This is a genomic window from Bradyrhizobium sp. GW821-FHT12B03 (assembly GCF_058807535.1).
The window spans coordinates 54331-108975 of record NZ_JBXAQU010000016.1 but is presented as its reverse complement, the minus strand read 5'-3'; the positions used below and the strand labels follow the sequence as shown (position 1 = coordinate 108975).

Here is a 54645-nt window from a genome sequence, read left to right as displayed (position 1 = left end):
CAGGCCCTTGGCCTCGAATTCCTTCTTGAACTCGCGGTCGTAGATGTCCTGGAAGATGTCCTTGAAGCGGCCGTCATAGACCTTCAGAATCGTGTTTTTGGTCGAGAGATAGACCGGGTAGTTGCGCAGCAGGCCGTAGTTCAGCGAGGCGCGGGCGAAGTCGATGATGGAATCGTCGAGATTGTACATCTCCATGGCGACGCCGGCGCCCGGCGCCTTGAACACTTCCTTCTCGATCACGGTGCCGTCCTCGCCGACGAACTTCATCGACAGGGTGCCCTTGCCCGGGAACTTGAAATCGGTGGCGCGGTACTGGTCGCCATAGGCGTGGCGGCCGATGATGATCGGCTTGGTCCAGCCGGGAACCAGGCGCGGCACGTTCTTGCAGATGATCGGCTCGCGGAAGATCACGCCGCCGAGGATGTTGCGGATGGTGCCGTTCGGCGACTTCCACATCTGCTTGAGGTTGAACTCCTTCACCCGGGCCTCGTCCGGGGTAATGGTGGCGCACTTGACGCCGACGCCAACCTTCTTGATGGCTTCGGCGGCGTCGATGGTGACCTGATCGTTGGTGTGGTCGCGGTACTCCATTCCCAGGTCGAAATACATCAGCTCGACATCCAGGAACGGGGTGATCAGCTTGTCCTTGATGTACTGCCAGATGATCCGGGTCATCTCGTCGCCATCGAGTTCGACGACGGGATTGGATACCTTGATTTTTGCCATGATCGGGGAAGCCTCTTGGGAACGGCGCTATTGGCGCGCCACGGGAATATCCGCCCCCTCCTAGCACCGCCGCGCGGCGGGCGAAAGCCAAGGGATTATGCACTTTTAGCTCATCCAGCTTCCCCAGATGGGGGGCGGGGAGCGGTCCGCCGGCGGAGGCCGGCCTGAGGCTTCAGAAGAGATTCAAAAGTTGAATCCAACCCGTTATTTCCCTTGAGAATTTCGTCAGGACAGGCAAACGACAGGCGGACGGGGCCGCGCCGGCTGGCGGCGGGCCTTGAATCAATTCCTAAAGTGGCCGTGCCAAGGCCTTGAGACGAAGAGTGAAAGCGAAGCGAAATGTCGGGGACTGACAAGAGCAAGGCGGGTCTTTCCCTCGACGGTCCCATCGTGATCCTGGTCGAGCCGCAGCTTGGCGAAAACATCGGCATGGCCGCGCGCGCCATGGGCAACTTCGCCCTGAGCCGTCTGCGCATCGTCAACCCCAGGGACGGCTGGCCCAACATCGCCGCCCAGCGCGCGGCGGCCGGCGCCGACTACATTCTGGAAAAGGTCGAATTGTTCGACACGGTGGAGCAGGCGGTTGCCGACCTCGACCTGCTGTTCGCCACCACCGCGCGCCCCCACGACCAGGCCAAGCCGGTGGTGGGTCCCGAGGCAGCCGCTGCCGAGATTTCGGGTCACGTCGCGACCGGCGGCAAGGCCGGTATCCTGTTCGGCCGGGAGCGCTGGGGGCTGACCAACGAGGAGGTCGGCCTTTCCAACCGCATCATCACCTTCCCGGTCAATCCGGGCTTTGCCTCGCTCAACCTCGCGCAGGCCGTGCTGCTGGTCGGCTACGAATGGTTCAAGCGGGCAACGTCCGGCGAGCTGCCGCACGCCATGCCGGAGCGCTCCGAGCGCGCCTCGCAGCACCAGATGCAGGCCTTCTTCGACAACCTCATCCGCGAGCTCGACCGGGTCGAATTCCTGCGGCCGGCCGAGAAGCGCGACACCATGCTGGTGAACCTGCGCAACATCTTCACCCGGATGGAGCCGACGAAGCAGGACATGCATACCCTGCATGGAGTCGTCATGGCGATCGCGGAAGGCCGCAAGGGCCCGGCCAAGGGCGGTGTGCTCGACGGCGAGCAGGCCACGCGCCTGCGCGCGCTGCTGGCCGAGCACGGGCAGGGGGGCGGCGTCCCTGACAGCGGCTCGACCGTGCGCGGCCTCGCCCGCCTGCTCCGCCGCAACCCGACCGACGCCGAGCGCCTGCTCTGGCAGGCCCTGACCCGCGACCGCCGGTTCGCAGGAGGGTTCAAGCGCCAGACCCCGGTCGGCCGCCACATCCCCGACTTCGTCTCGTTCCCGCACCGGATCGCGATCGAGCTGGTCAATCCGGGCGAGGGCGAGACCATCGCGGCGGACCGCGCCGGTCGGCGCTCGTGGCTCGAGGCGCGGGACTATCGGGTGATCGACATTCGCGCGGCGGATGTCGAGCGGGACCTGGAGGCGGAGCTGGTGCGGTTGCAGGGGATGATCGAGCAGGGATCGACCGCTATGTAGGCGGAAGCTTAGGCCTTGTCCGCTCTACCCTCGGGAGGCAGGGCTATCGCACGTGAAGAAGAACGCAGTTGGAAGCTCGCCTTGCGGCCATCCTTCGAGACGCCCGCCTGCGGCGGGCCCTCAGGATGAGGTCGCGCTTTGCAGCGAGAAATCTGACCCTCATGGTGAGGAGCCCGCCAAAGCGGGCGTCTCGAACCATGCAGGCCGCGCTCGTCCCGCAGCCTCCCATTGTCATATGCGATAGCCCTGCCTTGGGAGGACAGTGGCGGCTTGCCCTTACGGGTTTGCCAACGGGCAATAAGGAATATCAATGCGGTTACGATTGCTTAACTGACAAAACTCCCCGAGTTGCATTCCCCCTCGATAATTATTTCAGATTGTCTTTTTATTCGGCAGAATATCTTGTTTCTCGCTCGCCGTCCGCACGTTAGGTCCAAGCATGCCGAAAACACGCATCATGTATATCGAGGACAAATCTAGTTCGCTGAATGGACTGGCACGGATTGGCCGCGTCACATTCTCGAAGACGGGCAAGTCTATCAGCTATGGAGGACGCACGTTCCAAAGCCTGAAAGGTAGCGGCTTCAAAGCGAACTACTTTGACGTTGAAACCGGAAAAAGGTTTTGGATTTCGGGCTCGCGAAGAGATGGCAAGGATCGCCTCTATCCCGATAGCTGCGCGCCGGTCGAAATCGACCCCGACGTTGCGGAAGAATACTGGCGCGAAATCAGGGGAGAGCTGTTTCGCCACGCCGCCGAGAATTAGATGAGCTATGCGTCAAGGGTCGTCCTCCAGTTGCCACTCTCCAACGAGGATTTGTTGGACGCCTTCGTCGAGCAATGCCTTCGCGATAACGTTGTTCTTATCGCAGTCGTCGGAGAAGGCGCGGCGCGGATAGAGGACATCATCGACGAACTCGTGGTGGGTGACGGGTCGGATGACGCGTGCTTCGTTACGACCACCTCGCACCCGAATGAAACGCTGGAGGAGGTTCTGGAGTTCGCTGGCTTGTGGAATGACGAGCGAAATCAGCCTGTCCAGATAGTGAATTTGTAGTCTCGTAGGGTGGGTTAGCCTTGCGGCTGCGCGGAGCGCAGTCCGGCGTGGCGTAACCCACCAACTTTGTCTCGCATTCGTTGAAGCATGGTGGGTTACGCTTCGCTAACCCACCCTACGACGTGCGCCCGAGCTGCACACCGCGATCGACCTCAATCCATGTCGCGCGCGCCACGGCGAGCAACCTCCCGGCTTCATCATGCGCGGCAGCCTCGGCCGTACGCTTGCGGCCGTCGCGGCCGGTGGGCCAGGCTGTGATGACGCAGCGGTCGCCGGGGCGCGGCCGCGCTTCGATCCGGGCTGACATGCGTCCCAGCAGGAGCGGGGCCTGATCGAAGCTGTCGCTGTCCTGATTGTAGTTGCAGGCATAGCCGGTGGGGCAATCGAGCGCCGACCAGAGAAATTCGCTCGCGACAAGGCCGTCCTCGGCGGCCAGATTCGGATCGGGCGTCCAGCTCGCCGCGAGAATGGCGTTTCGTGAATGGCGGCCGAGCGGTCCGGCGAAGATGCGCAGGCCGTCGCCCTTTGCCCTTGCGGGACCGCACACGAAACATGTCGGCAGCGGATGCTCGTGCGGCTTGACCGGCGTCCGCAATTCGGCGGCGCAGGCCTCCTCGAAGCTGGCTGTCTCCAGGCGCGCAAGCTCGACGCTTGCCGCGTGCCCGGTCGCGACGACCCGGGCGCCGTCGCGAAGCTCCCATGTGCCGTCGTCGGTCGCGATCGCATCGAGCGGCCTGTCCAGCGGCGGCGGTGCGCGCAGCGTCACCTCCGCAGCCCCGGGAATGTGCCGGGCCAGCCGGCCGCAGACATAGCCGCCGTTGCCGGAGTTCGGAGGGCCGCAATAGCGCTTGTCGATGATGATCTCAGTCATCGGTGATGTTCTCGCTTCCTCGTCGGGCACACTTTACCTGATCTTGAGGACAATTCGTCCCTGAACCGTCCGGTTGGCCACGGCGCGCATGGCTTCAGTGACCTCCTCCAAAGGGAGGACGCGGTCGACATGCGGACAGATTTTTCCCTCCGCCAGCAAGTGCATCAGCGTGTCGTTCATGCGCGCGGCCTCGGCGGAAAACCTCTCCGCCCAGGCGCCGACGAAGACACCGAGGATGGAATAGTTCTTCAGCAGCGGCAGGTTCATCGGGACCTGTGGAATCTCGCCGCTGGTGAAGCCGATCGGCATCAGACGTCCGCCCCACTTCATCGACCGGGCCATCTGCTGGAAGATCTCGCCGCCGATAGTGTCGAAGCCGATATCGATGCCGTCTCCTGATGTGATCGACTTGATCCGGTCGCGGAGGCCTTCGCTACGATAGTTGATGACCTCACTGGCGCCATAGCTGTGCACCAGGGCGGCCTTGTCGTCGGAGCCGATGCCGGCGACGACGCGCAGGCCGAGATGGCGGCCGAGGTCGACGGCGGCGAGTCCAACTCCGCCGGCAGCGCCGGTGATCAGCACGGTTTCGCCGGCTTGCGCCCGTGCCCGCTCGACCAGCGCATACCAGGCCGTGCCGTAATTGTGCAGGACCGTCGCTGCGGCTTCGAACGCGACGCCGCCAGGCAGACGCACGCTCTTCGATTCCTTCGCCGTCATCCGTTCGGCGTAGCCGCCGGTCCAGCTGCTGCACGCCACCCGATCGCCGGGGGCGAATGTCGTGACCTTGTCGCCGACCACGACGACGGTGCCGGATGCTTCCGTGCCGGGCACGAAGGGCGTCGGCGGCCGCATCTGGTAAAGGCCCGAAACCATTAACTGGTCCATGAAGCTCACGGAGGCCGCGTGGACGTCGATGAGAATCTCGTCGGCGGCAGGCCTCGGCTCGTCGATCTCACTGAGGCGCAGGTCCGCAGGGCCAGTGAACGAAGTGCACAGAACCGCTTTCATCGGGGCGCTCCGAAAAGACGCGGCAGCAGCATGGGAACGCGGCGGCGATAGTCCTGGTAGGTCGCGCCGAACTCGGCGATCAGGTCCCGCTCTTCGAACTGAAGTGCGACCAGGATGTAGGCGGTGTTGGCGATTGCGAACAACAGGTGGCCAACGGTCATCTCGGGCGTGGCCCAGAACGCGAGCAGGAAGCCCAGCATCAGCGGATGGCGCACAATCTTGTAGAGCAGCGGGGTCTTAAAGGATTGACTGGGCATCTCCGTCCCGCGGAACGCGACGAAGGCCTGGCGCAGACCGAACAGATCGAAATGATCGATCATGTGGGTCGAGGCAAAAGCGATCAGCCAGCCGAGCCAATGGACGCCGATCAGCAGCCAGGCCGCGATGCCGCTGACCTGCCAGACCGGTGTCGGGATCGGACGCCATTGCCAGAACAGCAGCAGCAGGATCAGGCTGGAGAGCAACACATAGGTGCTGCGCTCGCAGGCCGCGGGGAGGAATTTAGCCATCCGTCGTTTGAAGGACGGGCGCGCCATGACGCTGTGCTGGATGGCAAACAGGCCGAGCAGCAGCAGGTTGATGACGATGGCCTCGCCCAAATTTGCGGGGCCGCCGATGTCGATCGACTTATCGATCGACTTGGGCACGACATAATTACCGACGAAACCGAGCGCGTAGAGGAATGAGGCGGTGAAGACGCCGTAGCTCACGATGGCGTAGAGCAGGATTGCGAGGCGCGCGAACATGGTTTTTCCTGTTGTGCCTGATGCAGCGGTGCCGCATGCAGGGGCCTGAGCCGCTCGCTGGCGAGCGGGCTCGATCTGGCCCGACCGTTACCGCCGGACCGTCCCCTGCGCGTCCCCCGGGGACGACGGCCAGGGAAAGAGGATTTTCATGACGGCTTTCTCGCTGGAGACGTTCGGGTTCCCGGAGGTCCATGCCGACGGCCGTCCGATCAAATTGGCCTTGCGCAAGGGCCTCGCGCTGCTGGTCTATCTCGCCGAGGCCAAAGGCGCTGTGGGGCGCGACGTCATGGCCACGCTGCTGTGGCCCGAGACTAACCGCGAGACCGGACTTGCGCGATTGCGGCGCCTGCTTCACCGCATCGAGCTCACGCTCGGCCAGCAGGTGTTCGAGACCGATCGGACCAGCGTGCGATGGTCACCTGCGGCCGCGTTGAAGGTCGATGCGCATCTGTTCGAGAGCGCCTGCGACCGCGGCGATTTTGACGAGGCCTGTCAGATCTATCGGGGAGACTTCCTCGCAGGTTTCTCTCCGGAGGACTGTCGCGAATTCGACGACTGGGCATTCTTCCGCCGCGAGGCGCTGCGGGGACGGCTGATGCAGGCGCTGGAGCGCCTGGTGCAGGACAATACCAACGCCGGCGACTACTTTGCCGCGGCCGCGCATGCGGCCCGTCTGGTCGAGCTCGATTCTTTGAGCGAAGTGTATGGCCGGCATCTGATCCGCAGCCTGCTGCTGGCGGGCGATCGAAGCGCGGCGGAGCGGCACCACACGGCGTTGACGCAGCGGCTGCGTGACGAGCTTGGCGTTGCGCCGGAAGCCGAGACCGAGGCGCTGATGACACCGGCGGCGGCACACGCCGTTCCAGCGACGCGTTACGTCAAGGGCGCCGGCGTCCATCTGGCGTATCAGACCTATGGTAGCGGTCCGCTCGATATCCTGGTCATGCCCGGCTTCGTCTCGCATGTGGAGCGCGCCTGGGAGCATCCCGCGAGCCGGACCTTTCTGGCGTCGTTGATCAAGCTCGGGCGGTTGGTCGTGTTCGATCGTCGCGGCATCGGGCTGTCCGACCGGGTCGGATCGGCCCCCGGCATCGACGCCACCGCCGAGGATATCGGCACGGTGCTGCGGGCCGTGGATTCGCGCCGCGTGGTGCTGTTCGGCGCATCCGAGTGCGGGCCGGCCTGCATCAAATTTGCCGTCGACGAACAGCGCCGCGTGGCCGGGCTCATCCTGTTCGGCGCGCTGGCCAAGGGCTGCTGGTCAGAGGACTATCCGCACGCGTTGCGCGCCAGCCAGTATGATGCCTGGAGCAAGCAGGTCGTTGCGCAATGGGGCGGCCCGGCCGGGATCGAAGTCTTCGCGCCGAGCCTTGCCGGCGATCCCCAGGCGCGCGCCTGGTGGGCGGGCTTGCTGCGCGCGGCCTCGAGTCCCGGTGGCATCTCGGCGGTGCTGGAGGCGTTTCGCGACGCCGATGTGCGGCACCTCCTGCCGCAGATTGCCGTGCCGACATTGGTGCTGCACCGGCGCGGCGACCAGGCGGTGCGGATCGCGGCCGGGCGCGATATCGCGCGCCGGATCAAAGGCGCGGAATTCGTCGAGCTCGACGGCAATGATCACTGGTTCTTTGCGGGGGATCAGGGGCCAGTGCTTGAATCGATCAAGGGGTTTATGAAACGGAGCTTGTAGGGTAGGCAAAGCGGAGCGTGCCCACGATCTTGATCAACCAGGCCGAGATGGTGGGCACAGCGCCTTGCGCCTTTGCCCACCTTACGAGATCACGCCGAGATCACACCGCCTCTAACTGATCGGCCGCGCGCTTCTTCTTCAGCTTCGATTGGCCGAGCAGGGGGCCTGCCGTGAGCGCCGCCGTATCCGCCACGCCCGGGTCGCGCGAGATCATCGCAGCGACGATCGCGCCGTCGATCAAGAGGCCGAGCTGATGCGCGAGCACCGCAGGCTCGCTCGAGCCGAGCTCGCCGGCGAGCTTCTCGATATGGCCGAGCACGATCTTCTTATGCTTCATCGCGATGTTGCGGAACTGCTTGGCGTCCTTGTCGTGCTCGCCGACCGCGTTGATGAAGGGGCAGCCGTAGAAGCGTTCTTCCGCGAACCAGCTCTTCAGCGCCGGGAAGATGCGCGTCAGCTTCGCCTGCGCGTCGCCGCCGCCTTGTTCCATGGCGCCGATGAACCATTCGCGCCACTGCTTGCCTTCGCTCTCCAGCACCGCGTTGACAAGGTTGGTCTTGGAGCCGAACAGCTTGTAGAGCGTGGTCTTCGCTGTGCCGGCTTCCTCGATGATCGCATCGATGCCGGTGGCGTTGATGCCGTTCTTGCAGAACAGATGCGTCGCGGCGCTCAAGAGGCGCCCGCGCGCGGATTCGTCTTCGCCGGCGGCGGCGTGGGGCGAGGTCTTCTTCGATGACGTCTTGTTCAGTAAGGGCTTGGCCATGAGTCCAAACTTACCCGCAGCCGCGCCGCAACGGCAAGCCGCATCTGTTCCGCGCTGAAAAGATTCGCAACGGTCAGCGCATCTGCTCCGCCTTTGAGCAAGCGGCCGCTGATCAATCCGCAGGCAGCGACCGCTAAGCGGCTCCAATGCTTCGCCTTTTGTTTTTGGCCGGCTCTGGCACGCTCCATGCAAGAAAACAGACCGTTCGGTATCCTGCCGGATTCCACGGCTGCCAGGGAGAAGATGATGACTGCCGTCGTTCAAAAGACAGTGCTGACGGGTTGCCTCGCGCCCATCGACAAGAACGGGCTCGAGCAACTGATCGCCAATGGGAAGGCGAATCCGAAGGTCATCAAGACCTTGAAATGCAAGACGGTCGCGGAAGGCAAGTTCCGCCACGCCAACTACATCCGCAACCTGCCGCCCTATATCGTCGACGAGCCGCCGGGCCTTCTGGGTGACGACACCGCGCCCAATCCGTCGGAAGCCTCGCTCGCCGCGCTCGGCTCCTGCCTTGCCGTCGGCCTGCACGCCAACGCCGTGCATCGCGGCTGGATCGTCAACAAGCTCGAGCTGGAGCTCGAAGGCGACCTCAACATCACCGCGGTCTGGGGCACCGGCGACATGTCGGACAAGCCGGTCGGCTTCACCGACGTCCGCGTCAAGGTCGACATGGAGTGCGAAGGCATCGCGCAGGACGAGATCAACGCGCTGGTCGCCCATGTGAAGAAATGGTCGCCGGTCGCCAACACCTTCACCCGCCCGGTCAATCTCGAGGTCGGCATCTAGCAGACAGCAATCAGGGACAAGGTGCGGGAGACGATCATGAGTTCACTGGCTTTATCACGGGCCGAAGTTTTGGATCAGCCCGCACCGTCCATTGCAGGTGAGGTGGCGCGGATTGCACGGGAGCAGCTCGCGCCGCTCGCCGCCGGCATCGACGCCGGCACGGTCTATCCGGCCGAGGTGCTGCGCGAATTCGGCGCGGTCGGCGCCTGGGGCAGTCACATGCCGCACGAAGGGCCTGCGGATTTGCGCTGCGCGATCCAGGCGATGGCAGCGATCGGCGAGGTCTGCGGCGCCACCGCCTTCATGGCCTGGTGCCAGAACACGCTGGTCTGGTACGCCGCCAATTCCACCAATATGAAGCTGGCAAAGCGCTTCGGCGATGCCTTCTCGACCGGCCGCGTGCTCGGCGGCACCGGGCTGTCCAATCCGATGAAGAGCTTTTTCGGCATCGAGAAGCTCAAGCTGAAGGGACGCAAGGTTGAGGGCGGCTACATCGTGCGCGGCGCGCTGCCCTGGGTCTCCAATCTCGGACCGGATCATTATTTCGGCACGATTTTCGAGCGCGAGGACGAGCCCGGCACGGTGATGTTTCTCGCCGACTGCTCCGATCCCGCGATCACGCTGACGCCGTGCAAGCCGTTCCTCGCCATGGACGGCACCGGAACTTACGGCGTGCAGTTCCGCGATGTCTTTGTGCCGGATGAGCTGATCCTCGCCGATCCCGCCGCGCCCTTCGTCAAGAAGATCCGGGCCGGCTTCATCCTACTGCAAGCCGGCATGGCGTTGGGTGTGATCCGCGACTGCATCAGCATCATGGATGAGGTCGATGGTTCGCTCGGCCACATCAACCGCTATCTGCCGCAGCAGCCGGTGCACTTTCGCGATCTCGCCGCCGAGCTCGAGACCGAGACCATGGCGCTGGCGCGCGATCCCTACAACGAAGAGGAGACCTATTGGCGCAAGGTGATTGCGCTGCGGCTTCGCGCCGGCGAGGCCAGCGTCGCGGCGGCGCATGCGGCGATGCTGCATTGTGGCGCGCGCGGCTACCTCAAGAGCCACCGCGCGCAGCGGCGCCTGCGCGAGGCCTATTTCGTCGCGATCGTCACGCCTGCCACCAAGCAGCTGCGCAAGATGCTCGCCGATTCCTGACTTTTTACGTGCCCACCCCCGAAGACCCCCAACCTCAACGGAGAGGCTGCCATGACTGACGTCCTGATTACTGCCGTCGAACTTGCCGATCTCTTGAAGCTAGAGCCGTGTGTCGTCATCGACACCCGCAATCCTGATGCCTACGCCGCCGGGCACCTGCCGGGCGCCGTCAACGTGCATGAGATCTTCACGTTCCTCGCGACCTCGACGCCCGAGGGCATGGCCGAGCTGAAGACCAAATTCGCCGACGCGTTCGGCGGCGCCGGTCTCTCCGGCAAGGAGACGGCCGTGATCTACGAGCAGTCGATGAATTCGGGCTTCGGCCAGTCCTGTCGCGGCTATTATCTGCTCACCATGCTCGGCTATCCCAAGGTCAAGGTGCTGCATGGCGGCTTCGATGCCTGGTCGGCCGCGGGCTTCCCGGTGACGAAGGATGTTCCGGCGCCGGCCAAGGCCTCGTTCTCGATCGTGCCTGAAGCGGGCGAGATCCTGATCGACGCGAAGACGATGCTGGGTGCCGTCGGCAAGCCCGGCATCGCCATCCTCGACGTCCGCGACGTCGACGAGTGGATCGGCGACAGCTCGTCTCCGTATGGCAAGGATTTCTGCCCGCGCAAGGGACGCATCCCCGGCGCCGTCTGGCTGGAATGGTACCGCATGATGAAGCCGACCGCCGAAGGCCCGCGCTTCAAGTCCAAGGACGAGATCCTGGCCGAATGCGCCACCGTCGGCATCTCGCAGTCGACGCCGGTCTATCTCTACTGCTTCAAGGGCGCGCGCGCCTCGAACACCTTCCTGGCGCTGAAGAACGCCGGCGTGAAGGACGTGCGGATGTATTTCGGCTCCTGGAACGAATGGTCGCGCGACCCGTCGCTGCCGATCGAGCAGGGATTGCCAATCGCATCGGAGGTGACGACCAAGGCGGCGTGAGCGCACGCCTCGTCCTTCGAGACGACCGCTTCGCGGTCTCCTCAGGATGAGGCTAAGCGGCATCGGTGCCCGTTGCTACTGCTGCCGCGCACTCCGTCCTCATCCTGAGGAGCCCGCCTAAAGCGGGCGTCTCGAAGGATGGGCCACTTGCGGACGAGGCGTGATCCCAAGCGCCTTGATCCGCGAGGCCAGCGTGGTCGGCTTGATATCCAGCATCTCCGCCGCGCCGCCGGGGCCGAACACCTTTCCCGCGCAGGCCTCTAGTGCGGCGAGAATGTTGGCCCGCTCGTGATCGCGCATCTCCGACGAGGTCATGACCGCGGGCCGCGCGTCGGCCTTCTGGCGGGCGGCGCCGGTCGGAGCCAGCGCGCTGGAGGTATCCGGCAGGTCGATGCGCAAACGGCCGTTCTGCGACAGGATCGCGGCGCGCTCGATCACGTTCTGCAATTCGCGGACGTTGCCGGGCCAGTCGTAGCGGGCGAGCCGCCGCGCATCGCCCTCCGACAGCCGCAGGTTCGACTTCAGCGCCTTGCTCTCGCGCGTCAAAAAATGCTGGGCGAGCAGGGGAATGTCCTCGCGCCGTTCGCGCAGAGGCACTGTCTCGATCGGGAATACGTTGAGGCGGAAATAGAGGTCCTCGCGAAAACGGCCGCGCTGCACCTCCTGCTTGAGATCGCGGTTGGTCGCGGCGATGACGCGGACGTCGACCGCGCGGGTGCGCTCCTCGCCGACGCGCTCGAAATGTCCCTCCTGCAGCACCCGCAGCAGCTTGCCCTGCAGTTCGAGCGGGATCTCGCCGACCTCGTCGAGGAACAGCGTGCCGCCGTCGGCGAGCTCGAAGCGGCCGATGCGGTCGCGCGTTGCGCCGGTGAAGGCGCCGCGGACATGGCCGAAGAACTCGCTCTCGAACAATTCGCGCGGGATCGCGGCGCAGTTGACGCGGATCAGCGGCCGGTCGCTGCGGGTGGAATCCTCGTGGATGGCGCGCGCGATCAGCTCCTTGCCGGTGCCGGACTCGCCGGTGATCATCACCGCCGCCGTGGTCGGCGCCACCAGCTTGACCTGGCGCAGCGTCTTCTGGATCGCCTCGCTCTGGCCGATGATGCCGCGCGGATTGGTCTCGATGCGGATTTCTTCCTGGAGATAGGCGTTTTCGAGCTCGAGCCGCTCGCGGAGGCGATCGACCTCGGTGAGAGCGGCGTGCAGCTTCTCGTCGGCCTCGCGCCGCTGGCTGACGTCGCGAAACACCACGACCGCGCCGACCACGACGCCGCGGTCGCGGATCGGCGTCGAGGTGTACTCGACCCAGGCCGGCGAGCCGTCCTTGCGCCAGAACACCTCGCCGTCGACCTGGTGCACGGCGCCGTCGCGGAACGCCGCATAGATCGGGCAGTCATGGTTGTGATAGTGGCGGCCATCGTGATGGGTGTGGTGCACGATGGGGTGGATTTCCTTGCCGACCAGCTCTTCCGCGGTCCAGCCCAGCATGCGTTCGGCGGCGGGGTTGACGAAGGTGGTCTTGCCCTCGGCGTTCACGCCATAGATGCCTTCGCCGGCGGCGCGCAGGATCAGCTGGTTCTCGCGCTCGATGTCCTGGAACACGCGCTCGACCCGCTGCCAGGTGGAGAGGCCGCTGCGCATGTGGTCCTCTGCGGCGGCATCGACATTGCGGCGGCGGCGGGCGTCGAGGTCCGTGAGGGTGAGCAGGACCAGAGAGCGGCCGTCATGGGGCAGGACGCAGCCGGCATATTCCAGCCTGAGATTCTGCCCGGTGGCATGGCGCGGGGTGAGCGCCGTGGTCCAGTAAGCGCCCTTGTGCAGCACGGCCTGGGTGAACACGGTGAGTGCCGGGAGCTCGCCGGCGTGAAGCGTGCTCGCCTTGGTCTGGTGCAACAGCGCGCGATCGTAGCCGAGCAGGGCGCAGGCGGCCGGATTGGCGTCCACGATCTGGTCGCCATAGGGATCAACCAGCAGCGTCGCTTCGACCGAGGATTCGAAGGCCGCCACGCGCGGATCGATGGCCGGGGCTACATCCTCGTGGACGAGCATTGGCATCGTTGCCATTATGAAATCTCGTAATTGAGCTACGAATTCTCGTGTATCACGAGTTTTCGTAGCAACCAAGCGCGACCAAAAGTGCTGCGTCATCAAGGCACTGGCCGCCGCGAAGCCCATGGCACGCTCCTTGCGTAAGTACTCCTGCAATGACGCGCAGGAGGTCCGATGTCCATTTTCGACAATCCGTTTGATCCCGATCGCAACCTTCGAGCCGGCTGTGCCTGTGGCCAGCACCAATCCGCAGCCGAGCACGAGCGGGCCACGGCGCTACGCTGCGAGCCGATCGAGAGCGAGGAGAAGCGGTACGAGGGCGTCGTCGCTTCCGCGGTGATGCGTGCGATGTTTCCGCAGGACGTGGCGCGCCGCGCCTTCCTGAAATCGGTCGGTGCCTCAACTGCGCTCGCAGCTCTGTCGCAATTCTTCCCGCTCAAGATGGCGACCGAGGTTTTCGCGCAGACCGGCGCGCCCGAGAAGAAGGACCTCAAGGTCGGCTTCATCCCGATCACCTGTGCGACGCCGATCATCATGGCTGCCCCGATGGGGTTCTATTCCAAGCACGGCCTCAACGTCGAAGTGGTCAAGACCGCCGGCTGGGCGGTGATCCGCGACAAGACCATCAACAAGGAATACGACGCCGCGCACATGCTGGCGCCGATGCCGATCGCGATCTCGCTCGGCCTTGGTGCCAACGCGATTCCCTTTGCCGTCCCCGCGATCGAGAACATCAACGGGCAGGGCATCGTGCTCGCCACCAAGCACAAGGACAAGCGCGACCCGAAGGACTGGAAGGGCCTGAAATTCGCGATCCCCTTCGACTATTCCATGCACAATTACCTGCTGCGCTACTATCTCGCCGAGCACGGGCTCGACCCCGATACCGACGTGCAGCTGCGCTCGGTGCCGCCGCCGGAAATGGTCGCCAATTTGCGCGCCGACAACATCGACGGCTTCCTCGCGCCGGACAACATCTGCCAGCGCGCGATCTATGACGGCGTCGGCTTCATGCATCTGCTGTCCAAGGAAATCTGGGACGGCCATCCCTGCTGCAGCTTCGCCGCCAGCCGCGAGTTCATCACGACCGCGCCGAACAGCTTTGCCGCGCTGACTCGCGCGATCGTCGATGCCACCGCCTACGCGTCGAAGGCGGAGAACCGCAAGCAGATTGCGGAGGCCATCGCGCCGGCCAATTACATCAACGCGCCGGTCACGGTGCTGGAGCAGGTGTTGACCGGCACCTATGCCGACGGCCTCGGCGGGGTGAAGACCGACGCCAAGCGCGTCGATTTCGATCCGTTCCCCTGGCAGTCCTTTGCGGTGTGGATGCTGACGCAGATGAAGCGCTGGGGCCAGATCAAGGGCGATGTCGACTACAAGGCGGTCGCCGAGCAGGTGTACCTGGCGACGGACACCAAGAAGCTGATGACCGAGATGGGCCTGTCGCCGCCGGCGAGCGCCTACAAATCGTTCGCGGTGATGGGCAAGACTTTCGATCCGGCCAAGCCCGAGGATTACCTCGCGAGCTTCAAGATCAGGAAGGCATCGTGAGGGGCCGCGCGCTCTCTCCGTTGTCGTCCCGGCGAAGGCCGGGACCCATACCGCGTGATCGGTCGATTTCGAACGGTAGCGGTACCGAACGACCAGTCTTAGCCAAACGTCTCCCTGGGGGTATGGGTCCCGGCCTTCGCCGGGACGACGTGTGGAGAGGTCTTGCAGCATGACATCCTCCCTCCGCCTCCGCGCCGGCCTCGTCTCGATCGTGCTGCTGGCCGCGTTCCTCGGCATCTGGCATCTCGCCACGCGCTCGACGGCGCCGGTCGCGACTATGAGCCCGGAATATGCCAAGCTGATGGGCCTGACCGCGACGCAGGGCAAATCCGCCATGCCCGGGCCGCTCGATGTCGGCACCAAGCTGTGGGAGCATCTGAAGCGGCCGTTCTACGACAACGGACCGAACGACAAGGGGCTCGGCATCCAGCTCGGCTATTCCATCGCGCGCGTCGGCACCGGTTATCTGCTCGCCGTGCTCGTCGCGATCCCGCTCGGCTTCCTGATCGGCATGTCGCCGCTGCTGAGCAAGGCGCTCGACCCCTTCATCCAGGTGTTGAAGCCGATCTCGCCGCTCGCCTGGATGCCGCTCGCGCTCTACACCATCAAGGATTCCTCGATCTCGGCGATCTTCGTGATCTTCATCTGCTCGATCTGGCCGATGCTGCTCAACACCGTCTTTGGTGTCGCCAGTGTCCGCAAGGAATGGATCAACGTCGCGCGGACGCTCGAGGTCGGCACGCTCAGGCGCGCCTTCACGGTGATCCTGCCGGCAGCGGCCCCGACGATTCTGACCGGCATGCGCATCTCCATCGGCATCGCCTGGCTGGTGATCGTCGCAGCCGAGATGCTCGTTGGCGGCACCGGCATCGGCTACTTCGTCTGGAACGAGTGGAACAACCTCTCGATCACGAATGTCATCATCGCGATCCTCTTGATCGGGATCGTCGGCATGCTGCTCGACCAGATCCTCGCGCGCTTCACGCGCATGGTCACGTTTCCGGAGTAGGGGCTGTGACCGACAAATTCATCTCCATCGAAGGCATCGCCAAGCGCTATCCGGGTGCGAACGGCGCAACGACGACGGTGTTCGAAAATCTGTGGCTGTCGATGGCGCGCGGCGAGTTCGCCTGCGTGATCGGGCATTCCGGCTGCGGCAAGACCACCGTGCTCAACATCCTCGCCGGTCTCGATGCGCCGAGCGAGGGCGCCGTCATCGTCGACGGGCAGGCGATTTCGGGCACGAGCCTCGACCGCGCCGTGATCTTCCAGAGCCACGCGCTGCTGCCCTGGCGCACCGTGCTCGGCAATGTCGGCTATGCCGTGAGCTCGAAATGGCGGAAGTGGGATCGGGCCAAGGTCAAGGCGCATGCCCAGACCTTTATTGACCTCGTCGGGCTCACCGGCTCAGAGCACAAGCGTCCCTCGGAACTGTCTGGTGGCATGAAGCAGCGCGTCGGCATCGCGCGGGCGCTGTCGATCACGCCGAAGATGATGCTGATGGACGAGCCGTTCTCGGCGCTGGACGCGCTGACGCGCGGCACGCTCCAGGACGAGGTGCGGCGCATTTGTCTGGAGACCGGGCAGACCGCGTTCATGATCACCCATGACGTCGACGAGGCGATCTATCTCGCCGACAAGATCTTTCTGATGACCAATGGTCCCGGCGCGGTGTTGGCGGAGGTCGTCGAAAATCCACTGCCGAAGGATCGCGGCCGCATCGATCTGCACCGCCATCCGCTGTACTACGCGCTGCGCAACCACATCATCGATTTCCTGGTGACGCGCAGCAAGACCTTCGCCGCCGAGACGCCCGACCATGATCCGCGCAATGTGCCCGTGGTGCATATCGGCAAGCCCGGACTGACGGTCGCGTCCGAAGCCAAAGCGGAGTCGCAGAGAGAGGCGTCATGGCCGGGCCTGTCCCGGCCATCCACGTCTTCGTGAAGCAGCCAAGAACGTGGATGCCCGGGACGCTTGCATGAAGACGCGCTTCGCGCTTTCGCCCGGGCAGACCGAAATCTAACGAAGAGGAGACCCTGACATGAAACGCGAAGACCTCACTGAAAAGCTGCTCGACATCAAGCGCGAGAAGGGCTGGAGCTGGAAATACATCTGCGAGAAGATCGGCGGCTATGCGGAGGTGCTGATCGTCGGCGCGATCCTCGGCCAGATGAAATTGACGAAGCCGCAGGCCGCCAACGCGGGCGAGCTGTTCGGCCTGTCCAAGGCCGAGACCGCGATGCTCAACGAGGTGCCGATGCGCGGCACCGGCACGCCGATGCCGCCGACCGATCCCTTGATCTACCGCTTCTACGAGATGGTGATGGTGAACGGCCCGGCGTGGAAGGCGCTGATCGAGGAAGAGTTCGGCGACGGCATCATGTCGGCGATCGACTTCGACATGGGGATCGAGCGCGTCGCCAATCCGAAGGGCGACCGCGTCAAGATCACCATGAGCGGAAAATTCCTGCCGTACAAATATTACGGCGCCAGCGGCAACGTGCCGGAGTACGGGTTCAAGGAAGGTTAAGAGGCGCGAATAGCGAATAGCGAATTGCGAGTGGCGAATAGGGGTCTATTCGCTACTCGCCACTCCCTATTCGCTTATTTCCCTGCCTTCACCTCGGCGGCCGCGACCGCGAGCAGCTCGCTCATCTTGGCGCGAATCGCCTGTTCGGTGATGACAACGCTTTTGGCGGCGAAATCGGCCATGAGCTTGCGCAGGACGTCGGCGTCGCCGGCCTCCTCGAAATCGGCCGCGACCACCTCCTTGGCGTAGGCCGTGGCGGCATCGCCTGATATGCCGAGCTTTTCTGCGGCCCACAGCCCGAGCAGCCGGTTGCGGCGGGCCTCCGCCTTGAACTTCTGCTCCTCGTCGAGGGCGAATTTCTTCTCGAAGCCTTCCTGGCGCTTGTTGATTTCGCTCATGCCTTTTCCAATTCCCCTGCTGACCGGACCCGGTGGCCCTCGTTGCGATAGCCCCGGCGTATGCCTAGATAAGGAGCACGAATCGGCAAAACAACGGGCCGTTAAGCCGCAGGCAAAACGGTATAAGTTGGTGCCGGACGGCCGGATCGATTGTGCTCGGACAGCCAATCGGATAGGTTGCCTAAAGGCTTGGTTCCCGTTCTGTTTCCTAGGGTTCGAGATGGGTTCCCGGCCGTTCACGGCAGCTCCGCTGTGGGTCGTAATCCTAGTCAACCGGAGCACACCAAATTCATGGATTTCAACAAAACACGGTACATCCCAATGAGCCGTCGGCGTCGCATTTATGAAGGCAAGGCAAAGGTTCTTTACGAAGGCCCGGAGCCCGGTACCCTGATCCAGCACTTCAAGGATGACGCCACCGCGTTCAACGCGAAAAAGCATCAGGTGATCGAGGGCAAGGGTGTCCTCAACAACCGGATCTCGGAGTACCTGTTTCAGCATCTCAACGACATCGGGGTGCCGACCCACTTCATCCGCCGCCTCAACATGCGCGAGCAGTTGATTCGCGAGGTCGAGATCGTGCCGCTGGAAGTGGTGGTGCGGAACGTTGCCGCCGGTTCGCTGTCGCAGCGCCTCGGCATCGAGGAGGGCACGCAGCTGCCCCGTTCGATCATCGAATTCTACTACAAGAACGACCAGCTCAACGACCCCATGGTGTCGGAAGAGCACATCACCGCCTTCGGCTGGGCGACGCCGCAGGAGATCGACGACATCATGGCGCTCGCCATCCGCGTCAACGACTTCCTGACCGGCCTCTTCCTCGGTATCGGCATTCGCCTCGTCGACTTCAAGATGGAGTGCGGGCGGCTGTTCGAGAACGAGATGATGCGGATCATCGTCGCCGACGAGATCTCGCCGGATAGCTGCCGTCTGTGGGACATCAAGTCGAACGAGAAGCTGGACAAGGACCGCTTCCGCAGGGATCTCGGCGGGCTGCTGGAGGCCTATACCGAAGTTGCAAAACGCCTCGGCATCCTCATGGAGAACGAGCGTCCGGCGGGCTCCGGCCCGGTGCTGGTGAAGAGCTAAAGGGGTTTTCGACGTGAAGGCACGTGTCACCGTTACCTTGAAAACGGGCATCCTCGATCCGCAAGGCAAGGCCATCGAAGGCGCGCTGAAGTCGCTCGGCGTCGACGGCGTTGCCAGCGTCCGGCAGGGCAAGGTGTTCGACATCGAGCTTGCCGGCGCCGACAAGGCCAAGGCGGAAGCCGCTTTGAAGGACGCGGCCGACAAGCTGCTCGCCAACACCGTGATCGAGAATTATCGGGTCGAGCTGCTCGGGTGATGCGAGCGGTTGCCTGGGTCGCCGGTTTGGCGACCATGCTGCTGCCGGTCCTTGGCGTCCAGTTCGCAGCCGCCCAGACCCCTGGCACGACCAGCGTCACGATACGAAATCCCGATCCGGCCAAATGGGCCGGACGCAGCAATCTCTTCGGCAAGAGTACCGGCGAATTTGTCTGCCGTCCGCTGGCTTGCCCCGACGCGGCCAAGGTCACTGCAACCATTTCGAGCAGTCCGACCCGCAGCCCTGATCCCCAGGCGCTGGCAAAGCTGGCCAGCCAGATTCCTGCATCGGTCGAGCGCGCCAATCAGGACAATGCTGCCGCAGGCCGGAAGCTCGAGCGCGTCTCCAGCGGCACGACGACCTTGCGCGGCTATCCGGCGATCGTCCAGGAATTGCGCGTCGTCGGCGACAAGGGCCCCGCCTATCTCAGCAAGGCGACCATGTTCGTCAAATCGGCGATGGTCAGCATTTCCTCGTTTTCGCCCTCGCAAGACCTGGCGCGACGCAACCGCGATCTGTTCATCAAGACGATGGAAGTGACGGACACGCCCATCCCGCGTTAAGCAGCATCATCGAAGCTGTTGACGAAGCTCTTTATCGGAAACCACAGGTTGTCTACACTCCGGACGGGTGCGTGTTCGGGGTGGGGTGATGGGGATCATTGCAGATGTTGTCCGGCTTGCGGTCATGGCCGCGGCCGCGTTGTCTCTTGCGGGCTGTGTCACGACGGCCGTCGGCCCGGAGCATCCGGGAACCAAGGTGACCTTCAAATCGCCGGATCCGGAAAAATGGACCGGTACGCGGGTGTATGGCGAACGACGTTCGGTCTTCCGCTGCAGGCCGCTTGCGTGTCCTGAGAATTCGATCGTCACCATCCGCACCGCAGCCAGTCCGACCCGCAGTCCCGATCCCGTGGCGCTCCAGAAATTTGCCGAGGCGGATGCGCAGCGTCAGATGGCCCAGACCGAGCAGGCATCGACCGAAGCGGTCGGTCGCCTGAGAGATCTGGCGCTGACGTCCTCGCGCGTCGCCAAGATGAAGGAATTCCCCGCGGTTCATTGGGAATACCGGGCGACCGGTCCCAACGACAAGCCGATCTACATCGTGCGCGACATGGTGTTCGCAGGCAATACCATGATCGATGTCATTTCTACATCGCTCGCCGTCGAGGTCGCTCGCCGCAACGGCAGCGATTTTGTCGGCGTGATGGAGATCGAGGATTTCGCGCCCCCGGCGCGGCTATGACATGAGGGCCGGCATGCGGTTCTGCGTTCGGCCGTTGTTGTTGCTCGCTGCGCTGGCGCTCGCGGGCGGGAGTGCTTTCGCCCAATCAACGCCGGCGCCGCAGTCCACGACACCGCGGCCGCCGGTATCGGTGAAGGGATGGCGCTACGAGTTGCGCCCCAACGACGTGCACATGTTCCTTTGCGACAAGCCGGGCTGTAGTGCGCTGACCAGCGTGAGCTATCGCCTCTATCCGCCCGGCAATTCAATGACCCTGGAGCAATTCCGCGAAGAGCAGACGCAGATCGTCAAGGTTCTGGAGCAGCGGTCTCCGGGGCAGAAAATCTCGATCCTCGCGATCGACGGCGACAGCGGCAGCTCGGTGCCGCGCATGTTCAAGGCGCGGCGGCTGATGGTGAAGCCGGATGGCACCAAGGAATATCAGGTCAGCGGCTGGTTTTTCGGCGCGCGCGGCGGCGCCAGCGTGATCAGCTCGGCGGACACCGACAAGGCCAGCTACGACAATTTTGCGCAGTTCGCGGCCGGCGTGATGATCGTTCTGTCGCCGGCGAGTCGCTGAGAAGCGTTCGCGGCGCTCACAGCCATCCGACCCGGCGAAAACGCCAATACAGTGCGCCGCACGCCGTCAGCATCACGCCGAGCAACATGTAATAGCCGTACTCCCATTCCAGCTCCGGCATGTGCTTGAAGTTCATGCCGTAGATCCCGGCAAGCGCGGTCGGGATGGCGATGATCGCGAGCCAGGAGGCGAGCTTCTTGGAGACCGCCGTCTCCTGCGCCTGTCCGACCAGCAGGCTCGCTTCGAAGGCGAAGGCCAGCACCTCGCGCATGGAATCGATGCGCTCCTGGATGTTCCTGACGTGGTCGGTGACGTCGCGAAACAGCGGCTGCATGGTCGCGCGTACCATGGCCAGCTCGTCGTGCTCCAGCCGGCGGCAGACTTCCACCAGCGGGCCGATTGCGGTCCTGAGCCGCAGCAGGTCGCGACGCAGCATGTAGAGCCGTTCGATCTGCGCCTTGCTGATCGGCTGGGAGAGCACGTCGTCCTCGATGCCCTCGACCTCGTCGTGGATGCTCTCGAGCACGGGCGAGTAGTTGTCGACGATGAAATCGAGGATGGCGTAGAGGATGTAGTCCTCGCCGCGCGCCAGCGCCCGCGGGCAGCTTTCGCAGCGCTCGCGCACCGGCGCGTAGGACGTCGAGGCGCCGTGGCGCACCGAGACCAGATAGCCTTCGCCGACGAAGATATGGGTCTCGCCGAAGGCGATCCGGCCCTCGATCAGCTGCGCCGTCCGCGCCACGATGAACAGGGCCTCGCCATATTGCTCGATCTTGGGCCGCTGATGGGCGTGGTCGGCGTCCTCGATGGCGAGATCGTGCAGGTCGAACTGCTTCTGCACGGCGCCGAGCAGGGCCATGTCGGGCTCGTGCAGCCCGATCCAGACCACGTGGCCGGGCTTGGCTCGCCAGCTCGAGGCCTCGCTGATGGCGATGTTGGCGACACGCCGGCCGTCGACATAGGCGCCGGCGGCAACGACGCCTTCGGCGGACACCGGTTCGGAGGAGGATGTGGGCAGCGACGGGACGTTCATGGCTTCGATCCCGGGCAAAATCGTTGGGCAAAGGTGCCGTGGCTATGGCCTGTGTACAAGGCCGCCCGGCAAGGCTAGCACTGGTAAAATCTCCGTCAAATGGCTATGTCTCTTCGCGAATTGGCCCTTTGGCCAGCCCGATTCCCGTCACCGTCGGAACCTCTGCCATGAAAGCCGCCATCCTCGTCTTTCCCGGAATCAACCGCGAGCGCGACATGGCGCGCGCGCTGAGGCTGATCTCGGGCAACGAGCCGGCGATGGTCTGGCACGCCGAGACGTCGCTGCCTGCGGGCACTGATCTCGTGGTCGTGCCCGGCGGCTTCTCCTACGGCGATTACCTGCGCTGCGGCGCAATCGCCGCGCGTGCGCCGGTGATGGATGCGGTCCGCGATTATGCGGCGAAGGGCGGCCTCGTGCTCGGCGTCTGCAACGGTTTTCAGATCCTCTGCGAATCCGGCCTGCTGCCGGGCGTCTTGATGCGCAACGCGCGGCTGAAGTTCATCTGCAAGGACGTGCATCTGCGCGTCGAGCGCTCCGACACCCCGTTCACCCGCGGCTACAATGCCGGCCAGGTGATCCGCGTGCCCGTCGCCCATGGCGAGGGCAATTACGAGGCGGATGAGGAGACCATCAAGCGCATCGAAGGCGAGGGGCGGGTGCTCTATCGCTATTGCTCGGCCGACGGCGCAGTCGACGAGAGCCACAACATCAACGGCGCCGCGCATTCCATCGCCGGCCTTCTCAACGAGAAGGGCAACGTGCTCGGCATGATGCCGCATCCGGAAAACCACGTCGAAGACATCATGGGCTGCACCGACGGCCGCGGCCTGTTCGCCGGCCTCGTCCAGCATCTGGAAAAGGCCGCGTGATTTCGTTCGTGTTGAAGCGGTCTCTGACAGCGCTCACGGTGCTGTCGCTCGCAGCACTTTCGTTTGGAAGTGCCGCATTCGCCCAGGATTTCCCCAAGCGTCCTGTTACCATGATCGTGCCGTTCGCGGCCGGCGGCACCTCGGACGTGATCGCGCGCACCGTCGCCGAGCAGATGGGCATCGCGCTCGGCCAGACCATCGTGATCGAGAACGTCGCGGGGGCCGGCGGCTCGACCGCGCTGGCGCGCGCCTCCCGCGCCGAGCCTGACGGCTACACCATCGCGATCGGCAATGCCGGCACCAATGCGGCGAGCTACACGATCTATCCGAAGCTGCCTTTCACGCCCGAATCCTTCGTGCCGATCGCGATGGTGGCGAAGACATTCGGCATCATCGCCGTGCGCAAGGATTTTCCCGCGAAGGATCTGAAAGAGTTCATCGCCTACGCCAAGGCCAATCCGGGCAAGATCAATCTCGGTCATGCCGGCGTCGGCTCGTCGAACTATTTGATCTGCAAGAGCTTCGTCACCGCTGCCGGGATCGATGCGACGCTGGTGGGCTATCGCGGCGCCGCGCCTGCGCTCACCGATGCGATCGGCAGCCAGATCGACGGCGTCTGCGATGCCGCGGCCTCCGTCTCGCAGTCGATCAACGAGAAGCTGGTGCGGGGGCTCGTGGTCGGCTCGACCGTGCGGCTCGCCACGTTGCCCGATCTGCCGACGTCAGCCGAAGCCGGCCTGCCCGAATTCGAGGCGCAGGGCTGGAACGGCCTGTTCGCGCCCAAGGGCACGCCGCCGGCGGTCATCGCCAAGCTGAATGCGGCCGCGCGCACCGCGGTCGAGACTGACGCTGTGAAGAAGCGTTTTGCCGACCTCTCCACCGTTGCCCCCGACGACAACGAGCATGCGCCGGAGCTGCTCCAGCAACTCGTGACGCGCGACGTCGAGAAGTACCGGAAGATGCTGGCGGACGACGCCAACAAGTAGTGTCCGCACTCCCGCAGAAGGTGCCGAGCTATGCGTTTGGCTGAGGGAGCGACTTCCACTTCGCCCGCTTGATCGTCCCGGAGAAGGTGAACAGAAGTCGCTCGCCGGCGGTCATCTGCCCGCGCAGGAAGATCAGCGAGCCGCCGGCGCGGGTGACCTCGCCGGTGCATTCGATCAGCTCGCCCTCGTGGCCGGCATCCAGGAACTCGCAGCCGAAATTGACCGTCACGCCGCGGCCCTGCAATGCGTTGCGGCCGATCGCGAACAGGCAGTAGTCGGCGAAAGCCATGAAGCAGCCGCCATGGACGTTCCCGGAGCCGTTCAAATGCTTCTTTTCGACCCGGAAGGCGCAGCGGACGCTGCCGTCCGCCTCCAGGCGGTGCCAGAAGGGGCCGATATGGTTCTCAAAGCTGTCCCTGATCCAGGTCTGCCATCCCTGGAATTCCCCCTCGGTCGCGACATGCAGCTCGGGGCGGGGGGAAGCAGCCGTTTTGGTCAATTCGTGCAAGGAAATGGGCCTTCAATTGCGGGTCATTTGCCCTTAAATCCGATCCGTCAGCGCGGTGCAATTCCCGTTCCCGCACCCCTCGGCCGCAAAACGTGGGACAGCGGGAAAATGCGCCATAAAGGGCTTTTCGGAAGCCCCCGATCTTCCTAAGAACGGCCAACCGCCGCCGAAAGCCCCGAAGCCATGAAGAACGAACCCAAGATCACCCCCGAACTGGTTGCCGCCCATGGGCTCAAGCCCGACGAATATGAGCGCATCCTGAAGCTGATCGGGCGGGAGCCGACCTTCACCGAGCTCGGCATCTTCTCGGCGATGTGGAACGAGCACTGCTCGTACAAGTCGTCGCGCATCCATCTGCGCGGCCTACCGACCAAGGCGCCCTGGGTGATCCAGGGCCCCGGCGAGAATGCCGGCGTGATCGACATCGGCGACGGCCAGGCCGTGGTCTTCAAGATGGAGAGCCACAACCACCCGAGCTACATCGAGCCCTACCAGGGCGCGACCACCGGCGTCGGCGGCATTTTGCGCGACGTCTTCACCATGGGCGCGCGGCCGATTGCCTGCCTCAATGCGCTGAGCTTTGGTGCGCCCGAGCATGCCAAGACCCGGCATCTGGTCTCCGGCGTCGTCGCCGGTGTCGGCGGCTATGGCAATTCCTTCGGCGTGCCGACGGTCGGCGGCCAGGTGCGTTTCCACACCCGCTATGACGGCAACATCCTCGTCAACGCGATGGCCGTGGGCCTCGCCGATGCCGACAAGATCTTCTATGCGGCCGCTTCCGGCGTGAACATGCCGATCGTCTATCTGGGCTCCAAGACCGGCCGTGACGGCATCCATGGCGCTTCGATGGCCTCGGCCGAGTTCGACGACAAGTCCGAGGAGAAGCGTCCCACCGTGCAGGTCGGCGATCCCTTCGCCGAAAAGCTGCTGCTGGAAGCCTGCCTCGAGATCATGGAGAAGGGCTGCGTCATCGCGATCCAGGACATGGGCGCGGCAGGGCTGACCTGTTCGGCGGTCGAGATGGGTGCCAAGGGCGATCTCGGCGTCGACCTCGATCTCGACGCGGTGCCGACCCGCGAGACCGGCATGAGCGCCTATGAGATGATGCTCTCGGAGAGCCAGGAGCGCATGCTCATGGTGCTCAAGCCCGAGAAGGAAAAGGAAGCCGAGGCGATCTTCAAGAAATGGGGCCTCGACTTCGCGGTGGTCGGCTACACCACGCCGAGCAAGCGCTTCGTCGTCAAGCACGGCGGCGACGTCATGGCCGATCTGCCGATCAAGGAGCTCGGCGACGAGGCGCCGCTCTATGACCGTCCGCATGTCCCCTCCGCCGCGCTGCCGGTCGTGCATGCGCGCGAGGTGCCGGCGCCGATGGGTGTCGGTGCCGCGCTGGAGAAGCTGATCGGCACGCCCGACATGTGCAGCAAGCGCTGGGTCTGGGAGCAGTACGACCACGTCATCCTCGGCAACACCATGCAGCGTCCGGGCGGCGATGCCGCTGTCGTGCGCGTGCAGGACGGGCCGAAGGGCTTGGCGCTGACCGTCGACGTCACGCCGCGCTATTGCGAGGCCGATCCCTATCAGGGCGGCATGCAGGCGGTGGCGGAAGCCTGGCGCAACATCACCGCGGTCGGCGGCAAGCCGCTCGCCATCACCGACAATCTCAATTTCGGCAACCCTGAGCGGCCCGAGATCATGGGCCAGTTCGTCGGCTGCCTGAAGGGCATCTCGGAAGCCTGCCGCACGCTCGACTTCCCGGTCGTCTCCGGCAACGTCTCGCTCTACAACGAGACCAACGGCCGCGCGATCCTGCCGACGCCCTCGATCGGCGGCGTCGGCCTGCTCGACGATTTCACCAAGTCGGCGTCGCTCGCTTTCAAGGCCGAGGGCGAGGCGATCCTGCTGATCGGTGAGACCCACGGCTGGCTCGGCCAGTCCGTCTATCTGCGCGACATCTGCGGTCGCGAGGAGGGCGCGCCGCCGCCGGTCGATCTCGCGGCCGAGAAGCGCAATGGCGATTGCGTGCGCGGCATGATCCATGCGGGCACTGCGACCGCGGTGCATGACCTCTCTGACGGCGGCCTCCTCATCGCGCTCGCGGAGATGGCGATGGCGAGCGGCATCGGTGCAAAACTGCTGGCGGCACCGACTTCGCTTGTCTCGCAGGCTTATTGGTTCGGCGAGGACCAGGCGCGCTATCTCGTCACCGTGCCGGAGACGGAAGCTGGCCGCGTGCTCGCCAAGATGCGCGGCTGCGAGGTGCCCTGCGTGCGGATCGGCACGACGGGTGGTGATGCAATCGCGATTGTCGGCGAGGCGCCTGTTACGATCGATGCGCTGCGCAAGTCGCACGAGCGCTGGTTACCGGAATATATGGGCGGCAAGGCGGCCTGAGCTGTCGCCGCGAACTCAGACCCGTAGCCCGGATGAGCGAAGCGACATCCGGGTCTTTGTCGGGTAGGGGTCCCGGATATCGCTGCGCTCATCCGGGCTACGGGGCTCGGCCTCACAACACGTGTGACGCGCCCGGAATCTTTCGTAACGCTGCCGTCAATCCCCAACTCAAAATCACCGTGAGCACGAAGCCGATCGCGGCCTTCGCGATGGCCGGCAGGCTGTAGTCGTACAGCACGTATTGGATCCACAGCGCGATCGGGTAGTGCACCAGGAAGATGCCGTAGGCATCCGCCTGCATGCGATCGAGCAGGTTGGGCCCCGGCGCCTTCGAACGCAGGAAGAAGGCAAGGATCGCGAGCAGGATCGAGGCCGAGAACAGCACGAAGAACGTGCCGTAGAACACGTGGTACCAGTGCGGCAGGTGATCGGGATTACCGAGGATCTCCCGCTTGATGTAGATCATGCACCACATCAGGCAGTAGGGGATCAGCGTGATGATCACCCAGGTCCAGCGGCTCTTCGGCAGTTGGCCCTCGGCGCTGAGGATGCCGCGGTCGAAATTCGCGGCACCGACGCTGACGCCAATGAAGAAATAGGCAAAGTAGAGCAGGATGCGGCTCGCCTGCACCGAGAACGGTCCGAACTCGAACCATTTGTTGGTCCCGAAATAGACCAGCGCCGGCAGATAGACGATGACGCTCAGGGCGACGAGCATCAGCCAGAATAGGACCGGCTGCTCGAAGCCGCGCAACGAAATGCGGTTGCCGGGATCGACCAGATGCGCCGAGACCCGATAGAGCAGGCTGGCGGTCAGGTCGAACGCCAGCAGCACCCACACGAACCAGATCGGACCGCTCGGCCACGGGCCTGATGTCACCGTCTTCCACCAGAACGCGGCAAAGGTCAGCTCGGGATCGGCCCGCAGCGCGATCGCGTAATAAGCGAGTGGAATGACGGTGACCGCCGCGATCGCGAACGGCAGCCCGAGCCGCAGCAGGCGGTCGCGCAGGAAGACCGATGGCGCCTTGCGCGCGATGCCCGGCCAGGTGAACAGGCCCGACAGGAAGAAGAACATCGCCATGAAGAAGCTGTCGGTCGCCAGCACGATCATGTCGAAGCCGGCAAAGGAGGCCGGATCGGTGTGTCCGAAATGGGTGTAGGGAATGACGGCATGATGCAGCAGCACCACCAGCGTCAGGAAGGTGCGGGCGCGGTCCAGCGACAGATTGCGCGCCTTGGCCTTCGGCGCGGCGTGCGCCTCTGCGCCGATCGTCGCAGAATGTGACATCGTGATCATGGCTGCCCCGGTCGCTTCTCTCCCGGACAGACTGTGCCGCCGGGAACCGGATTCAGCAAGCGCAGTTTGAGTCGCACCCTGCCGGTGGGCGACCGGTAGGAACCAGTTCCGCGCAGCGAAGTTAGCGTCCACGAATGCGTTGAGGGCCGCAAGCCTGCGGCCTCAAGCTGGAGCTGGCGATGACGATCCTGAAATGGGCGCTGATCTTTCTCTTGATCTCGATCGTGGCCGGCGTGCTCGGCTTCACGGGCGTCTCCGCCGCCTCCGCCGACATCGCCCGCTTCCTGTTCTACGTCTTCGTCGTGATTTTCCTGGTGCTGCTGATACTGGGGCTGACGATCTTCAGGGCGTAGGGAGGGATTGAATTGGCGCGCCGGCCCCCGACCGGTCCGCTCAATTTTGTGCGAACGGTCGCACGTGGGCGACCAGCTCCGCCAAGAACTCGTCGGGACGATCGAACGGAATGAAATGGCTCCCGCCGCGCACCCAGACAAATTCCTTGTGCGGGGCCGTGATCTGATTGAAGAGTTGTTCGGCCGGCCCACTCGGTGTGTTGTAGTCGGCATCGCCCTCGATGAAGATGACCGGGATCGGGAACGCGAGTCCCAGCGAGGCGACGTCACGCTTGAACATGGGGCCCTCTCGTCCGCGCAGATATTTTGCGGAGAAGGCCATGCCTTTGCGCCAGTTGTACCAATCCAGCAGCGAGAAATCCGGCATGAACGGGGGTGGGACGGGGCCCGCCAGCTGGAAGCTCTCGATAGAGGCTAGCCCCAGCGCCTTGCTCCACTTGTCCGCAACCTGTCGATTTTGTGGACTCATTAGAGGTCGCGCGACGATTGGTGCCAATTCCGCCAGAGCGTCGCTGTTGGCAGCGGACCGCGCCAAAGCTTGAAGATGCGCGATCGTGATCTCGAACTGCTTCTCGAACGTCACCCTGCCGACCACTTGTCCCGTGCCGACATAGGCATAAAACAGATCAGGGCGCTGCTTGATGATGTGAATGCCCAGGAACGAGCCCCACGAATGCCCGACCAGGACAATCCTATCCTTGTGCAGATGGGTTCGCAGGTATTCGGCCAGTTCGACACCATCCTGCGTCATTCGCTCCAATGTCATGGTTGGAGCAAGCGCGTCTCCAGCCTCACCATAGGTGCGGCCGGTGCCCCGCTGGTCCCATTGAACAACGGTGAAATGCTTTTCCCAGGGGCGCCAACCCGACGAGATCGGCAAGGTGGAGCCTCCGGGCCCGCCATGGACGAACAGGAGAACCGGGTTATCCCGATCCTCGCCGCGGATCTGAATCCATTGCTTGATACCGCCGATATCGACGAACTCTCCCTCCTGAACCCCATTGGGAGAGCGGATCGCGAGAGTTTCAGCAGCAAGATGCTGGCGATAGGCACGAAAACCCAGTCCGGCGGCAGTCACCAAAACGAGGATGCCGGCTACACCCAGCAACGAGACCCCAATCAGTCTTGCGGCCTTGCGCGGCATCTTGTGCCTTGTGCGGGCTAGGAAGAGGCGACGGATGGTCGCCCCGGCATCACGCTTCCTCGATCTTCACCTTGTCCGGATAGAAGGCAAGGTGACCGGAAATCTCGGTCATCGCGGGGAAGGGCGTCTCGTAGGTCCAGATCGCGTTGTCCAGCGTCTTGCCGTCGGCCTTGATGCTGTAATAGCTGGCGTCGCCCTTGTAGGGGCAATGGGTGACGCGGTCGGTGCGCTTCAGCAGCGTCATGTTTGCATCCTGTCGCGGCACATATTGCACCGCCGGATATTTGGCTTCCTTCAGCGTCAGCGCCTTGCTGGTCTCGGCGATCACGATGTCGCCCGCCGTGACACGGACGCGCCGCGGGTTGGGGGTGATGGTGATGGGGTGGTCGGGCCCTGGAAGCTTCATGATTTCACGCCTTTTCGATCAATCTGCCGCGCGCGGCACTTTGTCGTGCCTTTATCCTGATGGGATCAGGGATATAGTGCCTGAGTGCGTGACGTAGAAGGCCGTTCACGCTAAGTTTGCCTCGGCCGGTCCGGGGACCCGGCAAGCGATTCGACGACGGGGCTGCCTTGCAGCCGAGATTAAGGAGCACGACCCGAATGCCCATGGACGCCCACGATATCGAGGCGATGATCAAGGCAGCGATCCCCGATGCCGAGGTGACGATCCGTGACCTCGCCGGCGATGGCGACCACTATGCCGCGACCGTGATCTCGGAATCCTTCCGCGGCAAGTCCCGCGTCCAGCAGCACCAGATCGTCTACCAGTCCCTGCGCGGCCAGATGGGTGGCGTGCTGCATGCGCTGGCGCTGCAAACCGGGGTACCCGGCACCTGATCTGATCACGACGGGGAGCGATGATGGCTGCGGATAATCCGCGCGGCGCGATGTTTCGCGTCATCGTGCCGAACCAGCACAGCCGCGTCACCAATGCCGAGCTGTTCTTCGATCTCGTCTTCGTCTTTGCCGTCACGCAGGTCTCGCACACGCTGCTGCACCATTTCACGCCGCTCGGCGCGGTGCATGTCACGGTGCTGTTCCTCGCGGTGTGGTGGGTGTGGGTCTACACCGCCTGGGTCACCAACTGGCTCAATCCGGAGCTGACGCCGGTCCGCGTCATGCTCTTCCTGATGATGCTGGGCGGCCTCGTGCTGTCGACGACGATCCCGACCGCCTTCGAAGGGCGGGGACTGTGGTTTGCGATTGCCTATGCGGCCATGCAGGTCGGACGTACCGCGTTCTGGATGTTCGCAACGCCGCGCCACCGGACGGCGGTGCGGCACAACGCGATCCGCATCCTGGTCTGGCTCTGCGGTTCCGCGATCTTCTGGATATCAGGCGGTCTCGCGCATGACGAAGCGCGGCTGTGGTTCTGGATCGTGGCGCTCGCGATCGAATATATTTCGCCAGCGGCCCGCTTCTGGGTTCCGAAGCTGGGTTTCTCGTCGGTCGAGGCCTGGGCCGTCGAGGGCGGCCACATGGCCGAACGCTGTTCTCTCTTCGTCATCATCGCGCTCGGCGAGGCCGTCGTCGTCAACGGCGCCACCTTCGCCGAGCTGGAGTGGACCGCGGAGAATATCCTGGCCTTCGTCTCTGCGCTGGTCGGCGCCATCGCGATGTGGTGGATCTATTTCCACAAGGGCGCCGAGGCCGGCGCCGAGCAGATCTCGAAATCCGCCGAATCCGGCCGACTGGCGCGGCTCGCCTACACCTATCTGCACATGCCGATCGTCGCCGGCATCATCCTGACCGCGGTGTCGGATGAGCTGGTGCTGAAGCATCCGACCGGGCATTCCGACGTCCGCACCATCGTGAGCACGATCGGCGGGCCGCTGGTGTTTTTGATCGGCACCATCCTGTTCAAGCACGCGATCCGCGGCTTCCTCCAGCTCTCGCACGGCATCGGCATCATCCTGCTGCTGGTGCTGTGGTGGTTCGCCGCCGATCTTTCTCCGCTCTGGCTGTCGGTCGCGACGACCCTGATCATGATCGTCGTGGCGGTGTGGGAATCGGTCTCGCTGGGATCGACGGGCGAGGTGGAGGAGCACTGAGCTCCCGGAGCGTTTACTCCGCCGCCTCCAGCGCATGCACCGAGAACATCTTGGCCGCATCCGTCCAGCTCACGCGCACCTGCCAGCCGGCGCCCTGCGCCAGCGCCGCGAAACGCTCGAGGCTGTATTTGTAGCTGTTCTCGGTGTGGATGCTCTCGCCGGGGCGGAACGAGAAGCTGGTGCCGAGCAGGCGCACGGTCTGGCTCTTCTTGCTGATCAGGTGCATCTCGATGCGGTGCCGCTCGCGATTGTAGATGGCGCGATGGGTGAAGGCGGAGAGGTCGAAATTGCCGCCGAGCTCGCGGTTGATGCGCACCAGCACATTGAGGTTGAAGCGCGCGGTGACGCCGGCGGCATCGTTATAGGCATCAAAGAGCACGCGCTCGTCCTTCTCGAGGTCGGCGCCGATGATCATCTGCGCGCCCCGGCCCAGAATCGCGCGCGCGCTCTTCAGGAAGGCTTGCGCTTCATGCGGCTCGAAATTGCCGATGGTCGAGCCCGGGAAGAAGCCGACCTTGGGCATCGACGCGACCGCCCTGGGCAGCTCGAACGGCGTGGTGAAGTCGGCCGCCACCGGATAGATGCCGAGCGACGGGAAGTCCCGCTTCAGGCCGTTCGCCTGCGCCGTCAGAAAGTCGCCGGAAATGTCGACGGGGACATAGGCCGCGAATTTGCAGTGATTGAGCAGCAGGCGGACCTTCGTGGTCGCGCCGGCGCCGAACTCGACCAGCGCGGCGTGCTCGGGAATGATCTTTGCGATATCGCTGCCGCGCTCCCTCAGGATCGCAAGCTCGGTGCGTGTCGGATAATATTCCGGCAGGCGTGTGATCGCCTCGAACAATTCCGATCCGGTCGCATCGTAGAAATATTTCGGCGACAGTTTTTTCGGCTGCTGCGACAGATCCTCGATGGCCTCGCGGGCGAAGGCGGTGGTCTGCTCGTCGGGAAGATGGGCTTCGGCCAAAGCGCTGGCGTGCACATTCATGATACTCTCCTGAACGCGCTGTCCGGCGCGCATTTGTCGTCGGATGAGAATTTTACTCGTAGTCGGCGAGCCGCAATCCCGTGAACTGCCACCGGTGGTGCGGATAGAAGAAGTTGCGATAAGTAATACGGCTGTGGCCTTCAGGAGTTGCAAGCGAGGATCCGCGCAGCACCAACTGGTTGACCATGAACTTGCCGTTGTACTCGCCGAGGGCACCTTCGATGGCGCGATAGCCGGGGTAGGGCGAATACGAGCTGCGGGTCCACTGCCAGACGATCCCGAAGGCGTCGTTGAGCTGGCCCGCGCGTGCCACGACCTCCCATTCCATCTCGGTCGGCAGGTGTTTCCCCGCCCAGCGCGCGAACGCATCGGCTTCGTAATAGCTGACGTGGCAGACCGGCGCGCTAGGATCGACCGGCTTAAGGCCGGCGAGCGTCATCACCTGCCAGGCGCCATCGACCTCGCGCCAATGGCCCGGCGCCTGCCAGTCGTCCTTGTTGGCGGCGGCAAAGCCGTCCATCAGCCAGAGCGTTGCGTTCGCGTAGCCGCCATCGCGCATGAAGGCGAGCCATTCGCCATTGGTGACGAGATTGCGGGCGATCTTGACCGGGCCGACGAGGGCGCGATGGGCCGGCTTCTCGTTGTCGAAATGGAAGCTGTCGTCGACATGGCCGACAGTGTGAATGCCTTCGTTGAGCGTCAGCCAGTCATCCCCGGTGCGCGTCGCGGACGGAAAGCGCCAATCCGGATCGTAGGCCGGATAGACCGGATTCTGCGCAAAGCCGTGCAGGATGTCGGTGAACATCAATTCCTGATGCTGCTGCTCGTGATTGAGCCCGACCTCGACCAGCGGCGCGACGGCACGGAGCTTGTCCTCGCCGGCTTCCCAGAAGAATTTGACGACGGCCGCATCGACATGACCGCGATAGGCGCCGATCTCGGTCGCGCTGGGACGGGTGATGTCGCCGCGGTGATTCCGGGCATGACGCGGCCCGGCGCTGACATAGTAGGAATTGAACAGGAAGGCGAAATCGGGGTGGAAGGGCCGGTAGCCTGGGGCGTGCTCGCCGAGCAAAAACTGCTCCCAGAACCAGGTGGTGTGGGCCCGGTGCCATTTCGCGGGGCTGGCATCCGGCATGGACTGGATCTGCTGGTCCTCCGGCGATAGCGGCGCGGCCCGGCGCTCGGTCTCGTTGCGTACGGCGAGAAACGCGTCCTGAAGCTGCTGGGCGAGGTTGCCCGCGTGGGAGGACGGTGACGAAACCGGGGCAGTGGCCGTAGCGGAAGCTTGTTTCGTCACGTTTTTCTCCAGACAGGACAAAAGAACGTTGTTGGCGTTACCCGGTTCCAAAACCGAGGTTCGTCCTAGATAGGGGCTCCGTTACGGTATGAAAGTCCTCCCCGGTGATGATATTCGTGTCATCATGCAATGGGGCCGGCGCCCTCAGGATCGACCGCGGAGGGGGTGTTCGCCGCCATTTTACTTTGGATGCACAACGGTTTGGGCTACATATATGGGCAGGTATCGGGTTAAATCGGCTGAGCCGGCCCGGAGTGGTTGTTGAGGGCTCCGCCCCAGAAGGAAACGGATATGAGCATCGAGGAATTCATCGCCAACGAAGTGAAGTCGAACGACGTGGTTCTGTTCATGAAGGGCACGCCGCAATTTCCGCAGTGCGGTTTCTCCGGCCAGGTCGTCCAGATCCTCGACCACATCGGCGTCGGCTATAAGGGCCTCAACGTCCTCGAATCCGCCGAGCTGCGCAACGGCATCAAGACCTTCTCCAACTGGCCGACCATTCCTCAGCTCTATGTGAAGGGCGAGTTCATCGGCGGCTGCGACATCGTCCGTGAGATGTTCCAGGCCGGCGAATTGCAGCAGCTCTTCTCCGAGAAGGGCGTCGCCGTCGCGGCTTGATGCATGACCGCGCTGTCGCGCCGGATTGGCGGCGCGGAGCTCGAGGTCATCGTTGCTGACATCACCACGCTGAGCGTTGACGCCATCGTCAACGCTGCAAATTCATCCCTCCTTGGCGGAGGCGGCGTCGATGGTGCGATCCACGACGCTGCCGGTCCCGAGCTTCTCGCTGAGTGCCAGACGCTCGGAGGGTGTCCGACCGGCGATGCCAAGATCACCAAGGGCTATTTTCTGCCCGCCCGCCATGTGATCCACGCGGTCGGCCCCGTATGGCACGGTGGCACCCGCGGCGAGGCAGAGGCGCTACGTTCCTGTTATCGCCGCGCAGTTGAGCTCTCCCAGGTCAATGGGCTGAGTTCGCTGGCGTTCTCCGCAATTTCCACCGGCGTGTATCGTTTTCCGGCAGAGCAGGCCGCGAAGATTGCGGTCCATGCGACCATTGAAGCCTTGCCGGCTGCGCCCCTGGTCGCCCGTGTCATATTTTGTTGTTTTTCGGAGAGAAGCGCGGCTCTCCACACCGACGTTTTGGCGCGCTACGGCAGCCCTTGTGCCTGATGACGTGGTCGGTACACTCCGCCCGGCCATGTTCCGGGGAGGGGATATGATTTCAAAGTCTGGACTGCGTGCGCTCGCCTGCGGCGCACTGGTGTCGCTTGGCGCGATGTCGTTCGCACGGGCAGAGGGCACCTACGAGATTCCTGCCGGCGCGCATTTCAATCAGAACAAGCTCGCCAGGATCAGCGAGTTCTTCAAGAACGAGGTCGCGACCGGCAAGATCGCCGGCGCGACCGTGCTGATCCAGCAGCACGGCAAGCCGGTTTACCACGAGGCCTTCGGCGTGCAGGACGTGGTCGGCAAGGCGCCGATCACCGACAAGACGATCTTCCGCCTGTTCTCGATGAGCAAGGCGATCACGTCCGTCGTCGCGGTGCGGCTGATCGAGGACGGCAAGATCAAGCTCGACGATCCCGTCTCGAAATACATCCCGTCCTTCGCCAACGTGAAGGTCGGCGTCGAGAAGAAGGCCGACGACGGCACCAAGTCGCTCGAGCTCGTGCCGCCGACGCGGCCGATGACGGTGCTCGACCTGATGCGCCATACGTCCGGTGTCACCTACGGCTTCTATGGCGACAGCCTGGTCCGCAAAGCCTATCGCGAGGCCAACATCTATGCCGGCGATTTCGACCTCGCCGAGTTCGCCGAGCGCATCGCCAAGCTGCCGCTGCACAACCAGCCGGGTGCGCTGTGGCAATACGGCCATTCCACCGACATCCTGGCGCGAGTCATGGAAGTTGCCACTGGCAAGCCGCTCATCGAGATCGAACGGGAGAAGCTGCTCGATCCGCTCGGCATGGTCGACACCGGCTTCTTCGTCACCGACCCCGAGAAGCAGAAGCTGCTGGCGCAGCCGGTGCCGAACGACAGCGATTTCCGGGTCGGCCGGATCAACGATCCGACGGTCGTCAAGAAGATCCAGTTCGCCAGCGGCGGCATGGTCACGACCATGGCGGACTATGCGCGGTTCGCGCAGATGCTGCTCAATGGCGGCAGCCTCGACGGCAAGACCATTCTCAAGCCCGAGACGTTCAAGCTGATGGCGACCGATCAGGTCGGCCCCGGCTCCGGCGTCGATCGCGACTATTTCTACTTCCCCGGCGACGGTTTCGGCTTCGGCCTCGGCCTTGCCGTCCGCACCGATCCCGGCAACGCAAAACCGCCGCCGCCCGGCGATCTCGGGGAATTGAAGTGGGACGGCGCCTCCGGCTGCTATTTCGTGATCGATCCCAAGCAGGACATGTTCTTCGTGCTGCTGGAGCAAACCCCGACCGAGCGCCAGCGCGTGCAGCGGACACTGAAGCAGTTGGTTTATGAAGCCATGGAGAACTGATATGGGAGGGTGCCGCGCGCTGATCGCGGCGCTCGTTCTGCTGTCGAGTGCGGTTGGTGCGCAAGCGGGCTCAGAGACGCGCGCCGCACGCAGCTTCTCGCCTGAAGGCCTCGCAAAGGTCTCCGACTACATCCGCAAGGAGATCGTTGCCGGAACGTTTCCGGGCGCGATCCTGCTGCTGCAGCAGCACGGCAAGCCGGTCTACTACGAGAATTTCGGCGTCCGCGACGTCGCAACCGGGATTTCGATGAGCGCGGACACGATCTTCCGCCTCTACTCGATGTCGAAGCCGGTCACGTCAGTGATGGCGATGATGCTGGTCGAGGAGGGCAGGCTTTCGCTCGACGATCCCGTCGCAAAGTACATTCCGGCCTTTGCCAGCATGAAGGTCGGCGTCGAGACGAAGGCCGAGGATGGCAAGGTTTCTCTGGAGCTCGAGCCGCTCAGCCGCCCTGTCACGATCAAGGACTTGATGCGCCACACCGCAGGGCTGCCGTACGGTTATTACGGCGGGGAGTTGGTGAACAAGCTTTATGCCGATGCGGGTCTCTTCAACAACGGAGATTCGACCAATGCCGAGTTCGTCGCAAAGATCACCGCGCTGCCGCTCGCCGAACAGCCCGGCACGAAATGGGATTACGGCCACGCCACCGATGTGCTCGGCCGTGTCGTCGAGTTGATCTCGGGAAAAACGCTGCTTCAGTTCGAGAAGGAGCGGCTGCTGGGTCCGCTCGGCATGACCGAGACGGCGTTCTTCGTCGCTGATCCCGTCAACTTCCCGCGCATCGCCGAGCCGATGCCGACAGATCGCAACATCAATCCGACGACGCAGGTTCGCGATATCAGGCGGTCCGTGAGATGGGAATCCGGCGGCGGCGGCATGGTCGGCACGGTCGGCGACTACGCCCGTTTCGCGCAGATGCTGCTGGATGGCGGCACCTTTGAGGGCCGGCGCTATCTCAAGCCCGAGACCATTGCACTGATGGCGTCGGACCACATCGGACCGGAGACGAGAATCGCGCGCGACCAGAACTATTATCCGGGCGCGTCCTCTGGCTACGGCCTCGGCTTTGCGGTGCGCACGTCGGTACCGGCGGGCACGTCGTGGCCGCTTGGCGAATATCGCTGGGACGGCGTCGGCGGCACCTTCTTCTTCATCGATCCCGAGGACGATCTGTTCGGGATCTTCATGGTGCAGACCCCGTCGCAGCGCGGCCGGATCCAGCTGGCACTGAAGACGCTGATCTATCAGGCGATGGGGCGCTGATCGCGGGCGTTGCGCTCTATCCGGGCTACGGGGCCGAAGCTTACGCCCCGCGCACGATCTCTCTGATGTAGCCGATCGTCTCCTCGATCTGGCTCGCGTTGACGTCGAGATGGGTGCAGGCGCGGATTCGGCCGTCCATCATCGCGAGCGTCACGCCGCGCTGGCGCAGCGCCGCGACCATCTTGTCGCCGGCAATGCCGGCGCCGTCGGGCTTGAAGAACACCAGGTTGGTCTCGGGCTCCTGCACCTCGATGCCTGCGGTCTGCGACAATCCGCGGGCGAGTGCGCGCGCATTGGCGTGGTCGTCGGCAAGGCGGTCGACGTGGTGGTCGAGCGCGTAGATGCAGGCGGCGGCGCAGATCCCGGCCTGCCGCATCGAGCCGCCGAGGCGCTGCTTCCATTGCCAGACCGCGTCGATGAAGGTGCGCGAGCCTGCGAGAACGCCGCCGATCGGCGCGCCCAGGCCCTTGGAGAAGTCGATCCAGGCCGAATCCCAGCCCGCGGTCATGTCGCGCGGGGAGATGCCGCTGGCCACGGTGGCGTTGAGCAGGCGCGCGCCGTCCATGTGGGTGACGAGACCGTGCTGCTTGGCGATCGCGACGATCTCGTCGAGCGCGGCCTTCTTCCAGATCGTGCCGCCGCCGATATTGGCGGTCTGCTCGACACTGACGACGGTCTGCGGCGGCTGGTAGCGCGTGCGCGGATGCAGCGCCTTGCGGAATGTTTCCGGCGTGAACTGGCCGTCGGCCCCCTTCAACTGCGTTACCTGGAAGCCGCCAATTGCGGCATGCGCCCCGCCTTCGCGGGCGATGATGTGCGCGGTCTCATGGGCGAGGATCTCGTCGCCGGGCCGGCAATGCACCAGCGTCGCGGTGACGTTGCACATCGTGCCCGAGGGCATGTAGACCGCGGCTTCCTTGCCGAGCAGATCGGCAACGCGTTCGCACAGCGCATTGACGGTCGGATCGTCGCCGACCTGCTCGTCGCCGACCTCGGCCCGCGCCATCGCCTCGCGCATCGCAGCCGTCGGCTTGGTCTGCGTGTCCGACAGCAGATTGATGCGCACCGGCGGCGCCTTGGGATCGATCGGGGGAGGGGTGTAGGACATTACAGACCGTGCTTCTTCCACATGGCTCGAACTTCGTCGGCACTGGCTAACTCGCCGCGGGCGATTTCAGCCTCTGCCTCGATCAGTTCGGCCTCTTCCATTGCTGTTAGCTTTAGCGGAGGCCGATCATCAACCTTGTCCAAGGCCTCGTCGAGAGGACGCGTCATGATCAAGCTCCATTGCTCGCGACTTTAGCACAGGAGAATCGTGAGATGGAGTGGCCAGCCTCAAACAAAAAGGCCCCGGAAAACCGGGGCCTTTGAATGTCGATCTGCCGAACTATCAGCGCGAATAGAATTCGACGACCAGATGCGGCTCCATCTGCACCGGGAACGGCACGTCGGAGAGGGCGGGGATGCGGATGTACTTCGCGGTCATCTTGCCGTGGTCGACTTCGAGATAGTCGGGGGTGTCACGCTCGGGAAGCTGGCTGGCTTCGAGCACGTGGGCGAGCTGCTTGGAGGCTTCCTTGACCTCGATCACGTCGCCGACCTTGAGCTGGTAGCTCGAAATGTTGACCTTGCGGCCGTTCACCTTGACGTGGCCGTGGTTGATGAACTGGCGCGCGGCGAAGATCGTCGAGACGAACTTGGCGCGGTACACGACCGCGTCGAGACGACGCTCGAGCAGGCCGATCAGGTTCTCGCCGGTGTCACCCTTCAGGCGGCTGGCCTCGACATAGATGCCGTGGAACTGGCGCTCGGAAATGTTGGCGTAATAGCCCTTCAGCTTCTGCTTGGCGCGCAGCTGCACGCCGAAGTCGGAGAGCTTGCCCTTGCGGCGCTGGCCGTGCTGGCCGGGGCCGTATTCCCTGCGGTTGACGGGGCTCTTCGGGCGGCCCCAGATGTTCTGGCCCATACGGCGATCGATCTTGTACTTCGCCTCACTGCGCTTAGTCATCGCGTCCTCTTCGGTTGCATGGTTTGAGGAAACGCGCCCTCCTGTGTGACGGGAATGATCCCGGCACCGACAGGTCCGATCCCCAAAGCATAGGGGGCAGGACCACGGGTCGCGAAACGCTTCGCGGGCCGAAATCGGCCCGCGAGCAGGCGGCTTTTAGGGGAGTTTGGGGTTCGCTGTCAATGCGAATGGGCGCGGAATCAAGTCCCGACCGCCCGAATGGGCTTCGGGCCCGCCGCCCGCAATTCGGCAGCGATTTCAGTGTTCAGCACCTGTTCCAGCCGGGTCAGGACCCGGGCGATCGGGGCGGCGTCGGTGACCCGATGGTCCCAGCGGATCACGACATGGATGGTCTGGTCGGGCGCGACCACCCCGTAGCTGACGATGAAGGGGCCGGGCGTGACGGGATGCAGTTCGCCGCCGCCATAGGCAGCCACCGAGCTTACCGCAAAGCTGCCGAACCAGTTGCCCCGTTGCCGGCCGAAATTCAGGCCAATCGCCCAGGACAGCCGCCGCAGCGGCAGCGGCAGCCGGGTCGCCCGCATGATCTTGCGGAACATCGGGACGTCCTCGATCGGTGCCGTCTTGGCACGCCGGATCTCAGCGTCGACGGCTGCGAGCGGCAGGGCCTCCGGGGCCGCGATTCGCTGGGGCAGGACGCATTCCTCGCCATCCTCGACCCGGGCAATCGCCACCAGCGCCACGCTCTTTGGCAGCTCGTAGAGCATCGGCCAGGGCCATTTGGCATAGACGGTGCGCAGGATCGGCTCGTCCTGGGCGACCAGGGCGAAGGCCTTGACGAACATGGCGGCCCAGCCGGCGGGTACCATGGTGGTCGCGCGGGCCTCCAGCAGGGGGCGGATATTGAGCGAGCGGGAGAGTGAGACGAACGGTACGTCCATCGACGCGCGCATGAGGTCGCAAATCAGGCGGCGCGGCAGCGAAATGGTCTTGGGCGTCCCGCGCATCGGTCTTTCGGTTCCCTCAGATCAAAATATTGCAGCGAGAGGGAGTTCCCCGCTCGCCGCGTGCTCTAGCACGAACCAACCCGCGTGGGGTCGGTCGGTTCGCAGCATCAGGGCGCCGGCGAGGCCAGCGGCTTGGTCTTGTCGACGACGTAAACTCCCAGTACTTTCATAGCCTTATCGCCATGGGCCTTGGCGTCGTGCACGACGCCCGCCGGGATCTGGTAGGAATCGCCGGCTTTCAGGGTCTTTTCCGGCTGACCGTCGATCAGGAGATTGAGCTCGCCTTCCAGGACATAGCCCGTCTCAATTCCGGGATGGGTATGGCGTCCGGCCGCGCCGCCCGCCGGGACCTCCGCGATCGCGGTGATGGTGTTGTAGCCGTCTGGAAATTCGACCTTCTGGAGCGGGGTGCGCTTGATGCCGGTCTGCTGGGCGAACGCTGCAACGGCAAGGCCGGTGAAGGCGAGAGCGAGCAAAGTCTTTTTGAGCATGGTTTTTTCCTCCCTGGAACGACTGAGCCTAGCAAAGCGGCAGTTCCCGGCAAGGTGGCAATCGGCTTGATTAGCGTTTGACCCCATCGAACGCGGCCATGATGCCGCGCTGGAACAGCGACCAGTCGAAGCCGAGCGCGATGGCGCGGTAGCCGCGGTCGACCAGGGCGTTGGCCTGGTCGGCGGTGCGGGCGACGCCGCCGATCGGCACGCCGCTTCTGAGGATGCCGGCCTCGGCGCGGGCGACCAGCTCCAGCAGTTCCGGATCGTCCATCTGGCCGCGCTTGTTGATGGAGGTCGCGAGATCGCCGGGACCGATCACCGCGACGTCGATTCCTGGCGTGGCCATGATCTCGTCGATGCGGTTGACGGCATCGACATGCTCGATGGTGATCATGCAGATCATTTCGTCGTCGGCGCCCGCCATGTAGTCCGGCATCGACTGGCCCCAGCGGAACGGCGCGTGGAAGGGGCCCCAGAGACGATCGCCGCGCGGCGGGTAGCGCACGCTGCGCACCGCTTTCTCCGCCTCCGCGCGGTTCGTGATCATCGGGAAATTGATACCGAAGGCGCCGATGTCCATCGGCGCTTTCGCAAGCCACGGCTCGTTCGCCGCGATCCGCACCAAGGGCGTGCACGGCGTGCCGGTCGTGGCGGCGATCATCGCATGCGCTTCGGTGAGGCCGATCGGTCCGTGCTCGAGATCGACGATGATCCAGTCGAGCGAGCGCGCCATGATCTGCACGGTCTGCACGCTCGGGATGGTCGCGATCGCGCCGAAGGCGGGGCGGCCCTCGCGCCACAGCTGGCGAAGGCGATTGAGCGGCGTGGTCGGGACCGACATGTGATGACCCTGCGAAAGCTTGCGCGGAGATGACGATGGCGGAGCCTAGCAGCGCGCCTTCGTGGCGCAAGGTCAGGCCAGCGCGCGGCCGCCGAAGAACGGCGTCAGCGTGGCCGAAAGGCCGTGCACGCGGTTCGAGGTGAAGATCATCTCGGCGCCGGACTGCGCGATGCCGCCGGTGCGCGGGCCGAGCAGATCCGAGACGCGGCGGGCGATGGCCGGTGCCGGGTCGATCCAGTCGACCGGCCAGGGTGCGAGCCTGGTCAGCCGGTCGAGCAGCAGCGGATAATGCGTGCAGGCCAGCACCACCGTGTCGGTGCGCGCGCCTGCGTCCGCGGCATCACCGACGAAGCAGGGGGCGAGCTCGGCGAGGATGTCACCGTCGCTGATCGGATGGCCGCCGAGTGCGCGTTCGGCGAGCGAGGCCAGCTCGGGCGAGCCGACCAGCGTCACCTCGCAGCCCTGCGCGAAGTCGCGGATCAGCGCCTTGGTGTACTCGCGTTTCACCGTGCCCTTGGTGCCGAGCACGGAGACGCGCCGGGATTTCGATTGCGCGCAGGCCGGCTTGATCGCCGGCACCGTGCCGACGAAGGGCAGGGAATAAGCGGCGCGCAAGTGCGATAGGACCAGGGTGGACGCCGTGTTGCAGGCGATGACGATGAGGTCAGGATCATGCGTGCCGATCAACTCCCCCATCAGCGGCACGACGCGGGCGATGATCTCGTCCTCACTGTGGTGGCCGTAGGGGAAGAAGGCGTCGTCGGCGACGTAGACGTAATGCGCGTCCGGGCGCGCGGCCACGACCTCACGCAGCACGGTGAGCCCGCCAAGGCCGGAATCGAACACCAGGATCGTCGGGGAGTCTGTCACGTCGCCACCTTAAAGGCTCATGGTTACCATTCGGTTTTTGGGGCGGTTTTGCGGCGGGGCGGCCTGGGGCCAATTTGGAACGATTCAATTTCGCGATTGCCGCATGTTCCCGCTACCAGCAGCCATGCTGCGCTGCGGGCAGGGACATATCCGCAAAATTCCGGAGAGCCGACATGATCAGAAACACCGGTAACGGCTGGGGCAGCGTCGCCCGGTGGCTGCACTGGGTCCTGGCGCTGGCAATCATCGGCATGCTCGGCTTCGGCTGGTGGATGAACCACATCCCGGCGCGGCCCGACCGCTTCTTCTACCGCTCGATCCACGCCGATATCGGTTACATGATCCTGCTGCTGACCGTGCTGCGGCTGGTCTGGCGCCTCATCAACCCGACGCCGGCGCTGCCGGCCGACAGCCAGCCCTGGCAGAAGCTCGCCGCGCGCATCAGCCATGGCGCGCTCTATCTCGCCGTCATCGTCGTCGTCATGCTCGGCTGGGCGCATTCCGGCGCACATACGCCTGACTATTCGGACTTCTTCGGCCTGTTTCACGTGCCGCAATTCACATCTCCCGACCGGGCGGCGGCGAACGCCTATGAGGACCGCCACATCCTCTTTGCCTATGTGCTGCTCGCTTTGATCGCGGTTCATGTCGTCGCCGCCCTCTGGCACCACTTCATCCGCCGCGACCGCGTCGTGGCGCGGATGGTGACGGACGAGGCGGGGTAGGTTCGATCCCGTGTCCCGGACGCGCTGCAACGCCCCTCAGCGTTGCTGCGCAGAGCCGGGACCCACGTCGCGCAGCTCGCTCTCGGCCGTATGGGCCCCGGCTCTGCAGCGCACCGCTGAGGAAGCGCTGCGCTGCGTCCGGAGCACGAGAGGAAGGTGCGGGGTACGCTCTCTCCACATCGTCGTTGCGAGCGCAGCGAAGCAATCCAGAATCTTTCCTCAGTGGCAGTCTGGATTGCTTCGCTGCGCTCGCAATGACGGAGTATGATGCAGCGTCACGACAAACACATGCGGCGGAATCGCCGGAGTCAGCTGCCCAGGAGACGCCATGCTCACGGTCCATCATCTCGGCAAGTCGCAGTCCGAGCGCATCGTCTGGCTGTGCGAGGAGCTCGAAATCCCCTACGAGCTGAAGCGCTACGCACGCGATCCCGTCACCATGCTGGCGCCTCCCGACTACAAGGCGCTGCATCCGATCGGGGCGGCGCCCGTCGTCACGGACGGCGACCTCGTGCTCGCCGAGTCCGGTGCCATCGTCGATTACATCATGGCCAAATTCGGCAAGGGACGTCTCACGCTCAGCCCTGACGATCCCGATTTCGCGCAATTCCTGTACTGGTTTCACTTTGCCAATGGCACGCTGCAAGCCGGCATGGGCCGGCTGATGATCCTGAATCGGCTCAAGCTCGCCGACGACAATCCGATGCTGGTCGCGACCAGGGGGCGGGTTGACCGCGCCTTCGATCTGGTTGACGCGCGTGTTCGTGATGCGCAGTACCTGGCGGGTGACACCTTCACCACTGCCGACATCATGATGGGTTTTTCGCTCACCACGATGCGCTATTTCGAGCCCTATGATCTCCAACGCTGTCCGAACGTGGTGAAATATCTCGGCCGCATCGGCTCGCGGGTAGCCTACCGGCGTGCGATGGAGAAGGGCGACCCGGGCATGGCGCTGCTCCTGAGCTGAGTGGCGGTCACGCAATCCTGTTCGTGGAGGGGGCGCGCGCCGCGTTCAGCTGCTTCTGCAAGCGGTCGATGTTCTGCAGCAGGCGCTGGCTGGTCAGCACCAGGAAATAATAGCCGAATTGCGGATCCTGGAAGTAGATCTCGAGCAGCCGGTCATAGGTGATCGTCAGCACCTGGCCGTCCTCGATGCATTCGATCGTGCCGGTGCGGCGGTTGTCTGGCGTCAGGAAGCCGAGCTCGCCCATCAGCGCGCCGGGCTGGATTTCGACGTTGATCTCCTTGACCAGGAATTTGCCTGTGACCGTGAGCAGCATCTCCTTGGCCGGATCGCCCAGCTTGAACAGCGTGTCGCCACGCCGATATTTGCGCTCGGTCATGAACGGCTTGAGCCATTCGATCGACATGTCGCCCTCGGCGGCATGGCGCGCTTTCTTGACCAGCTTGAGCATCTGCCGCAGGCGCAGAGCGTTGATCGGAAGCAGCAACAGATACAGCAGGAAGGTCGAGACGTTGGCGGAGAGCGCGCCGAAGACCGCGAAGAAGGCGCAGCCGACCATGTTGGCGACGCGCAGCGGCACCATGGTCCGCATCAGGAGAGTGGCGACGAAGAAGCCGGCGCCGACCGCGGCGAACAGATTGGCCAGCGTGATGTTGCTGACGAAGATCTCCAGCATCCGATTGAAGATCGCGTCGTAGGTGACGTTGTTGGGATCGAGGCCCATCTGGACCAGGATCTTCGCGATCCTGAGATTGTCCGTCGCCGCGTCGAGAATGCGGTCGAGGATCGACGAAATGTCTGCGCTGCCGGACGGCATGGTACTAACCCCGCGTAAGGCCTTCAGTCCTGGTCGGTATTCGCGGCACATATAGCCGAAATCGAATGACGACCGCTTGAAATGAAGCCTTCGGCCGTCATGCCGCAAGAGGCAAATTTTAGCCTGATCGGGCGTTTCGGCAATTGCCCGTTGGTTGTGCGTATGGCCGTGGCGGGCTCGTGATTCGGCTCCCCGTGCGCGGACTTCGGCGCCGTTGATCGACCTTTGGCCGGCGAGGTGGGGTGCGGGGCGATCTCCGCCTCAGGGCTTGGCGGCGGGCTGGATCACCTGCTGCTCGACGAGGCCAAGGTGCCCCGGCAGCGAGCCGGCGCGCAGCATCATGGCGACGCTATTGGCTTCCTCCAGGGTGAAATTGCCGGCGATCTGGCCCGAGCCGCCGGTGATGGGCTCGCGGATCACGGGTGCCGAGATCACCTTGCCCTCGAGCACGATGGCGAAGGGCTTTCCGACATTCTCTTCGGTGATGTGGGCGAAGCGCCGCGTGCCGCGGCCGTTGAAGCGGAACGAGGCGATCGGCTCCTTCGTGCCACTCGCAAACCCCGGACCCGCATAGCTGATGTCGTCGCCGTCCAGCGCGCTGTCCTTTGCAACGAGATAGGAGAGCTTGTCCTTGAAGCCGGGCAGGACTTCCGTGCCCGCGGGCGGTGTGCCGGATTGCGCCTGCTCCGGCGGCATCGAGAGGTCGACCAGGCGGAAGCTGACCTTGACCTTCGCGGCGAAGATCGCGGTCACGCGCTCGGGCTCCATCACACCAGGCAGGAAGATGCGGATGCGGTCGGTCCCGTCAGGCTGAACGCTGGCGAGCTTGATTCCGGCGTCCTTGAGGCGCTGCTCGATCATGGCGATGGCGTCCTCGACGAGATCGCGCAGCCGGGCGGCGGATGCGGCATCGGCCGGTGTGAGCCTCACCAGCCCGTCGCCGCCGTCGGTCACGGTGAGTGCGTGCGACGGCAATCCCTCCGCGGTCGACGCGAGCTTGCGCACAAGCTGTTCGCGGCCCTTGGCGTCGGCGATCTTCACCTCGACGCCGCCCTCGCGGATCGCAAGACCGGAGAAGGCGATCTTGCCCTCGCGCAAGGACTTGTAGACGTCGTCGCGCAAATCCGTGACGACGCTCTCGCGCAAGCCGTCGGTGTCCACCTTGTAGACGATGCGCGAGCCGCCCAGCTTCTCCATCTTGTCGCCGACGAAGGCTGAGATCTTGGCGCGCATCTTGTCCAACTGGCTGTCGCCGCCGAGTGCTGCGTGGGGAAGGGCGATCGCCGCCGCGATGGCGAGAGCGAAGATCGGCGGAGTGATGCGGTCTCGCAGGGGCGTGATCATGATGTCCTCGCGGCACGGCGTCCGGCGCCGCCGTTGCCCATTGGTCCGCCTACGCAGCGAGGAGGTTCATTGTCGTCGATTGGTCTCCTTTGAAGTCCCTAACATAACAATGGCTTGTGTCGTAACCGGGATACGAATTTGCGTAACCGGGATACGTGTGATAATCTGGCCTTTCGCGGAGCAAGGCTGCCGGTGATCCCTGCGAGCAAACGGGTCAGGAAATATCGCAGCCAAGGCGGCGCGGCCGACCTCGTTCGCGTCGAAGTCCTGATTCCGCCGGCCGCGCGCGAGGAGGTCTTGGCGCTCGCCTCGCGCATGCGCGCGGAGCACCGGCTGACCAAGGAACTGCAATCACTGCTCGACAGCGCGCTGCGTCTCTATGGACCGCGTATTCTCGACAATGTCGATCTCGATCGGCTTCCCGATCTGCGGTCCCGTGCCGCCGTCGCCGCGCGCGCCATGATCGAGCGTGGCGATGCGAGAGCTTTTGCGATGGGCAGAAAAATACTCGACCGCGTCAACGCTACGGAGAACTGAGATGGCCCTCAGCAAACTGCAGAGCGACATTCTGAGACTTCTCGCCAGAAATCGCTCGGACAGCAGCTATCTTGCCGGCGGTCTGATGCTCAACAAGGACTGGGAGCGACGATCCGACGACATCGACATCTTCCACGACACGGACGAAGAGGTGACCGAGAGCGCAAAGGCCGATCTTGCGGTGCTCGATGCTGCCGGCTTCAAGACGCATCGCGACTTCATCATGTACGGCTGCGTTGATGCGACTATCTTCCGCAATTCCGAGACGACGGTCATCCAATGGTTCGCGGAGACGCGGCTTCGGTTCTTTCCGCTCGTAAAGGACGAGCAATGGGGTGCTCGGCTCCATCAGGCAGACCTGGCCATCAACAAGGTGCTGGCCGGCGCAGGTCGCTCGAAGGCGCGCGACGTTGCCGATCTCGTCGCCATCGGTCGCGACTATTGCCCGCTCGGACCGCTCGTGCTCGCCGCGGCCGGCAAACCGCCGAATTTCTCTCCGCGCCGAACCATCGACGAGATTCGCCGCCACGCCTTGTCTATTCCGGCGGAGGAATTCGCCGGCGTGAAGGGCCTGCCATCCGAATGGTCGGCGGCTTTCATTCGCGACGAAGTGCTTCGCTTGATCGAAGCTGCGGACCGCTACGTGATGACTGCACCGCCCGAGTTGACGGGAATACTCGCCGTCAGCAAAGAGGGCGTGCCGATCGAAATGTCGGATTCCAATCGTGCGGACGTAATCCTGCGCAAGGCAACCGCCGAGCCCGAAGTGATGCCCGCGCCGGCCGATTTCAATGCGGTCGGCTGGTCGCCGGATCGTCCGTAAGTCCACGCCGGCGCCTTGCCGCATGAGCCGGTTGCAGCCGGCCATGGACGAACGCCAAATCATCCATCATTGTGTCTGCGCTCGACCGGCCATCGGTCGAGGCCTCGCCACACCAAAATGTCAAAAGACAGGGGCGGGGAAATGCATCTGAGGGAGGACGGAATTCAATGGCGGGCATTCACGCGCTCGATCGATTCATCGGCAGCGACTATCCGGAGCTCTTGACGGACGCAGAGGTTCGCGCCTTCGAGCAGGTCCCTTACGCCGATCGTGTTGCGGCCGAGAGCACCTATGAGGCCATCAAGCTTGGGGCTGCGCGCAACCCCGACGGCGCGGCGATCCAGTTTCTGCAGAATGCCGATCCCGCCGATACGCCGGTCATGGTCACCTACCGCGATTTCATCGCGCGCGTCACGCAGGCCGCCAACATGTTTCACGCGCTCGGCGCGGAGAAGGGCGACGTCATCAGCTTCATGCTGCCGCTGGTGCCCGACGCCTTCGTGACGCTGTTCGGTGCGGAAGCCGCCGGCATCGCCAACCCCGTCAATCCGCTGCTCGAGCCGCACCAGATCGCGGAGATCCTGGAGGCCGCGAACACGAAGATCCTGGTGGCGCTCGGGCCGATGCCCGGCACGGACATCTGGCAGAAGGTCGAGCAGATTCGCCCGCAGCTCAAGCACCTCAAGGCGATCGTGCAGGTGTTCGGTGGCGGCGATCCTGCCAAGCGAATCTTTGCTTTCAACGATTTGATCAAGCAGCAGCCGTCCGACCGGCTCGTCAGCGGCCGCAAGATTTCCGGAAGCGACGTTGCGGCCTATTTCCACACCGGCGGCACCACGGGCACGCCCAAGCTGGTGCGGCACACCCATGCCAACCAGGTCTACCAGGCCTGGGCGCTCAACCTGCTGCTGAAGGCGAAGCCTGGCGCCAATCTGCTGTTCGGCATGCCGCTGTTTCACGTCGGGGGCTCCTTGACACAAGTGCTGCTGACGCTGTCGGCCGGTGGCTCGCTGGTCGTGCTGTCGCCGAGTGGCTGGCGCAATCCGAATGCGGTGAAGAACATCTGGGGATTGGTCGAACGCTTCAAGCCCGAGGCGCTGTCGAGCGTGCCGACGGTGCTGGCTGCGACGCTCGGCGTGCCGCCCGGCAATGCCGACATCTCAAGCCTGAAATACGCCGCTGGCGGCGGCTCGGCGATCCCCGTCGCCGTGGGCTCGGCGATCCAGGACAAGCTGAAGCTGCGCGTGATCGAGGTCTACGGCATGACGGAGACCTCGAGCGTGCACACGCTCGCCTATCCGGGCCGACCGATCCGCCTCGGCTCGGTCGGCCTGCCGATGCCTTACTCGCGCGTGCGCATTGTGCAGCTCGACGCCGACGGCCGTCTGATCCGCGACTGCGCGCCGGACGAGATCGGTGTCGTCATCATGGCCGGGCCCGGCGTGTTCGGCGGCTATCTCAACGACGAACACAACAATGGCGCCTTCGTCGACGAGGTCTGGGTCAATTCCGGCGATCTTGGCCGTCTCGACGCCGATGGTTATCTGTGGATCACCGGGCGCGCCAAGGATCTGGTGATCCGCGGCGGCCACAACATCGACCCGGCGCCGATCGAGGAGATCATGTTCCGCCATCCCGCCGTCGGCTTCGCCGCCGTGGTCGGCCAGCCCGACGCCTATGCGGGCGAGCTGCCGGTCGGCTACGTGCAGTTGAAGCCGGGCGCCAAGGTCGAGCCGGGCGAATTGGAGACGTGGGTGCGCGAGCGCACGCCCGAGCGAGCCGCCGTTCCGGTGCAGGTCATTCCGATCGACCCGATGCCGGTGACCGGTGTCGGCAAGGTGTTCAAGCCGCAGCTGCGCTGGGACGCGGCGGAGCGCGTCTTCACCAAAGTGCTGGCACCGCTCGCCGCGCGCGGCGTCGACTGCAAGGTCAAGGTCGGCGCCCATGGCAGCCACGGCTCGATTGCCACCGTGACGCTGGCAGGCCTGTCCGAGGATCAGCGCGAGCTTCTTGAGAAGGAGGTGCACGCGCTGCTTGCACCGTTCGTGATGCGCCACGAGGTGGTGCAGATGTAGCGGACACAACACCCGCTCCGGCGTCTGTCCGAAAGCGGGCGGCGCTACATCGCATTATCCTTACCCCCGTTCGAGGTGCTCTATGTGATCGACATCACATAGGAAGAATTGGCAATCGGCCACGCTACCGAATAGTCTCGTGGAATTGCATCCGGGGGGACGCAAGTGATTCCGTTTCGGCTAATTGCATTGTTGATTTTTGCGATGGGTCTTGCCTGCGGACCGGCACATGCCGACCGGCGGGTGGCGCTCGTGATCGGCAATTCCGCCTACAAGAGCGCCCCCAAGCTCGGCAATCCCGTCAACGATGCCACCCTGGTCGGCGGCATGTTCAAGAAGGCCGGTTTCGATTCCGTCGACGTCAGGCTGGATCTCAGCGCCAGCGAGATGCGTCGCATGCTGCGCGAGTTTGCCGGCAGGACGCGCGATGCGGACATGGCGGTGATCTATTACGCCGGCCACGGCATCGAGCTAGACGGCACCAACTATCTCATTCCGACCGACGCAACGCTGGAGACGGACGGCGACGTGCTCGACGAGACCATCCCGGTCGAGCGTGCGCTGTTCGCCGTCGAGCCGGCCAAGCAGCTCCGCCTGATCATCCTGGACGCCTGCCGCGACAATCCGTTTTCCAAGACCATGAAGCGCACGCTGGCGTCGCGCGCGGTCGGACGCGGGTTGGCAAAGGTCGAGCCGACCAGCCCCAACACCATGATTGCGTTCGCGGCAAAGGCCGGCTCGACAGCGTCTGACGGTGACTCCAAGAACAGCCCGTTCGCTGCCGCGCTGGTCGAGCATCTGCCCAAGCCCGGCCTCGATCTGCGCAAGGCTTTCGGCTTCGTGCGCGACGACGTGCTCAAAAGCACGGGCTACAAGCAGGAGCCCTATGTCTACGGCTCGCTCGGCGGCGACGACGTGCCGCTTGTCGTGAAGCAGGCCGTAACCGGTCCGCAGGCAAATCCGCAGGAGGCCATTCGCAGGGACTATGAGCTCGCGCTGCAGCTTGCGACCCGCGACGCCTGGGAAGCGTTTCTGGCGGCGTATCCCGACGGCTTCTACGCCAACCTCGCCAAAGGCCAGTTGAACAAGATCGGCGCCGAGGAGACGCGCGCTTCAGCCGAGCAAAAAGCGAAGGCCGCCGAGCAGGAAAAGGCGAGGCTGATTGCCGAGCGCGCCCAGAAGGCCGAGCAGGAGAAGGCGGCTGCTGCCGCGAAAGCTGCCGAAGAGGCACGGGTCGCGGCCGAGAAGCAGAAGCAGATCGAGCAGGCGAAGGCCGAGGCGGCCGAACGCGAGCGCAAGGTGGCAGAGGCGGCGGCTGCGAAAGCGCTGGCCGAGAAGCAGGCTGCGGAGAAGGCCAGGGCCGAGCTCGCTGCAAAGCAGGCGGCAGAGAAGGCGGAGCATGGCACAAAGCCGGCCGCCGACCGGCAGATGCCTGAGGTCGAGAACCAGAAAGTGGCTGCGCTCTCGCCTGGGCCGACCTCAACTTTATCCGCCGTTGATCTTGCCAAATCCGTGCAGAGCGAACTGCGCCGTGTCGGCTGTCTCGCGTCGGCAGCCGAGGGCGAATGGACCTCGGCCGCGCAACGTTCGCTGACGCTGTTCAACAAATACGCCGGCACCCAGCTCGACGTGAAGCTCGCCAGCATCGACGCGCTCGACGCGCTGAAGGCAAAGCCTGGACGGGTCTGCCCGCTCGTCTGCAATTTCGGCTTCAAGGCCGACGGCGATCAATGCGTGAAGATCACCTGCCGCGCCGGCTATCGCGTCGGTGACGACAACGAGTGCGAGAAGATCCCGGAGAAGAAGCCGGTCGCGACGCGCGAGGATTCGCGGAGGCGGGACCAGGACCGCAAGCAGAGCGAGGCTGCCCCGTCGGCGCCGCAGGCGTCGGGACAGATGATCTGCAACAACGCCGGGTGCAGGCCGATCGCTAAGGGGTGCCGGCTCGGAACGGCCAATCATCCGGCTACTCCTACGGTCAAGATACCGGCCGAAATATGCAACTGATGATGAAGCATATCTTTTGGTCCTGCTCCATCGCGCTTGGAGTTCTTGCTTATTCTGCTCTCGGCTGCAGCCCGGCGCAGGCCCAGAAGCGGGTTGCGCTCGTCATCGGCAATTCCGCCTACAAGAGCGTGCCGAAGCTTGCCAATCCGGTGAACGACGCCGGCCTGATCGGCGGCATGCTGAGGAGGGCCGGTTTCGACGCGATCGACGTCAGGCAGGACCTGAACGCGCCCGAGATGCGTAAGGCGCTGCGCGAGTTCGGCGGACGGGCGCGGGACGCCGATGTCGCGGTCATCTACTATGCCGGCCACGGCATGGAGCTCGACGGCACCAATTATCTGATCCCGATCGACGCCGCGCTCGAGACCGACACCGATGTCTACGACGAGGCGTTGCCGATCGATCGCGTGCTCGTGAGCATCGAGCCGGCCAAGCAGCTTCGGCTCGTCATCCTCGACGCGTGCCGCGACAATCCCTTCGCCAAGTCGATGAAGCGGACGGTGGCCTCGCGCGCGATCGGGCGCGGCCTTGCCAAGGTCGAGCCGACCAGCCCGAACACGATGATCGCGTTCGCGGCCAAGGCAGGATCGACCGCCTCCGATGGCGAGGCCCGCAACAGCCCGTTCGCGGTCGCATTGTCGGATCATCTGCCGAAGCCCGGGCTCGACCTGCGCAAGGCCTTCGGCTTCGTCCGCGACGATGTCCTGAAGGCGACCGGCAACAGGCAGGAGCCCTACGTCTACGGCTCGCTCGGCGGCGACGACGTGCCGCTTGTCGTGAAGCAGGCCGCAACCGGTCCGCAGGCAAATCCGCAGGAGGCCGTGCGCAGGGACTATGAGCTCGCGTTGCAGCTTGCGACCCGCGACGCCTGGGAAGCATTTCTGGCGGCGTATCCCGACGGCTTCTACGCCAACCTCGCCAAAGGCCAGTTGAACAAGATCGGCGCCGAAGAGACGCGCGCTTCGGCCGAGCAGAAGGCCAAGGCGGCCGAACTGGAAAAGGCGAGGCTGATTGTCGAGCGCGCCCAGAAGGCCGAGCAGGAGAAGGCGGCCGCGGCGGCGAAGGCGGCTGAGGACGCGCGGATTGCGGCTGAAAAGCAGAAGCAGATCGAGCAGGCGCGGGCCGAGGTGGCCGAGCAGCAGCGCAAGGTGGCAGAGGCGGCGGCCGCCAAAGCATTGGCCGAGAAGCAGGCGGCGGAAAAAGCCAAGGCCGAGCTCGCTGCAAAGCAGGCGGCCGAGAAGGCGGAGCAGGCCGCGAAGCCCGCGGCCGATCGGCAGTTGCCCGAGGCCGAGCAAAAGGTTGCAGCCCTCGCGCCTCCGCCGGCATCCACATTGTCACCGGCCGAACTGACGAAATCCGTGCAGAGCGAATTGCGCCGCGTCGGCTGCCTGTCCACTGCTGCCGATGGCGATTGGAGCGCCGCATCGCAGCGCTCGCTGACGCTGTTCAACAAATATGCCGGCACCCAGTTCGACGTGAAGCTCGCCAGCATCGACGCCCTCGACGCGCTGAAGGCAAAGCCCGGCCGGGTCTGTCCGCTCATCTGCAATTTTGGCTTCAAGGCCGATGGCGACCAATGCGTGAAGATCACCTGCCGTGCCGGCTATCGCGTCGGTGACGACAACGAATGCGAGAAGATCCAGGAGAAGAAGCCGGTCGCGACGCGTGAGGAGTCGAGGAGGCGCGATACGGAGCGAAAGCAAACGGAGGCCGCCCCGGCCAAGCCCGAGGCTTCGGGGCAGATATTTTGCAATGCTGCTGGCTGCCGCCCTGTCGGCAAGGGATGCAGAATAGAGCGTGCTAGCACCTCTGATGCGTCCTCAGTGATGGCTGGCAGGACGAGAGAAGTCTGCAATTGAGTAGGATGGCCTGGCGAAGCGCAAGGGTCATATCCGCCGCTACTGTCGGAACGACTTGCCGTGACAAGCTCCTCCTGGGAGAGAGCTGACGGCGCTAGACTTGCACGGCTCGCCACAAGCGCGCATCATCTCCCAAAAAATGGGGGAAACCGATGCCTCAAGTCTCGCGCCGCTGCCACCTTCAGCAATTGTCGGGCGTGTTCGGGGTCGCCGCGTTGTCCGGCTGGTCCGGGCGAGCGATGTCCGCCGAGGCCGGGATTCCACCCGAGGGCATCGGCAAGGGCATCAAGCACATCTCCTACAGCGACATCGGCGGCCGCCCCGACAGCGTGCAGGTGATGTTCAACCGGCAGCATGTCTATGTCGGGCACATGTTCAGCGACGGCGTGACGATCCTGGACGCGTCCGATCCGCGTGCGCTGAAGCCGGTGAATTTCTTCACCGCGGGGCAATACACCCGCACTCACCATCTCCAGGTGGCTGAAGACCTGCTGTTGCTGGCCAACGGCGCCAATATCGTCGCGATGCAGTCCTACGACAACATGCGCGGCTATTTCGAGAACACGCTGGTCGACAGCATCACCAAGGCCAAGAAATTCCGCTCCGGCCTGTCGATCCACGACATCTCGAAGCCGGGCGAGATGCGCGAGA

57 protein-coding genes (2 of these 57 cut by a window edge) are annotated in these 54645 nt (G+C 64.2%); 34 read left to right on the top strand and 23 right to left on the bottom strand.

Annotation, left to right across the window (positions count from 1 at the left end; genetic code table 11):
* Positions 1 to 726, bottom strand: partial view of an NADP-dependent isocitrate dehydrogenase gene (locus tag AC1RUR_RS26890; RefSeq protein WP_492849606.1) — the 5' portion only. 489 nt of this gene lie to the left of the window's left edge; 726 of the gene's 1215 nt are visible here — the first part of the coding sequence; it begins with the start codon at positions 724 to 726; the stop codon falls past the left edge of the window.
* A gap of 339 nt (positions 727 to 1065) precedes the next feature.
* On the opposite strand from AC1RUR_RS26890, the gene AC1RUR_RS26885 reads away from it, so the two are divergent.
* The 3 genes from AC1RUR_RS26885 (at position 1066) to AC1RUR_RS26875 (ending at position 3331) form a co-directional block, all read left to right on the top strand.
* Complete coding sequence (locus AC1RUR_RS26885; RefSeq protein ID WP_492849604.1) at positions 1066 to 2274, top strand: TrmJ/YjtD family RNA methyltransferase; 1209 nt, start codon at positions 1066 to 1068, stop codon at positions 2272 to 2274.
* Positions 2275 to 2731: 457 nt separating this feature from the next.
* Positions 2732 to 3040: a 1-deoxy-D-xylulose-5-phosphate synthase gene (locus AC1RUR_RS26880; RefSeq protein ID WP_492849602.1), complete on the top strand. Its 309-nt coding sequence runs from the start codon at positions 2732 to 2734 to the stop codon at positions 3038 to 3040.
* On the top strand, positions 3041 to 3331 hold the full coding sequence (locus AC1RUR_RS26875; protein WP_492849600.1) for a DUF7684 family protein: 291 nt from the start codon (positions 3041 to 3043) through the stop codon (positions 3329 to 3331). It begins immediately after the preceding gene.
* Positions 3332 to 3446: 115 nt separating this feature from the next.
* On the opposite strand, the gene AC1RUR_RS26870 is transcribed toward AC1RUR_RS26875, so the two are convergent.
* Genes AC1RUR_RS26870 through mddA form a run of 3 tightly spaced genes read right to left on the bottom strand, consistent with a single transcriptional unit; the run spans position 3447 to position 5959 of the window.
* Positions 3447 to 4202: a PaaI family thioesterase gene (locus AC1RUR_RS26870; protein ID WP_492849598.1), complete on the bottom strand. Its 756-nt coding sequence runs from the start codon at positions 4200 to 4202 to the stop codon at positions 3447 to 3449.
* A gap of 33 nt (positions 4203 to 4235) precedes the next feature.
* Positions 4236 to 5213 carry an NADPH:quinone oxidoreductase family protein gene (locus AC1RUR_RS26865; protein WP_492849596.1) on the bottom strand — a complete coding sequence of 326 codons (978 nt, stop codon included), beginning with the start codon at positions 5211 to 5213 and terminating at the stop codon, positions 4236 to 4238.
* Entirely contained in the window at positions 5210 to 5959 is a 750-nt protein-coding gene (mddA, locus tag AC1RUR_RS26860; protein ID WP_492849594.1) for a methanethiol S-methyltransferase, read from the bottom strand. The genes AC1RUR_RS26865 and mddA overlap by 4 nt, the downstream gene beginning before the upstream one ends.
* A 148-nt stretch (positions 5960 to 6107) precedes the next feature.
* On the opposite strand from mddA, the gene AC1RUR_RS26855 reads away from it, so the two are divergent.
* Complete coding sequence (locus AC1RUR_RS26855; RefSeq protein WP_492849592.1) at positions 6108 to 7646, top strand: bifunctional AfsR/SARP family transcriptional regulator/alpha/beta hydrolase; 1539 nt, start codon at positions 6108 to 6110, stop codon at positions 7644 to 7646.
* Positions 7647 to 7746: 100 nt separating this feature from the next.
* On the opposite strand, the gene AC1RUR_RS26850 is transcribed toward AC1RUR_RS26855, so the two are convergent.
* Positions 7747 to 8409, bottom strand: coding sequence for a TetR/AcrR family transcriptional regulator (locus AC1RUR_RS26850; RefSeq protein WP_492849590.1), 663 nt, complete (start codon positions 8407 to 8409; stop codon positions 7747 to 7749).
* Positions 8410 to 8655: 246 nt separating this feature from the next.
* Between AC1RUR_RS26850 and AC1RUR_RS26845 the strand changes: the two genes are divergently transcribed.
* The 3 genes from AC1RUR_RS26845 to AC1RUR_RS26835 are packed head-to-tail and all read left to right on the top strand — an operon-like array spanning position 8656 to position 11277.
* Positions 8656 to 9198, top strand: a complete 543-nt coding sequence (locus AC1RUR_RS26845; protein WP_492822337.1) for an OsmC family protein — start codon at positions 8656 to 8658, stop codon at positions 9196 to 9198.
* Positions 9199 to 9234: 36 nt separating this feature from the next.
* Complete coding sequence (locus AC1RUR_RS26840) at positions 9235 to 10347, top strand: acyl-CoA dehydrogenase family protein (RefSeq protein WP_492849588.1); 1113 nt, start codon at positions 9235 to 9237, stop codon at positions 10345 to 10347.
* Between the two features lie 51 nt (positions 10348 to 10398).
* Positions 10399 to 11277 carry a sulfurtransferase gene (locus tag AC1RUR_RS26835; RefSeq protein WP_492849586.1) on the top strand — a complete coding sequence of 293 codons (879 nt, stop codon included), beginning with the start codon at positions 10399 to 10401 and terminating at the stop codon, positions 11275 to 11277.
* A 117-nt stretch (positions 11278 to 11394) separates the two neighbouring features.
* Here the strand turns inward: AC1RUR_RS26835 and AC1RUR_RS26830 are convergent, their stop codons facing one another.
* Positions 11395 to 13341, bottom strand: a complete 1947-nt coding sequence (locus tag AC1RUR_RS26830; RefSeq protein WP_492849584.1) for a sigma-54 interaction domain-containing protein — start codon at positions 13339 to 13341, stop codon at positions 11395 to 11397.
* Positions 13342 to 13500: 159 nt separating this feature from the next.
* Between AC1RUR_RS26830 and AC1RUR_RS26825 the strand changes: the two genes are divergently transcribed.
* From AC1RUR_RS26825 to cynS, 4 genes are all read left to right on the top strand, one after another.
* Positions 13501 to 14880, top strand: coding sequence for a CmpA/NrtA family ABC transporter substrate-binding protein (locus AC1RUR_RS26825; protein WP_492849582.1), 1380 nt, complete (start codon positions 13501 to 13503; stop codon positions 14878 to 14880).
* A 169-nt stretch (positions 14881 to 15049) separates the two neighbouring features.
* On the top strand, positions 15050 to 15889 hold the full coding sequence (gene ntrB, locus AC1RUR_RS26820; protein WP_492849580.1) for a nitrate ABC transporter permease: 840 nt from the start codon (positions 15050 to 15052) through the stop codon (positions 15887 to 15889).
* Between the two features lie 5 nt (positions 15890 to 15894).
* Positions 15895 to 16827: an ABC transporter ATP-binding protein gene (locus tag AC1RUR_RS26815; protein WP_492849578.1), complete on the top strand. Its 933-nt coding sequence runs from the start codon at positions 15895 to 15897 to the stop codon at positions 16825 to 16827.
* A 97-nt stretch (positions 16828 to 16924) separates the two neighbouring features.
* Positions 16925 to 17413, top strand: a complete 489-nt coding sequence (cynS, locus tag AC1RUR_RS26810; protein ID WP_049823962.1) for a cyanase — start codon at positions 16925 to 16927, stop codon at positions 17411 to 17413.
* 74 nt (positions 17414 to 17487) lie between these two features.
* Here the strand turns inward: cynS and AC1RUR_RS26805 are convergent, their stop codons facing one another.
* A complete protein-coding gene (locus AC1RUR_RS26805) occupies positions 17488 to 17811 on the bottom strand; it encodes a DUF1476 domain-containing protein (protein WP_492849575.1) in 324 nt (107 codons plus the stop codon).
* Positions 17812 to 18132: 321 nt separating this feature from the next.
* Between AC1RUR_RS26805 and purC the strand changes: the two genes are divergently transcribed.
* From purC to AC1RUR_RS26780, 5 genes are all read left to right on the top strand, one after another.
* Complete coding sequence (gene purC, locus AC1RUR_RS26800; RefSeq protein WP_008974302.1) at positions 18133 to 18900, top strand: phosphoribosylaminoimidazolesuccinocarboxamide synthase; 768 nt, start codon at positions 18133 to 18135, stop codon at positions 18898 to 18900.
* Positions 18901 to 18913: 13 nt separating this feature from the next.
* Entirely contained in the window at positions 18914 to 19156 is a 243-nt protein-coding gene (gene purS, locus AC1RUR_RS26795) for a phosphoribosylformylglycinamidine synthase subunit PurS (protein ID WP_008135030.1), read from the top strand.
* Positions 19153 to 19719 carry a hypothetical protein gene (locus AC1RUR_RS26790; RefSeq protein WP_492849572.1) on the top strand — a complete coding sequence of 189 codons (567 nt, stop codon included), beginning with the start codon at positions 19153 to 19155 and terminating at the stop codon, positions 19717 to 19719. The genes purS and AC1RUR_RS26790 overlap by 4 nt, the downstream gene beginning before the upstream one ends.
* A gap of 88 nt (positions 19720 to 19807) precedes the next feature.
* Positions 19808 to 20401 (top strand): hypothetical protein, encoded by a 594-nt coding sequence (locus AC1RUR_RS26785; protein WP_492849570.1) that lies wholly within the window; start codon positions 19808 to 19810, stop codon positions 20399 to 20401.
* Between the two features lie 13 nt (positions 20402 to 20414).
* Complete coding sequence (locus tag AC1RUR_RS26780) at positions 20415 to 20960, top strand: hypothetical protein (protein ID WP_492849569.1); 546 nt, start codon at positions 20415 to 20417, stop codon at positions 20958 to 20960.
* Positions 20961 to 20976: 16 nt separating this feature from the next.
* Here AC1RUR_RS26780 and AC1RUR_RS26775 read toward each other — a convergent pair whose 3' ends face one another.
* Entirely contained in the window at positions 20977 to 21993 is a 1017-nt protein-coding gene (locus tag AC1RUR_RS26775; protein ID WP_492849567.1) for a magnesium and cobalt transport protein CorA, read from the bottom strand.
* 167 nt (positions 21994 to 22160) lie between these two features.
* On the opposite strand from AC1RUR_RS26775, the gene purQ reads away from it, so the two are divergent.
* Entirely contained in the window at positions 22161 to 22862 is a 702-nt protein-coding gene (gene purQ, locus AC1RUR_RS26770; RefSeq protein WP_492849565.1) for a phosphoribosylformylglycinamidine synthase subunit PurQ, read from the top strand.
* Positions 22859 to 23848: a tripartite tricarboxylate transporter substrate binding protein BugD gene (locus AC1RUR_RS26765; RefSeq protein ID WP_492849563.1), complete on the top strand. Its 990-nt coding sequence runs from the start codon at positions 22859 to 22861 to the stop codon at positions 23846 to 23848. The genes purQ and AC1RUR_RS26765 overlap by 4 nt, the downstream gene beginning before the upstream one ends.
* 28 nt (positions 23849 to 23876) lie before the next feature.
* On the opposite strand, the gene AC1RUR_RS26760 is transcribed toward AC1RUR_RS26765, so the two are convergent.
* Complete coding sequence (locus AC1RUR_RS26760) at positions 23877 to 24356, bottom strand: PaaI family thioesterase (protein WP_492849561.1); 480 nt, start codon at positions 24354 to 24356, stop codon at positions 23877 to 23879.
* A gap of 183 nt (positions 24357 to 24539) precedes the next feature.
* Between AC1RUR_RS26760 and purL the strand changes: the two genes are divergently transcribed.
* A complete protein-coding gene (purL, locus tag AC1RUR_RS26755; protein ID WP_492849559.1) occupies positions 24540 to 26750 on the top strand; it encodes a phosphoribosylformylglycinamidine synthase subunit PurL in 2211 nt (736 codons plus the stop codon).
* Between the two features lie 112 nt (positions 26751 to 26862).
* Here purL and AC1RUR_RS26750 read toward each other — a convergent pair whose 3' ends face one another.
* A complete protein-coding gene (locus AC1RUR_RS26750; RefSeq protein WP_492849557.1) occupies positions 26863 to 28050 on the bottom strand; it encodes an acyltransferase family protein in 1188 nt (395 codons plus the stop codon).
* 179 nt (positions 28051 to 28229) lie between these two features.
* Here AC1RUR_RS26750 and AC1RUR_RS26745 point away from each other — a divergent pair, with 179 nt between their 5' ends.
* Positions 28230 to 28403 carry a DUF1328 domain-containing protein gene (locus tag AC1RUR_RS26745; protein ID WP_008564193.1) on the top strand — a complete coding sequence of 58 codons (174 nt, stop codon included), beginning with the start codon at positions 28230 to 28232 and terminating at the stop codon, positions 28401 to 28403.
* A 40-nt stretch (positions 28404 to 28443) separates the two neighbouring features.
* Here AC1RUR_RS26745 and AC1RUR_RS26740 read toward each other — a convergent pair whose 3' ends face one another.
* Positions 28444 to 29547: an alpha/beta fold hydrolase gene (locus tag AC1RUR_RS26740; RefSeq protein WP_492849555.1), complete on the bottom strand. Its 1104-nt coding sequence runs from the start codon at positions 29545 to 29547 to the stop codon at positions 28444 to 28446.
* Positions 29548 to 29596: 49 nt separating this feature from the next.
* Complete coding sequence (locus tag AC1RUR_RS26735) at positions 29597 to 29953, bottom strand: DUF427 domain-containing protein (protein WP_492849553.1); 357 nt, start codon at positions 29951 to 29953, stop codon at positions 29597 to 29599.
* Positions 29954 to 30150: 197 nt separating this feature from the next.
* Between AC1RUR_RS26735 and AC1RUR_RS26730 the strand changes: the two genes are divergently transcribed.
* A complete protein-coding gene (locus AC1RUR_RS26730) occupies positions 30151 to 30387 on the top strand; it encodes a BolA family protein (protein WP_011088461.1) in 237 nt (78 codons plus the stop codon).
* A 23-nt stretch (positions 30388 to 30410) separates the two neighbouring features.
* Complete coding sequence (locus tag AC1RUR_RS26725) at positions 30411 to 31601, top strand: low temperature requirement protein A (RefSeq protein WP_492849550.1); 1191 nt, start codon at positions 30411 to 30413, stop codon at positions 31599 to 31601.
* A gap of 13 nt (positions 31602 to 31614) precedes the next feature.
* Here AC1RUR_RS26725 and egtD read toward each other — a convergent pair whose 3' ends face one another.
* Both egtD and egtB read right to left on the bottom strand, forming a co-directional pair.
* Positions 31615 to 32586 carry an L-histidine N(alpha)-methyltransferase gene (egtD, locus tag AC1RUR_RS26720; protein ID WP_492849548.1) on the bottom strand — a complete coding sequence of 324 codons (972 nt, stop codon included), beginning with the start codon at positions 32584 to 32586 and terminating at the stop codon, positions 31615 to 31617.
* Positions 32587 to 32638: 52 nt separating this feature from the next.
* Positions 32639 to 33937 (bottom strand): ergothioneine biosynthesis protein EgtB, encoded by a 1299-nt coding sequence (egtB, locus tag AC1RUR_RS26715; protein WP_492849546.1) that lies wholly within the window; start codon positions 33935 to 33937, stop codon positions 32639 to 32641.
* Positions 33938 to 34177: 240 nt separating this feature from the next.
* On the opposite strand from egtB, the gene grxD reads away from it, so the two are divergent.
* The 4 genes from grxD to AC1RUR_RS26695 are packed head-to-tail and all read left to right on the top strand — an operon-like array spanning position 34178 to position 37659.
* A complete protein-coding gene (grxD, locus tag AC1RUR_RS26710) occupies positions 34178 to 34504 on the top strand; it encodes a Grx4 family monothiol glutaredoxin (protein ID WP_492849544.1) in 327 nt (108 codons plus the stop codon).
* 3 nt (positions 34505 to 34507) lie between these two features.
* Positions 34508 to 35059 carry an O-acetyl-ADP-ribose deacetylase gene (locus AC1RUR_RS26705; RefSeq protein ID WP_492849542.1) on the top strand — a complete coding sequence of 184 codons (552 nt, stop codon included), beginning with the start codon at positions 34508 to 34510 and terminating at the stop codon, positions 35057 to 35059.
* A gap of 46 nt (positions 35060 to 35105) precedes the next feature.
* Positions 35106 to 36392, top strand: a complete 1287-nt coding sequence (locus AC1RUR_RS26700) for a serine hydrolase domain-containing protein (protein ID WP_492849540.1) — start codon at positions 35106 to 35108, stop codon at positions 36390 to 36392.
* A gap of 1 nt (position 36393) precedes the next feature.
* Positions 36394 to 37659: a serine hydrolase domain-containing protein gene (locus tag AC1RUR_RS26695; protein WP_492849538.1), complete on the top strand. Its 1266-nt coding sequence runs from the start codon at positions 36394 to 36396 to the stop codon at positions 37657 to 37659.
* 40 nt (positions 37660 to 37699) lie between these two features.
* On the opposite strand, the gene AC1RUR_RS26690 is transcribed toward AC1RUR_RS26695, so the two are convergent.
* From AC1RUR_RS26690 to murI, 7 genes are all read right to left on the bottom strand, one after another.
* Positions 37700 to 38767, bottom strand: a complete 1068-nt coding sequence (locus tag AC1RUR_RS26690) for a threonine aldolase family protein (RefSeq protein WP_492849536.1) — start codon at positions 38765 to 38767, stop codon at positions 37700 to 37702.
* A complete protein-coding gene (locus AC1RUR_RS26685) occupies positions 38767 to 38934 on the bottom strand; it encodes a hypothetical protein (RefSeq protein WP_492849534.1) in 168 nt (55 codons plus the stop codon). The genes AC1RUR_RS26690 and AC1RUR_RS26685 overlap by 1 nt, the downstream gene beginning before the upstream one ends.
* Positions 38935 to 39049: 115 nt before the next feature.
* Entirely contained in the window at positions 39050 to 39667 is a 618-nt protein-coding gene (gene rpsD, locus AC1RUR_RS26680; protein ID WP_492849532.1) for a 30S ribosomal protein S4, read from the bottom strand.
* 200 nt (positions 39668 to 39867) lie between these two features.
* Positions 39868 to 40635: an acyltransferase gene (locus AC1RUR_RS26675; protein ID WP_492849530.1), complete on the bottom strand. Its 768-nt coding sequence runs from the start codon at positions 40633 to 40635 to the stop codon at positions 39868 to 39870.
* Between the two features lie 107 nt (positions 40636 to 40742).
* A complete protein-coding gene (locus AC1RUR_RS26670; protein WP_135174169.1) occupies positions 40743 to 41126 on the bottom strand; it encodes a cupin domain-containing protein in 384 nt (127 codons plus the stop codon).
* A 70-nt stretch (positions 41127 to 41196) separates the two neighbouring features.
* The gene (locus AC1RUR_RS26665; protein WP_492849528.1) at positions 41197 to 41970 is read right to left on the bottom strand and encodes an HpcH/HpaI aldolase family protein; all 774 of its coding nucleotides are present in this window, start codon (positions 41968 to 41970) and stop codon (positions 41197 to 41199) included.
* A gap of 72 nt (positions 41971 to 42042) precedes the next feature.
* Complete coding sequence (murI, locus tag AC1RUR_RS26660) at positions 42043 to 42840, bottom strand: glutamate racemase (protein WP_492849526.1); 798 nt, start codon at positions 42838 to 42840, stop codon at positions 42043 to 42045.
* Positions 42841 to 43013: 173 nt separating this feature from the next.
* On the opposite strand from murI, the gene AC1RUR_RS26655 reads away from it, so the two are divergent.
* Entirely contained in the window at positions 43014 to 43565 is a 552-nt protein-coding gene (locus AC1RUR_RS26655) for a cytochrome b (RefSeq protein WP_492849524.1), read from the top strand.
* 328 nt (positions 43566 to 43893) lie between these two features.
* On the top strand, positions 43894 to 44535 hold the full coding sequence (locus tag AC1RUR_RS26650) for a glutathione S-transferase family protein (protein ID WP_492849522.1): 642 nt from the start codon (positions 43894 to 43896) through the stop codon (positions 44533 to 44535).
* A 7-nt stretch (positions 44536 to 44542) separates the two neighbouring features.
* Here the strand turns inward: AC1RUR_RS26650 and AC1RUR_RS26645 are convergent, their stop codons facing one another.
* Together AC1RUR_RS26645 and AC1RUR_RS26640 are read right to left on the bottom strand one after the other, a co-directional pair.
* Positions 44543 to 45349: a Crp/Fnr family transcriptional regulator gene (locus AC1RUR_RS26645; RefSeq protein WP_492849520.1), complete on the bottom strand. Its 807-nt coding sequence runs from the start codon at positions 45347 to 45349 to the stop codon at positions 44543 to 44545.
* A gap of 261 nt (positions 45350 to 45610) precedes the next feature.
* Entirely contained in the window at positions 45611 to 46693 is a 1083-nt protein-coding gene (locus AC1RUR_RS26640; protein ID WP_492849518.1) for a SecDF P1 head subdomain-containing protein, read from the bottom strand.
* Between the two features lie 192 nt (positions 46694 to 46885).
* Between AC1RUR_RS26640 and AC1RUR_RS26635 the strand changes: the two genes are divergently transcribed.
* The 6 genes from AC1RUR_RS26635 to AC1RUR_RS26610 form a co-directional block, all read left to right on the top strand.
* Positions 46886 to 47230 (top strand): hypothetical protein, encoded by a 345-nt coding sequence (locus AC1RUR_RS26635; protein WP_492849516.1) that lies wholly within the window; start codon positions 46886 to 46888, stop codon positions 47228 to 47230.
* Between the two features lies 1 nt (position 47231).
* Positions 47232 to 48053, top strand: coding sequence for a hypothetical protein (locus AC1RUR_RS26630; protein ID WP_492849514.1), 822 nt, complete (start codon positions 47232 to 47234; stop codon positions 48051 to 48053).
* A 167-nt stretch (positions 48054 to 48220) separates the two neighbouring features.
* A complete protein-coding gene (locus AC1RUR_RS26625; RefSeq protein WP_492849512.1) occupies positions 48221 to 50128 on the top strand; it encodes an acyl-CoA synthetase in 1908 nt (635 codons plus the stop codon).
* A 204-nt stretch (positions 50129 to 50332) separates the two neighbouring features.
* Entirely contained in the window at positions 50333 to 52135 is a 1803-nt protein-coding gene (locus tag AC1RUR_RS26620; RefSeq protein WP_492849510.1) for a caspase family protein, read from the top strand.
* The gene (locus AC1RUR_RS26615) at positions 52135 to 53994 is read left to right on the top strand and encodes a caspase family protein (RefSeq protein WP_492849508.1); all 1860 of its coding nucleotides are present in this window, start codon (positions 52135 to 52137) and stop codon (positions 53992 to 53994) included. The genes AC1RUR_RS26620 and AC1RUR_RS26615 overlap by 1 nt, the downstream gene beginning before the upstream one ends.
* Positions 53995 to 54146: 152 nt before the next feature.
* Positions 54147 to 54645: the 5' end (the start) of an LVIVD repeat-containing protein gene (locus tag AC1RUR_RS26610; RefSeq protein WP_492849506.1), read on the top strand. It continues 827 nt past the right edge of the window; only the first 499 of its 1326 coding nucleotides appear in the window; it begins with the start codon at positions 54147 to 54149; its stop codon lies off the right edge, out of view.

Excerpts from the sequence above, each read along its gene's own strand:
- AC1RUR_RS26865 (WP_492849596.1), bottom strand. The coding sequence starts at position 5,213 with ATGAAAGCGGTTCTGTGCACTTCGTTCACTGGCCCTGCGGACCTGCGC.
- purC (WP_008974302.1), top strand. The coding sequence starts at position 18,133 with ATGAGCCGTCGGCGTCGCATTTATGAAGGCAAGGCAAAGGTTCTTTAC.
- AC1RUR_RS26730 (WP_011088461.1), top strand. The coding sequence starts at position 30,151 with ATGCCCATGGACGCCCACGATATCGAGGCGATGATCAAGGCAGCGATC.
- purL (WP_492849559.1), top strand. The coding sequence starts at position 24,540 with ATGAAGAACGAACCCAAGATCACCCCCGAACTGGTTGCCGCCCATGGG.
- AC1RUR_RS26625 (WP_492849512.1), top strand. The coding sequence starts at position 48,221 with ATGGCGGGCATTCACGCGCTCGATCGATTCATCGGCAGCGACTATCCG.
- AC1RUR_RS26675 (WP_492849530.1), bottom strand. The coding sequence starts at position 40,635 with ATGCGCGGGACGCCCAAGACCATTTCGCTGCCGCGCCGCCTGATTTGC.
- AC1RUR_RS26845 (WP_492822337.1), top strand. The coding sequence starts at position 8,656 with ATGACTGCCGTCGTTCAAAAGACAGTGCTGACGGGTTGCCTCGCGCCC.
- AC1RUR_RS26695 (WP_492849538.1), top strand. The coding sequence starts at position 36,394 with ATGGGAGGGTGCCGCGCGCTGATCGCGGCGCTCGTTCTGCTGTCGAGT.
- AC1RUR_RS26840 (WP_492849588.1), top strand. The coding sequence starts at position 9,235 with ATGAGTTCACTGGCTTTATCACGGGCCGAAGTTTTGGATCAGCCCGCA.
- AC1RUR_RS26705 (WP_492849542.1), top strand. The coding sequence starts at position 34,508 with ATGACCGCGCTGTCGCGCCGGATTGGCGGCGCGGAGCTCGAGGTCATC.
- AC1RUR_RS26750 (WP_492849557.1), bottom strand. The coding sequence starts at position 28,050 with ATGATCACGATGTCACATTCTGCGACGATCGGCGCAGAGGCGCACGCC.
- AC1RUR_RS26630 (WP_492849514.1), top strand. The coding sequence starts at position 47,232 with ATGGCCCTCAGCAAACTGCAGAGCGACATTCTGAGACTTCTCGCCAGA.
- AC1RUR_RS26645 (WP_492849520.1), bottom strand. The coding sequence starts at position 45,349 with ATGCCGTCCGGCAGCGCAGACATTTCGTCGATCCTCGACCGCATTCTC.
- AC1RUR_RS26670 (WP_135174169.1), bottom strand. The coding sequence starts at position 41,126 with ATGCTCAAAAAGACTTTGCTCGCTCTCGCCTTCACCGGCCTTGCCGTT.
- ntrB (WP_492849580.1), top strand. The coding sequence starts at position 15,050 with ATGACATCCTCCCTCCGCCTCCGCGCCGGCCTCGTCTCGATCGTGCTG.
- AC1RUR_RS26875 (WP_492849600.1), top strand. The coding sequence starts at position 3,041 with ATGAGCTATGCGTCAAGGGTCGTCCTCCAGTTGCCACTCTCCAACGAG.
- rpsD (WP_492849532.1), bottom strand. The coding sequence starts at position 39,667 with ATGACTAAGCGCAGTGAGGCGAAGTACAAGATCGATCGCCGTATGGGC.
- AC1RUR_RS26650 (WP_492849522.1), top strand. The coding sequence starts at position 43,894 with ATGCTCACGGTCCATCATCTCGGCAAGTCGCAGTCCGAGCGCATCGTC.
- purQ (WP_492849565.1), top strand. The coding sequence starts at position 22,161 with ATGAAAGCCGCCATCCTCGTCTTTCCCGGAATCAACCGCGAGCGCGAC.
- AC1RUR_RS26640 (WP_492849518.1), bottom strand. The coding sequence starts at position 46,693 with ATGATCACGCCCCTGCGAGACCGCATCACTCCGCCGATCTTCGCTCTC.
- AC1RUR_RS26665 (WP_492849528.1), bottom strand. The coding sequence starts at position 41,970 with ATGTCGGTCCCGACCACGCCGCTCAATCGCCTTCGCCAGCTGTGGCGC.
- AC1RUR_RS26785 (WP_492849570.1), top strand. The coding sequence starts at position 19,808 with ATGGGGATCATTGCAGATGTTGTCCGGCTTGCGGTCATGGCCGCGGCC.
- cynS (WP_049823962.1), top strand. The coding sequence starts at position 16,925 with ATGAAACGCGAAGACCTCACTGAAAAGCTGCTCGACATCAAGCGCGAG.
- mddA (WP_492849594.1), bottom strand. The coding sequence starts at position 5,959 with ATGTTCGCGCGCCTCGCAATCCTGCTCTACGCCATCGTGAGCTACGGC.
- AC1RUR_RS26855 (WP_492849592.1), top strand. The coding sequence starts at position 6,108 with ATGACGGCTTTCTCGCTGGAGACGTTCGGGTTCCCGGAGGTCCATGCC.
- AC1RUR_RS26735 (WP_492849553.1), bottom strand. The coding sequence starts at position 29,953 with ATGAAGCTTCCAGGGCCCGACCACCCCATCACCATCACCCCCAACCCG.
- AC1RUR_RS26655 (WP_492849524.1), top strand. The coding sequence starts at position 43,014 with ATGATCAGAAACACCGGTAACGGCTGGGGCAGCGTCGCCCGGTGGCTG.
- egtD (WP_492849548.1), bottom strand. The coding sequence starts at position 32,586 with ATGAATGTGCACGCCAGCGCTTTGGCCGAAGCCCATCTTCCCGACGAG.
- AC1RUR_RS26780 (WP_492849569.1), top strand. The coding sequence starts at position 20,415 with ATGCGGTTCTGCGTTCGGCCGTTGTTGTTGCTCGCTGCGCTGGCGCTC.
- AC1RUR_RS26870 (WP_492849598.1), bottom strand. The coding sequence starts at position 4,202 with ATGACTGAGATCATCATCGACAAGCGCTATTGCGGCCCTCCGAACTCC.
- AC1RUR_RS26850 (WP_492849590.1), bottom strand. The coding sequence starts at position 8,409 with ATGGCCAAGCCCTTACTGAACAAGACGTCATCGAAGAAGACCTCGCCC.
- AC1RUR_RS26685 (WP_492849534.1), bottom strand. The coding sequence starts at position 38,934 with ATGACGCGTCCTCTCGACGAGGCCTTGGACAAGGTTGATGATCGGCCT.
- AC1RUR_RS26885 (WP_492849604.1), top strand. The coding sequence starts at position 1,066 with ATGTCGGGGACTGACAAGAGCAAGGCGGGTCTTTCCCTCGACGGTCCC.
- AC1RUR_RS26825 (WP_492849582.1), top strand. The coding sequence starts at position 13,501 with ATGTCCATTTTCGACAATCCGTTTGATCCCGATCGCAACCTTCGAGCC.
- AC1RUR_RS26835 (WP_492849586.1), top strand. The coding sequence starts at position 10,399 with ATGACTGACGTCCTGATTACTGCCGTCGAACTTGCCGATCTCTTGAAG.
- grxD (WP_492849544.1), top strand. The coding sequence starts at position 34,178 with ATGAGCATCGAGGAATTCATCGCCAACGAAGTGAAGTCGAACGACGTG.
- AC1RUR_RS26775 (WP_492849567.1), bottom strand. The coding sequence starts at position 21,993 with ATGAACGTCCCGTCGCTGCCCACATCCTCCTCCGAACCGGTGTCCGCC.
- AC1RUR_RS26740 (WP_492849555.1), bottom strand. The coding sequence starts at position 29,547 with ATGCCGCGCAAGGCCGCAAGACTGATTGGGGTCTCGTTGCTGGGTGTA.
- AC1RUR_RS26745 (WP_008564193.1), top strand. The coding sequence starts at position 28,230 with ATGACGATCCTGAAATGGGCGCTGATCTTTCTCTTGATCTCGATCGTG.
- AC1RUR_RS26690 (WP_492849536.1), bottom strand. The coding sequence starts at position 38,767 with ATGTCCTACACCCCTCCCCCGATCGATCCCAAGGCGCCGCCGGTGCGC.
- AC1RUR_RS26700 (WP_492849540.1), top strand. The coding sequence starts at position 35,106 with ATGATTTCAAAGTCTGGACTGCGTGCGCTCGCCTGCGGCGCACTGGTG.
- AC1RUR_RS26805 (WP_492849575.1), bottom strand. The coding sequence starts at position 17,811 with ATGAGCGAAATCAACAAGCGCCAGGAAGGCTTCGAGAAGAAATTCGCC.
- AC1RUR_RS26880 (WP_492849602.1), top strand. The coding sequence starts at position 2,732 with ATGTATATCGAGGACAAATCTAGTTCGCTGAATGGACTGGCACGGATT.
- AC1RUR_RS26620 (WP_492849510.1), top strand. The coding sequence starts at position 50,333 with ATGGGTCTTGCCTGCGGACCGGCACATGCCGACCGGCGGGTGGCGCTC.
- AC1RUR_RS26615 (WP_492849508.1), top strand. The coding sequence starts at position 52,135 with ATGATGAAGCATATCTTTTGGTCCTGCTCCATCGCGCTTGGAGTTCTT.
- AC1RUR_RS26725 (WP_492849550.1), top strand. The coding sequence starts at position 30,411 with ATGGCTGCGGATAATCCGCGCGGCGCGATGTTTCGCGTCATCGTGCCG.
- AC1RUR_RS26830 (WP_492849584.1), bottom strand. The coding sequence starts at position 13,341 with ATGGCAACGATGCCAATGCTCGTCCACGAGGATGTAGCCCCGGCCATC.